Annotated in this window: 58 protein-coding genes and 1 pseudogene (1 of these 59 running past the window's edge); 10 read left to right on the forward strand and 49 right to left on the reverse strand. The window is 42.6% G+C overall.

The genetic code is table 11. The features are described 5' to 3' along the window. Nucleotides 1-182: 182 nt before the first annotated feature. The 3 genes from GDZ68_RS14210 to GDZ68_RS14220 are packed head-to-tail and all read right to left on the reverse strand — an operon-like array spanning nt 183 to nt 2,692. Nucleotides 183-647 (reverse strand): hypothetical protein, encoded by a 465-nt coding sequence (locus tag GDZ68_RS14210; RefSeq protein ID WP_153722973.1) that lies wholly within the window; start codon nt 645-647, stop codon nt 183-185. Next, a complete protein-coding gene (locus GDZ68_RS14215; protein WP_153722974.1) occupies nt 647-1,924 on the reverse strand; it encodes a replicative DNA helicase in 1,278 nt (425 codons plus the stop codon). Before GDZ68_RS14215 ends, GDZ68_RS14210 begins: the two co-directional genes overlap by 1 nt. Next, nucleotides 1,925-2,692 (reverse strand): conserved phage C-terminal domain-containing protein, encoded by a 768-nt coding sequence (locus tag GDZ68_RS14220; RefSeq protein WP_153722975.1) that lies wholly within the window; start codon nt 2,690-2,692, stop codon nt 1,925-1,927. A gap of 163 nt (nt 2,693-2,855) precedes the next feature. Here GDZ68_RS14220 and GDZ68_RS14225 point away from each other — a divergent pair, with 163 nt between their 5' ends. Beyond that, nucleotides 2,856-3,203, forward strand: coding sequence for a winged helix-turn-helix transcriptional regulator (locus tag GDZ68_RS14225; RefSeq protein WP_153722976.1), 348 nt, complete (start codon nt 2,856-2,858; stop codon nt 3,201-3,203). A gap of 877 nt (nt 3,204-4,080) precedes the next feature. Here the strand turns inward: GDZ68_RS14225 and pdxA are convergent. The 14 genes from pdxA to GDZ68_RS14300 form a co-directional block, all read right to left on the reverse strand. Beyond that, nucleotides 4,081-5,073, reverse strand: coding sequence for a 4-hydroxythreonine-4-phosphate dehydrogenase PdxA (pdxA, locus tag GDZ68_RS14230; RefSeq protein ID WP_153722977.1), 993 nt, complete (start codon nt 5,071-5,073; stop codon nt 4,081-4,083). 35 nt (nt 5,074-5,108) lie between these two features. After that, nucleotides 5,109-6,413 (reverse strand): TRAP transporter large permease, encoded by a 1,305-nt coding sequence (locus GDZ68_RS14235; RefSeq protein ID WP_153722978.1) that lies wholly within the window; start codon nt 6,411-6,413, stop codon nt 5,109-5,111. Continuing rightward, on the reverse strand, nt 6,410-6,916 hold the full coding sequence (locus GDZ68_RS14240) for a TRAP transporter small permease (protein WP_153722979.1): 507 nt from the start codon (nt 6,914-6,916) through the stop codon (nt 6,410-6,412). Before GDZ68_RS14240 ends, GDZ68_RS14235 begins: the two co-directional genes overlap by 4 nt. Nucleotides 6,917-7,029: 113 nt before the next feature. Continuing rightward, a complete protein-coding gene (locus tag GDZ68_RS14245) occupies nt 7,030-8,052 on the reverse strand; it encodes a TRAP transporter substrate-binding protein (protein WP_153722980.1) in 1,023 nt (340 codons plus the stop codon). A gap of 24 nt (nt 8,053-8,076) precedes the next feature. Continuing rightward, nucleotides 8,077-9,153 (reverse strand): sialidase family protein, encoded by a 1,077-nt coding sequence (locus GDZ68_RS14250; RefSeq protein WP_153722981.1) that lies wholly within the window; start codon nt 9,151-9,153, stop codon nt 8,077-8,079. Nucleotides 9,154-9,171: 18 nt separating this feature from the next. Next, the gene (locus tag GDZ68_RS14255; RefSeq protein ID WP_228551122.1) at nt 9,172-9,945 is read right to left on the reverse strand and encodes an SDR family NAD(P)-dependent oxidoreductase; all 774 of its coding nucleotides are present in this window, start codon (nt 9,943-9,945) and stop codon (nt 9,172-9,174) included. 14 nt (nt 9,946-9,959) lie between these two features. Further along, nucleotides 9,960-11,210: a four-carbon acid sugar kinase family protein gene (locus GDZ68_RS14260; RefSeq protein ID WP_153722982.1), complete on the reverse strand. Its 1,251-nt coding sequence runs from the start codon at nt 11,208-11,210 to the stop codon at nt 9,960-9,962. A 14-nt stretch (nt 11,211-11,224) separates the two neighbouring features. Then, the gene (locus GDZ68_RS14265) at nt 11,225-12,388 is read right to left on the reverse strand and encodes an iron-containing alcohol dehydrogenase (RefSeq protein WP_153722983.1); all 1,164 of its coding nucleotides are present in this window, start codon (nt 12,386-12,388) and stop codon (nt 11,225-11,227) included. Beyond that, the gene (dapA, locus tag GDZ68_RS14270) at nt 12,385-13,272 is read right to left on the reverse strand and encodes a 4-hydroxy-tetrahydrodipicolinate synthase (RefSeq protein WP_153722984.1); all 888 of its coding nucleotides are present in this window, start codon (nt 13,270-13,272) and stop codon (nt 12,385-12,387) included. The genes GDZ68_RS14265 and dapA overlap by 4 nt, the downstream gene beginning before the upstream one ends. Before the next feature lie 209 nt (nt 13,273-13,481). Next, on the reverse strand, nt 13,482-15,260 hold the full coding sequence (locus GDZ68_RS14275) for a sigma-54-dependent Fis family transcriptional regulator (RefSeq protein WP_153722985.1): 1,779 nt from the start codon (nt 15,258-15,260) through the stop codon (nt 13,482-13,484). A 26-nt stretch (nt 15,261-15,286) separates the two neighbouring features. Then, on the reverse strand, nt 15,287-16,213 hold the full coding sequence (locus GDZ68_RS14285) for an AEC family transporter (RefSeq protein ID WP_153722987.1): 927 nt from the start codon (nt 16,211-16,213) through the stop codon (nt 15,287-15,289). 398 nt (nt 16,214-16,611) lie between these two features. Then, on the reverse strand, nt 16,612-17,109 hold the full coding sequence (locus GDZ68_RS14290; protein ID WP_153722988.1) for a hypothetical protein: 498 nt from the start codon (nt 17,107-17,109) through the stop codon (nt 16,612-16,614). Next, nucleotides 17,096-17,791, reverse strand: a complete 696-nt coding sequence (locus tag GDZ68_RS14295) for a DnaB helicase C-terminal domain-containing protein (RefSeq protein WP_153722989.1) — start codon at nt 17,789-17,791, stop codon at nt 17,096-17,098. Before GDZ68_RS14295 ends, GDZ68_RS14290 begins: the two co-directional genes overlap by 14 nt. Continuing rightward, nucleotides 17,770-18,204, reverse strand: coding sequence for a hypothetical protein (locus GDZ68_RS14300; protein ID WP_153722990.1), 435 nt, complete (start codon nt 18,202-18,204; stop codon nt 17,770-17,772). Before GDZ68_RS14300 ends, GDZ68_RS14295 begins: the two co-directional genes overlap by 22 nt. 256 nt (nt 18,205-18,460) lie before the next feature. On the opposite strand from GDZ68_RS14300, the gene GDZ68_RS14305 reads away from it, so the two are divergent. Then, nucleotides 18,461-18,787 carry a YnfA family protein gene (locus GDZ68_RS14305; RefSeq protein WP_153723052.1) on the forward strand — a complete coding sequence of 109 codons (327 nt, stop codon included), beginning with the start codon at nt 18,461-18,463 and terminating at the stop codon, nt 18,785-18,787. A 110-nt stretch (nt 18,788-18,897) separates the two neighbouring features. After that, nucleotides 18,898-19,182, forward strand: a complete 285-nt coding sequence (locus GDZ68_RS14310; RefSeq protein WP_153722991.1) for a hypothetical protein — start codon at nt 18,898-18,900, stop codon at nt 19,180-19,182. 120 nt (nt 19,183-19,302) lie between these two features. On the opposite strand, the gene GDZ68_RS14315 is transcribed toward GDZ68_RS14310, so the two are convergent. Further along, nucleotides 19,303-20,052, reverse strand: coding sequence for a metal-dependent hydrolase (locus tag GDZ68_RS14315; RefSeq protein ID WP_153722992.1), 750 nt, complete (start codon nt 20,050-20,052; stop codon nt 19,303-19,305). Nucleotides 20,053-20,140: 88 nt separating this feature from the next. On the opposite strand from GDZ68_RS14315, the gene GDZ68_RS14320 reads away from it, so the two are divergent. Continuing rightward, nucleotides 20,141-20,467, forward strand: a complete 327-nt coding sequence (locus tag GDZ68_RS14320) for a helix-turn-helix transcriptional regulator (protein ID WP_194841179.1) — start codon at nt 20,141-20,143, stop codon at nt 20,465-20,467. A gap of 123 nt (nt 20,468-20,590) precedes the next feature. Here GDZ68_RS14320 and GDZ68_RS14325 read toward each other — a convergent pair whose 3' ends face one another. Beyond that, complete coding sequence (locus GDZ68_RS14325) at nt 20,591-21,730, reverse strand: zinc-dependent alcohol dehydrogenase (protein WP_153722994.1); 1,140 nt, start codon at nt 21,728-21,730, stop codon at nt 20,591-20,593. 209 nt (nt 21,731-21,939) lie between these two features. On the opposite strand from GDZ68_RS14325, the gene GDZ68_RS14330 reads away from it, so the two are divergent. Then, nucleotides 21,940-22,446: a DUF2243 domain-containing protein gene (locus GDZ68_RS14330; RefSeq protein WP_408020122.1), complete on the forward strand. Its 507-nt coding sequence runs from the start codon at nt 21,940-21,942 to the stop codon at nt 22,444-22,446. Continuing rightward, entirely contained in the window at nt 22,436-23,239 is an 804-nt protein-coding gene (locus GDZ68_RS14335; protein WP_153722996.1) for a cytochrome c oxidase assembly protein, read from the forward strand. Before GDZ68_RS14330 ends, GDZ68_RS14335 begins: the two co-directional genes overlap by 11 nt. A gap of 36 nt (nt 23,240-23,275) precedes the next feature. Here the strand turns inward: GDZ68_RS14335 and GDZ68_RS14340 are convergent, their stop codons facing one another. The 30 genes and pseudogenes from GDZ68_RS14340 to GDZ68_RS14485 form a co-directional block, all read right to left on the reverse strand. Beyond that, nucleotides 23,276-23,491, reverse strand: a complete 216-nt coding sequence (locus tag GDZ68_RS14340; RefSeq protein ID WP_153722997.1) for a helix-turn-helix domain-containing protein — start codon at nt 23,489-23,491, stop codon at nt 23,276-23,278. A 10-nt stretch (nt 23,492-23,501) separates the two neighbouring features. After that, on the reverse strand, nt 23,502-23,978 hold the full coding sequence (locus GDZ68_RS14345) for a DUF2975 domain-containing protein (RefSeq protein ID WP_153722998.1): 477 nt from the start codon (nt 23,976-23,978) through the stop codon (nt 23,502-23,504). Nucleotides 23,979-24,328: 350 nt separating this feature from the next. Continuing rightward, entirely contained in the window at nt 24,329-25,837 is a 1,509-nt protein-coding gene (locus GDZ68_RS14350; RefSeq protein ID WP_153722999.1) for a YcdB/YcdC domain-containing protein, read from the reverse strand. Nucleotides 25,838-25,949: 112 nt separating this feature from the next. After that, complete coding sequence (locus GDZ68_RS14355; RefSeq protein ID WP_153723000.1) at nt 25,950-27,284, reverse strand: MATE family efflux transporter; 1,335 nt, start codon at nt 27,282-27,284, stop codon at nt 25,950-25,952. Nucleotides 27,285-27,422: 138 nt separating this feature from the next. Beyond that, the gene (locus tag GDZ68_RS14360) at nt 27,423-27,821 is read right to left on the reverse strand and encodes a VOC family protein (protein ID WP_153723001.1); all 399 of its coding nucleotides are present in this window, start codon (nt 27,819-27,821) and stop codon (nt 27,423-27,425) included. Between the two features lie 94 nt (nt 27,822-27,915). After that, the gene (locus tag GDZ68_RS14365) at nt 27,916-28,920 is read right to left on the reverse strand and encodes a hypothetical protein (RefSeq protein ID WP_153723002.1); all 1,005 of its coding nucleotides are present in this window, start codon (nt 28,918-28,920) and stop codon (nt 27,916-27,918) included. A gap of 184 nt (nt 28,921-29,104) precedes the next feature. After that, complete coding sequence (locus GDZ68_RS14370) at nt 29,105-29,374, reverse strand: AMP-binding protein (protein ID WP_153723003.1); 270 nt, start codon at nt 29,372-29,374, stop codon at nt 29,105-29,107. A 68-nt stretch (nt 29,375-29,442) separates the two neighbouring features. Then, on the reverse strand, nt 29,443-30,198 hold the full coding sequence (gene kduD, locus GDZ68_RS14375) for a 2-dehydro-3-deoxy-D-gluconate 5-dehydrogenase KduD (protein WP_153723004.1): 756 nt from the start codon (nt 30,196-30,198) through the stop codon (nt 29,443-29,445). Nucleotides 30,199-31,062: 864 nt separating this feature from the next. After that, nucleotides 31,063-31,197: pseudogene (locus tag GDZ68_RS18250) on the reverse strand (2-keto-3-deoxygluconate permease); the annotation flags it as partial. Between the two features lie 55 nt (nt 31,198-31,252). Then, the gene (locus GDZ68_RS14385) at nt 31,253-32,410 is read right to left on the reverse strand and encodes a UxaA family hydrolase (RefSeq protein ID WP_153723006.1); all 1,158 of its coding nucleotides are present in this window, start codon (nt 32,408-32,410) and stop codon (nt 31,253-31,255) included. 33 nt (nt 32,411-32,443) lie between these two features. After that, nucleotides 32,444-32,758 (reverse strand): UxaA family hydrolase, encoded by a 315-nt coding sequence (locus tag GDZ68_RS14390; RefSeq protein WP_153723007.1) that lies wholly within the window; start codon nt 32,756-32,758, stop codon nt 32,444-32,446. Between the two features lie 16 nt (nt 32,759-32,774). Then, a complete protein-coding gene (locus GDZ68_RS14395; RefSeq protein ID WP_153723008.1) occupies nt 32,775-33,893 on the reverse strand; it encodes a UxaA family hydrolase in 1,119 nt (372 codons plus the stop codon). Between the two features lie 120 nt (nt 33,894-34,013). Beyond that, the gene (locus tag GDZ68_RS14400; protein WP_153723053.1) at nt 34,014-34,964 is read right to left on the reverse strand and encodes a U32 family peptidase; all 951 of its coding nucleotides are present in this window, start codon (nt 34,962-34,964) and stop codon (nt 34,014-34,016) included. A gap of 39 nt (nt 34,965-35,003) precedes the next feature. Continuing rightward, nucleotides 35,004-36,470: an alpha-ketoglutaric semialdehyde dehydrogenase GucD gene (gucD, locus tag GDZ68_RS14405; RefSeq protein WP_153723009.1), complete on the reverse strand. Its 1,467-nt coding sequence runs from the start codon at nt 36,468-36,470 to the stop codon at nt 35,004-35,006. A 26-nt stretch (nt 36,471-36,496) separates the two neighbouring features. Then, nucleotides 36,497-37,282 carry an IclR family transcriptional regulator gene (locus GDZ68_RS14410; protein WP_153723010.1) on the reverse strand — a complete coding sequence of 262 codons (786 nt, stop codon included), beginning with the start codon at nt 37,280-37,282 and terminating at the stop codon, nt 36,497-36,499. A gap of 255 nt (nt 37,283-37,537) precedes the next feature. Continuing rightward, nucleotides 37,538-38,548, reverse strand: a complete 1,011-nt coding sequence (gene allD / locus GDZ68_RS14415) for an ureidoglycolate dehydrogenase (protein WP_194841180.1) — start codon at nt 38,546-38,548, stop codon at nt 37,538-37,540. 160 nt (nt 38,549-38,708) lie between these two features. Next, nucleotides 38,709-39,668, reverse strand: a complete 960-nt coding sequence (locus GDZ68_RS14420; protein WP_194841181.1) for a C-terminal binding protein — start codon at nt 39,666-39,668, stop codon at nt 38,709-38,711. Between the two features lie 64 nt (nt 39,669-39,732). Beyond that, nucleotides 39,733-40,644: a dihydrodipicolinate synthase family protein gene (locus GDZ68_RS14425; RefSeq protein ID WP_153723012.1), complete on the reverse strand. Its 912-nt coding sequence runs from the start codon at nt 40,642-40,644 to the stop codon at nt 39,733-39,735. A gap of 48 nt (nt 40,645-40,692) precedes the next feature. Beyond that, on the reverse strand, nt 40,693-41,565 hold the full coding sequence (locus GDZ68_RS14430; RefSeq protein WP_153723013.1) for a fumarylacetoacetate hydrolase family protein: 873 nt from the start codon (nt 41,563-41,565) through the stop codon (nt 40,693-40,695). 14 nt (nt 41,566-41,579) lie between these two features. After that, nucleotides 41,580-42,341 (reverse strand): IclR family transcriptional regulator, encoded by a 762-nt coding sequence (locus GDZ68_RS14435; protein WP_153723014.1) that lies wholly within the window; start codon nt 42,339-42,341, stop codon nt 41,580-41,582. A gap of 33 nt (nt 42,342-42,374) precedes the next feature. Next, nucleotides 42,375-44,525: a dihydroxy-acid dehydratase domain-containing protein gene (locus tag GDZ68_RS14440; RefSeq protein ID WP_228551123.1), complete on the reverse strand. Its 2,151-nt coding sequence runs from the start codon at nt 44,523-44,525 to the stop codon at nt 42,375-42,377. Between the two features lie 21 nt (nt 44,526-44,546). Beyond that, the gene (locus GDZ68_RS14445) at nt 44,547-45,815 is read right to left on the reverse strand and encodes a TRAP transporter large permease (RefSeq protein ID WP_153723016.1); all 1,269 of its coding nucleotides are present in this window, start codon (nt 45,813-45,815) and stop codon (nt 44,547-44,549) included. Between the two features lie 13 nt (nt 45,816-45,828). Then, nucleotides 45,829-46,311 carry a TRAP transporter small permease gene (locus GDZ68_RS14450; protein ID WP_194841182.1) on the reverse strand — a complete coding sequence of 161 codons (483 nt, stop codon included), beginning with the start codon at nt 46,309-46,311 and terminating at the stop codon, nt 45,829-45,831. Between the two features lie 114 nt (nt 46,312-46,425). Beyond that, nucleotides 46,426-47,484 carry a TRAP transporter substrate-binding protein gene (locus GDZ68_RS14455; RefSeq protein WP_228551124.1) on the reverse strand — a complete coding sequence of 353 codons (1,059 nt, stop codon included), beginning with the start codon at nt 47,482-47,484 and terminating at the stop codon, nt 46,426-46,428. 133 nt (nt 47,485-47,617) lie between these two features. Next, entirely contained in the window at nt 47,618-48,295 is a 678-nt protein-coding gene (gene rpiA / locus GDZ68_RS14460; protein ID WP_153723018.1) for a ribose 5-phosphate isomerase A, read from the reverse strand. Further along, on the reverse strand, nt 48,289-49,437 hold the full coding sequence (gene dgoD, locus GDZ68_RS14465; RefSeq protein WP_153723019.1) for a galactonate dehydratase: 1,149 nt from the start codon (nt 49,435-49,437) through the stop codon (nt 48,289-48,291). Before dgoD ends, rpiA begins: the two co-directional genes overlap by 7 nt. After that, complete coding sequence (locus GDZ68_RS14470) at nt 49,428-50,078, reverse strand: bifunctional 4-hydroxy-2-oxoglutarate aldolase/2-dehydro-3-deoxy-phosphogluconate aldolase (RefSeq protein WP_153723020.1); 651 nt, start codon at nt 50,076-50,078, stop codon at nt 49,428-49,430. The genes dgoD and GDZ68_RS14470 overlap by 10 nt, the downstream gene beginning before the upstream one ends. A 9-nt stretch (nt 50,079-50,087) precedes the next feature. Continuing rightward, entirely contained in the window at nt 50,088-51,044 is a 957-nt protein-coding gene (locus GDZ68_RS14475) for a sugar kinase (protein WP_153723021.1), read from the reverse strand. A 6-nt stretch (nt 51,045-51,050) separates the two neighbouring features. After that, complete coding sequence (gene gnd, locus GDZ68_RS14480) at nt 51,051-51,965, reverse strand: phosphogluconate dehydrogenase (NAD(+)-dependent, decarboxylating) (protein WP_153723022.1); 915 nt, start codon at nt 51,963-51,965, stop codon at nt 51,051-51,053. 385 nt (nt 51,966-52,350) lie between these two features. Then, nucleotides 52,351-53,277, reverse strand: a complete 927-nt coding sequence (locus tag GDZ68_RS14485; protein ID WP_153723023.1) for a DMT family transporter — start codon at nt 53,275-53,277, stop codon at nt 52,351-52,353. Between the two features lie 819 nt (nt 53,278-54,096). Here GDZ68_RS14485 and GDZ68_RS14490 point away from each other — a divergent pair. The 4 genes in view from GDZ68_RS14490 to tatC are tightly spaced (at most 17 nt apart) and all read left to right on the forward strand, a layout consistent with a single transcriptional unit that may run on beyond the window. Further along, on the forward strand, nt 54,097-54,846 hold the full coding sequence (locus GDZ68_RS14490; RefSeq protein WP_153723024.1) for a gluconate 2-dehydrogenase subunit 3 family protein: 750 nt from the start codon (nt 54,097-54,099) through the stop codon (nt 54,844-54,846). A 16-nt stretch (nt 54,847-54,862) separates the two neighbouring features. Then, nucleotides 54,863-56,575 (forward strand): GMC family oxidoreductase, encoded by a 1,713-nt coding sequence (locus GDZ68_RS14495; RefSeq protein WP_153723025.1) that lies wholly within the window; start codon nt 54,863-54,865, stop codon nt 56,573-56,575. Nucleotides 56,576-56,592: 17 nt separating this feature from the next. Then, nucleotides 56,593-56,805 (forward strand): twin-arginine translocase TatA/TatE family subunit, encoded by a 213-nt coding sequence (tatA, locus tag GDZ68_RS14500; protein WP_153723026.1) that lies wholly within the window; start codon nt 56,593-56,595, stop codon nt 56,803-56,805. Between the two features lie 12 nt (nt 56,806-56,817). Beyond that, a protein-coding gene (gene tatC / locus GDZ68_RS14505; protein ID WP_153723027.1) for a twin-arginine translocase subunit TatC crosses the window boundary here: on the forward strand, nt 56,818-57,671 show its 5' portion. Its footprint extends 58 nt past the window's final position; the window shows 854 of its 912 coding nt (coding positions 1-854); it begins with the start codon at nt 56,818-56,820; the stop codon falls past the right edge of the window.

The raw sequence follows: 57,671 nt of genomic DNA on the forward strand, positions 1-57,671 counted from the left end.
TTTTTATTTAGTCACAAAAAGTTTAATGGGATAAATATACATCTATGTTTTTATGTGTATTTCATGCAACGCTAGTGAGTGGTTCCTGTGCGAGAAACATTCATGATTGTTTGAACTAACATGACTATTTGAACTTTCACGTTTGTTTCGCACACAGGAACCGATCACTATTCCCCGGCTACCTATATTTGATGCATCACCATCTCTCCCACCCATGCATGCCCGACGTATGCGGGATATTCCGCAATGCGTTTCTTGCGCTCAAATAGGAACTCTTCTGTCCCGTTCTCAGCCGAAGCCATCACTTTCGATAAGAGGCGACCGGCGTTTATGATGTTGACGTTGTTTTCGCCAAATTTCTCTCCATGCAGCCTGAATACGTCCAACGAATGTTCGGCGAAGTAGAAAGCGAACCAGTCTTTTGTCTGAGTCTTGATGGCATAAAGCTTAATTCTGCCGATGCCCAATAGATTGGTTTTGTGCAGGTGGAGAACCGCCGCGTCGTCAGATTTCACCTTCTTCAGTTTTTCCACACTGTCATTCACTCCAATGATCCCGTTTGTGAGTGCCCAGTAGATGTTGTGCGCTACAAGACTCATATCCATTTCTACCGCAAATTCAAAAAACTCTCCGACTGTGATTTCCATTACGCTCCACTCCCTTTACATTTTTTCTGTTCGATATCACACAGTTCGCCAGTTTCCTTGATGTAGGTCACAGTGACTCTGCCAGTCGGACCGTTCCGGTGCTTAGTGATTTCAATCTCCAGTTCATCTGTCGGTGTCGATCTTTTATGGTAATAATCGTCTCTGTAGAGGAACGCCGCAACGTCTGCGTCCTGTTCGATATTTCCCGAATCACGCAGATCACTCATAAGCGGACGCTTGTCCTGGCGCTGTTCGACTGCCCTCGATAATTGCGACAGTACGACGACTGGGCAATTGAATTCCTTGGCCATATTCTTTAGATCTGCACTGATTTGGCCGATACTCTGCATTTGGTTGCCTGGATTCCCGTCTGGCCGGATAATCTGCAAGTAGTCAATAAAGATGATGGGATGTTTATCCGAATTTTCTTTAATGATTTTTCTGGCTGTCGCTTTAATCTGGCTTACTTTCAAGGCGCTTCTGTCATCGATATGGATATTTGACTCATCCAGCCGGTGCATTGCGGTGCCCCAATCCTCTTTTTGCTTGTCAGTAAAATGCCGGTAGGGATTCCTCATACGCAACCGGCTGTATCCTGCCGTTGCGGCGATCAGCCTGTCTATCATCGACTTCCTGCTCATCTCAAGCGAGAAGATGATCGGCAGATGACCGGCCCAGCCTGCATTCAATGAGAAATGGTTCAGTGTGTCCGTCTTTCCCATCGATGGTCTGGCTGCTACGACGATGAATTCGCTGTCTTGAAATCCATTCAGTATCCCATCCAAGACAGCGAGCCCTGTCGTTGTACCGATATTTTCATCCAGCGGTTCGAATGGTCTTTCATATTGCTTGATCAATTCGTTCTTCAACGATGTTTCCATGCTTGCAGTGTTGTCATCCTGTAAGGAATCGAATGACTGCTGGATTTCGGGTATGGACCAGTTATCGTGCTGCGCCAATTGCAGCAGTCTGGCTTTCTCGATTTCCTGCCATTTATTGACGATGATTTCTTTATATTCATCAAAACGGGCAGGATGGGCAAAATTCTTGAGTTCCGCCAGATAATTCGCTCCTCCGAGTCTTGCGGGTTCCCGGATTGTCAGGAGGGTGATGTAGTCGGCCACTTTATTCATGCCGGCAAGTTCTCGCATCGCACTGAAAATTATTCGATGGATATGGGATTGGAAATACTCTGCCTGCATTCCGCTGTCCAATATGAAATGATTCTCCTTTAACATACTTCCGATTACACTTTTCTCAGCTAATTCACTGCTCATTCATCTCTCCCCTTTCATGAAATCCAGCACGAACGGCTGGATTTCCTCTTCCTCTTCTTGCAGAGGTTCCGTTTCATTCACATAATTCTCGAAGTTCTTTGCGTTGAATAAAGTGGAAGGACGCAAGTAGTTACGGAATTTCTCATCCTGCAGCCATTGGTCTGTCTTCAAATCGATGACTTGTTGGATGTCCTCGACTGAATAGCCTTCATTCAGCCGTGCATTGAGCAGTCTTACGGTCGCTGATGCATTTGCTTTGAATTGTTTGCCTGTTTTCTCGTTGAGGTGGCTGATAATTAAGGTGATCTCGTCGTGGTGCAACCCGACAAGTTCTTTTTTAATATTCTTACGTTTTTTAAGTAATGGTTTGTCCAGAATGGCCAACTCTGTCTGTACATTTTGGACAGATGCAACTGGTCGTTCCGGACACTGCCCCTGATTGCCAAAGGCAGTGCTGACGGTAGAATAGTCGATGCGGTACCATTTGGTGTTGTCAGCTTTCATCCGGTTGTGTTCGGAAGTCGAAATTAGATAGCCTTTCTCCTCAAGATTTCGTATTATGCGCCGTATTGTTCTGACGGACCAGAAAGGAAATTCTTCTGCCCATTCCTCATACGTTTTGGAAACCCATTTCTCTCCGTTTGAGCCTTTGCGGGAAATCAGTGAGCGGAAATGCAGTTGCTGCAGCAGCACTGCTTCGTTGAGCCCCGCCTGTTTCACGAGCGACGGCAGGATAATCATCGGTGATTCATTGATCAGTAAATTCATTGGGGTGGACCTCCCGATTCTTTTTGGTGTAAGGGGCTGTTTGTGCCTCTTGCACGCTATATAGAGGGATTTTGCGGAAAGGATACAGGAGGGGTCAAAAAAACTTTCGCGATTCTATCCGTGTATCCTTTTCCGGCCCACTGTCTATATAGGGGGAAAAGGAGTGGACGACAATATGCAAATGAAAAATTATTTAGAGGGCCATACGGAATTCAGGAACAGGGAAGAAATGGAGCTTGCAGCGAGAGAACATGTGAAGAGGAATTGGCAGAAATTGAACAGGACGGATCGGGAGGTGTTCGAATTGATTTGTTCGCATTCGGAGACGTATTTGGCGGTGCATTTGACGCAGCGGGAGATGGAAGAGGAGTTGGATGTATCGAATTCCACGGTCCGGCGAGTGATGAGGAAGTTGATAGAACTTGGGATGATCAAGCGGGTGCCGTTCACCCAGCCGGATACACAGGGGCCCGGGGCTAATATTTATGTGATTTTGCCTGTTGGGGAATGAAACTGACAGATAACATTGCAAAAAGCGTTGAGAGGAAGGTTTGATCCTCCAGCTTTTTCGATGTGCAAGCGTCTAACTCTCGGAAATGGACGTTAATCCCAATAATAGTTATTCCTGTTTTCTTCCCTGCTTCTTCATTATAGGTCTGTACATTTGGATAATTAAGAAGACGGGATAACCCGCTCAATACCTTCTTCTAATATTTTAAGTTGATATTGGAAATTTGCGACGCCGTCCGTGTGTTCAATATCATTTTCGGAAGAATCTACTCCTTCAAAAATTAAAAGCTGTGTCTGTTCAGGTCCTATTGTTCCTTCCTACGTATGGGATAAAAATAGGTATATCCGTTTCCTATTGAACTATTGCAGCTACTTACGGTGATCATGCGATCTGGTCAATTCACAGGCCGCTATGTATACCACTGCTATATCCTGAAACATGAAGATTATGATATATTGCAGCCCTTTAAAGTGGTGGAAGACTATCGTAAAAAAAATAGATTCCGCCCGCCTTGCGAGAAATGCAAAAGGGCGTGTACCTCCCCGAAGGAACAACATAAAGACGAAGCTTCTCATACTCTTTACTCGAGGAATCCACCCAATCAAAAAATGCCTGGAATATCTTCTCAGCGTTGAGATTATACGTTGTAAATGTGAATAGGACTATACGGTGGTTTGAATGGTTACATGACCTCGCTGTTGTCCGTGCTATTTTTCCAGCTGAATTGTCATTTGTCAGTAACGGTGATTGTTGATTTAGCAACGGTGATATGTGTTTGGGGTAATACGGGCAGCAGCGTTGTCCCTGCACTGCCCTCGAATTGTAAAATATACTTCAAAAACCCCCATGAAAAATTCATAGGGGTTTCTATCTTCTTTTAATTTGATGGCGCCAAGCCAATAGCCGCATTTAAAGCAGATTTCAAGGAATCCTCTTTTGCGATGTTTTTACCTGCGATGTCGAAGGCAGTTCCGTGGTCTACGCTGGTTCGAATAATTGGCAGGCCGACCGTAATATTGACGCCGTCCTCAATCCCCAGCACTTTAATCGGTCCATGGCCCTGATCATGGTATTGCGCTACGACAATATCAAAGTCGCCACGACGCGCTCGGAAGAATAGAGTGTCTGCAGGCAATGGTCCTTCCACATTGATACCCGCCTCTTTGGCTTTTTTAACTGCTGGTACAATCTTTTCTTCCTCTTCCCCGTAACCGAACAGCCCGTTTTCACCGGCATGCGGGTTAATGCCGCATACACCAATCCGAGGATTTTTAATGCCAGCCTTCTTCAATGTTTCGTCAGCCAGGCGAATTACCGCTTCCTGTCTTTCAGGATCAATTTTATTGATAGCATCGATAAGTCCCATATGTGTGGTCACATGAATGACCCGTAGTCCCGGTGCTGTCAGCATCATAGCGTAATCTGAGGTTCCGGTAAGTTCTGCAAGTATTTCGGTATGTCCGGGATAAATATGCCCTGCTTTATGAAGAGCTTCTTTGTTCAGCGGCGCTGTACAGATTCCCTGGATTTCATGATTGTTTGCCAGTTCGATGGCTGCCTTCAGATACTCAAAGGCGGCATCTCCAGCTTCCGCAGTAACTTTCCCCCATTCAATAGTTTCAGAGACCTTATTTAAATCAAGAAGATCAATGGACCCGAATTCAAACTTAGCATCTTTCACCGAGGCTACAGTATGGATCTCCAGCTTAGAATCTGTAACATGCTTCGCCTTTTCTAAAACTGTCCTGTCCCCTATTACTATAGGTCGACATTTAGTGTATATTTCAGGATCCATTAAACTTTTGACAATGATTTCTGGTCCTACTCCTGAAGGGTCTCCCATCGTAATCGCAATTACAGGTATTCCCATATTTTTCGACCTCCTCATTCCTCTCTCCAGATGATTTAATCATTCATTAGCAAGTTCGGTAAGAACGTTGCAAGCTGTGGAATAAAAATGATAAACAAAATGGAGATGAGATAGATGAATACAAAAATTAATATATGTTTCATCATTTTCAGCATATTAGTACCGGCAATTTTAGATGCCAACAGGCTTGATAAGCCATAAGGTGGTGTTACTGTACCTAAACGAATAGCCATAACAGTGACGATACCTGTGACAATCGGGTCTACTCCCAAACCATGCATGACTGGTAGTAATAGCGGTACAAAAATCAGCATAGCTGAGTTAGGTTCCATGAACGTCCCTAAGATGACATACAGCAATGTTAGCATCAGTAAAAAAGCAGTCGGTGAAAAGTTATTTTCCAATAGAATATTGACAATTGGATCCATTGCTTCATAGTATGCCAGAACCCAAGAAAGCAATGCTGCAGCTGCAATCAAAATATAAATGACTGCCGAATCCATTGTTGCCCGTTTGGAAACTTCATAATAGCTCTTCCAGTTGCGCTGCTTCTTAATAAAGAAAGCAACGAATAATACATACATAACGGCGATGGCTGCCGCTTCTGTAGCGGTGAATATTCCACCCATGATTCCACCGATGACGACCAGGAATAAGCTAATTGGGAAAATACTCTTTTTTAGAGCAGTAACCTTGGAGAGTTCTTCTCCTTCTTCCAGGCCTATTAATTCATTTTCAATATCTCCAACATTGTTCTTTACTGCATAGTAATAGGCGTATACCATCTGTGTTAGACCGATCAAAATGCCTGGTACGATTCCAGCAATAAATAAAGCTGCAACCGATGTTTGTGCCAATGCGCCATAAACAATAAGTAAAATACTTGGAGGTATAATGGAACCAATCGTAGAAGAAGCGGCAGTTACAGTCGCCGCAAATTCACGGCTGTACCCTGCCTTTATCATTGCCGGGATAAGAAGCCGACCCATTGAAGCCACGTCTGCTACGGAAGAACCTGAAATGGCACCGAAGAAAATACTTGTCACAATGTTCATATGTGCCAGGCTTCCTTTAAGTTTTCCTACCAATGCCTTCGAGATGTAAATTAAATCATCTGTGACGCCTGTCAAGTTCATCAGCGACCCACAAAGTATAAAAAGCGGAATCGCCAGTAATGTGAAACTAGAAAACGATTCAATCATCACCGAACTTGCCTGTGTTAAACTGACTAACGGTTCAAACAATAGAGGAATAGAGGATGATATGATGATACTGAAAACAACAGGCACACCAAGAAATAAACATATAACGAATACTGATACTATAAAGAGAAGGATCATTTATCATTCACCTCTTTTGTGCCTTTTCTAAAGAACTGTTTAAGATTAAGTACTTGAAAATAAACCATAAAGATTGTTCCTACCAAGAATGCCGAGTAGTAATAAGTCAACGATGGTCTTTCAGATAAGAAACGAATGGGCACTAATTCTTTTCTTGTTAATCCCGCTTTGAAGGCCGCAATTCCGATAAATAAAAGGATAATCACTGCTGCGAAAGTCAGGACGTAGACAATAATATCCCTTACTTTTGCGACACGATCGCTTAAGTATTCCGTAAAAATATCAATTTCCAAATGTTCTTTATCCTTTATCGCCAGTGCAGAACCCATAAAGACTAACCACATGATACAAAATTTCCTGATCGGTTCAATTTCAGGTATGGACACTAAGAAGACGTATCTGGCTAATACTCCAGTAAAAAGAGACAGAGCCAATAAAAATATTGCGATGATGCTAATGGTCTGGGCAATATTTACCATGATAGTATTAATTTTTTTCAGCATGTCATCCCTTCAATCATTTATAAATTTTTAATTATACCTTGTGCACCCAAAAAGATAACACTGTCAATCTGAACAACTGTTAGAAGTAATCCAGATTGACTGTGTAATAAAACTCATTCAAAAATATCGTTCACTACATCCTCTGCTCCAAGTTCTTTTGCTCTCTCCGTCATCTGGTCACGGGAAATTTTAATGAACTCTTCCTTGTCGGGCTCTGTGAATGTTAAGCCAAACTCAGTTTCCAATTTTTCCTTATACTCGTCTGCTTCATCAAATGCAATCTCTGTGTATTCAGACTGAACGCGGTCTGATGCTGCGGCAATCGCCTGTTTATGTTCATCAGACAGATTATTATACCGGTCACCATTCATCGCTACGAAACCTAATGTTAGAATATGCTGTGTACGTGCGACATATTTTCCAACCTCACCGAAACGATTCTCAATCATGGAATCTAGACTGTTCTGCGTACCTTCAACAACTCCGGTTTGAATTGCTGAATATACTTCACTCAAATCGATATTCTGTGGGCTGGCCCCGAGGCGCTGCCACCATTCCATCTCAGTTGCAGATCCGCCGCTCCGCATGCTTTTGCCCTTTAGATCACCGACAGACTCAACAGGGAATGTACTAAGAATATTTCTTTCAAGTCCTCCTGCATACATGACTGTTTCCAAGCCTGGATTTTCACGAAGTAAGTCCTCGAAATATGACAACCGGTCACTTTCATTTACAATCGAGTTAAAATGCTCCCGGTCTTTGAACAGATAGTTACTGGACAAAACATCAAATATAGGCTGATGTTCAGAAAACCATCCTGTATCTGTGTAAATCATATCGATATCACCGGAGATTACAGATTGATAAATACTGGAGGCATCTCCGACACGCCCGCCTGTATGGACAGTAACTTCAATTTCACCATTACTTTCTTCGTTTATTGCATCAGCGAAAGCAATTAATGCTTTACCCAGTAGAGATTCAGCCGGGTTGATTGTAGCAGCCACCAATTTGACTTTATCCCCACTAGCTCCAGAACTTGAATCTTTGCTACTGGCTTCTTTATCTCCGCCACAAGCAGCCAGTAGTCCAACAACTCCCAACATTAACATTAAAGTGTGTAACTTTTTTCGCATAAAAAACCCTCCCCATTCTATTTTTTATGTTATTTTCCAAACGCTGTGTTGAATATGATTTCTTAAAAAAGTAAAGCTCGTGTGTAACAGTCCATTTTCGTCAAGAAGGATGGATGGATAAGAAAACTCTGGATAATCAACTTCAGATGAAACGGAATCCTCATCAGCTACTGTCACTACTTCTCTCCAGGTTGCTCCTTCATCTGAAGACCGTGCTACTTTTAGCGGACTCCTGACGACACCCCAAGTTGCGCTTTTTAGTGTTTCCAGATTCAAACCATCCATGTCAGCTTTGTCAAACCAAGGCGGTCGGTTTTCTTTCGGCGGTGCCATTTCAGCATTAATGTGGTTATAGATAAGAAAGATATCGCCGTTTTTAGCAACAGTCGCCTGTACGGATGCATTATTATTCGGCAATTCTGTCTGCATTGGAGCAGTCCAGGTTTTACCTTCGTCAGCAGAAGTGGATATATAGACCGAATCAGCTCTCCTGCTTCTAAAGAAAGCAACCAAACGATTGTTAACGCTTACAATGGACATGTGTACCAATCCTTTACTTTGAAGCACTTCATATTCTTCCCACGTTTCACCATTATCTTTACTAACCTTTACAACACTGTAGTCGTCGCCTAGAAAACCGTTTGATGATTTCTTGCTGTAGTAAGCCGGCAGAATGATTGTTTGATCCTGCAGGATTACCGGAGGATTCCTCACAAACGACCCCGGTGTATCGAACAGGACAGAAGGGTCAGTCCACGTTTTACCGTTATCCTTTGACTTTCGGACATATACAATGGCCGAGTCTTGGTGAATATCAATCTGCGCTGTATAAATCAGCCATAACTCGTCGACAGGTGTGACAAACAGAATCGGATTCTGTTCTGATCTTTCCAAGTCACCTTTTAATACAACCGGCTCTTCCCATTCTTGTTTGCCCTTATATAATCTGGAACATAAAATGGAAACATCCGCTTTTCCTTCCCTGCTTCCGCCAAACCAGCAGCATAGTAGATCTCCGTTACTAAGCTGAAGCAAGTTAGATGCATGGTTATGAGAAAATGGCGTTGGAATTTTTGTTGTTGAAACCTGTACTGTATCCATCTTGAAACATCTCTCCTTTTAATTCATATAAGTACCGCCGTTTACATTCAGCGTCTCACCAGTTACATAGTCTGATAACGAGGAAGCAAAGAATAAAATAGTTCTCGCTACTTCTTGCGGTGTACCAAGTTTTTTAAAAGGCATCCCCTCCAAAACTTTCATTCTGTATTCTGGACTCCACTGCCTGGTCATATCTGTTTCCACCGGACCCGGGCAAATCGCGTTTACGTAGATATTATCCTTTGCATATTCAGATGCCAGATGCATTGTTAAATAATTAACGCCTGCTTTCGAAGCCCCATAAGAGGGAGCCGCATTTTGATGAGGTGTCTTGGATGCCTTCGAACTAACATTCACGATTTTCCCCCGCTTTTGTGTAACCATGAATGGGAGCACCTCCTTGCAAAAATAAAACACGCTGTTTAGATTAACGTCGATTACTTGCTGCCAGTCTTCAAGTGTCGTGTCAGCAGTTGAACTGCGACTGTTCATCCCTGCATTATTTACTAAAATGTCAATCCGGCCAAAAAAATCGATTGCTGTCTGTACTGCCCGCTTAGCCGTCTGCGGGTCTTTTGCATCCCCTACCACTACAACCGCCCGTCTCCCAAGTTCGTTGATTATTCTTTCCTTTACGGCATATAAACGCATTTCATCTCTGCCATTGAGCACCACATCCGCGCCGGCAGCTGCCAAAGTATAGGCTGTTTGTTCTCCAATTCCCCGTGAAGCTCCTGTGATAATTGCTGTCTGATTTTCTAAAAGCCGCTCTGTTATTTCCCCTGTCGTCAAGAAAATCCACCTGCCTATAATCTATTAAGAACTTTTATCATTACTTCTTCTGTCCCAAAATTCCCGGCTTTTGTGATGACTCTCATTTCTTCTTCCGAATCCACTTTACAAACAGGTACACCCGGTTCCAGTTCATCCAAAAGGGTTAAACAATTAATGTCCATGTATTTCATCACTTTCTGCGCTGTCTCTCCCCCTGTAAGGAACAGAGTGGAAATGGGAAAACGAGATAGAATACGTTGAGCCTGCATGCCTAGATTATCCGCGATAAGTTCTCCGACAGCAGACATACTTTTTCCATTTGTATCACAGAATGCCTGACTCTTCTCTCGGTCGGGCGATGAAAATAATACAATATGCCGTTCATTCGCAAGTTCATTAGTAACCTTTGTTAAAATCCACCCTTCTTCTGCCTGTTCATCTGAAAAATAATCAATCTCTATTGCAGATACTTCGTTTTGCTGAAGCAGTTTTTCAAGCTGCCTGCGACCCAGTGTGCTTACACTCCCTATAATAAACAGCTTGGATCCACTTCTCCTTTCAACTGGAGGAGAATGCGGTATTTTCTCGTATCCAAGCGCCTTAGGAAGATGGCTCAGTAACCCCGCAGATCCTACACAGAAATATGAATAAGGCTGATATTGGATTAAACTTGCAATCATCTCAAGATCCTGCTCGGAAACGCTGTCGAAGGTAATATAATTAATGCCTTTATTTTTCATTTGATCTAACATGGCCACAAATGCATCTTCACCATCCTGCAGACTATCTGCGTATATATGGTGGATCGGTTGTTGGGATTGCTTAGAAATCAACTCCGTAATATTAGAGCTGAGGATCGGATGTGTCGGATCTGCTGATACTTCTGTTTCCTGCAGGATTTTACGATTCAGCATATGATATCCGTTAATGATCTGCCGACCGTTTGCAGGATGCCCCGGAACAATGAATACAAAGTCAGGCCTAATATAGTCATAAATGGCATCTATTTCTGCGCCGATGTTGCCTCGCATGGTTGAATCAATTTTCTTGTAAAGGAGTGTCTCTCTTCCCTTCACCTTACTTCTTTCCAACAGTTCAGATACTGTCTGATAGGCCGCTTTCGGTTCCATCGGGCGTGTATCTGTGTTTATAACAATACTGTCCGACGTATCATCAGTTAAAAACGATTCCAACATAACAGATGGTTGAATCCCATAGGGGACCAGCTGTATTCCTGTATCACAGGCCCCTGTTAAATCGTCTGCTATGATTGTAAAATTCATGCTGTATACCTGCCTCAAAGTAATTTTTTATATAAATTTTCAATCTCCAGTACTGTCAGTGATTTCGGGTTGTTGTCCAACAGTCGTTTGATTTTTATTGCCGCTTCAGCCAGGTGGGTAATATCGCCATCTGTTACACCAAACTCTTTTAGATCCTGTGGAATATTCAATACACGGATCCATTCTTCGATTTGTGCGATTATTTTATCCGCAGTCTGTTCAAGCGTATCGCCTTCCTCATGGATGGACATGGCTTTTGCCACTGCAGGCAGACGCTCCATCATGGAATCCAGGTTAAAGGAAGTCACATGAGGCAGCAGCATAGAGTTGGCTACGCCATGCGGGATGTTGAATTTACCTCCAAGCGGATATGCTAATGCATGGACCGCTGCTGTTCCTGCACTGGTCAGGGCCATTCCGCCATACATGGATCCCATCAGCATTTTCTCTCTCGCTTCAATTGACGAGCCATTTTCATACGATTCTACGATGCTATCACTGATCAACCGGATTGATTCCAAAGCGAAGACATCGCTGAACATATTCGCTTTATTGGAAATATACGATTCAAATGCATGCGTGAAAGCATCCATCCCGGTCGCAGCTGTAAACGGTTTTGGTAATCCGGTAGTCAGAGATGGATCTAAAATAACCAGAGCGGGCAGGAAAAATCTGCTGACGATACCGACCTTCAGCTCTTGGTCAGGAATTGTCACTATTGCATTTGGGGTAACTTCCGACCCTGTTCCCGCTGTAGTCGGAACCATAGCAGTCGGTATACCCTCCACTGTTGCCTGCTGTCCATCCAGAAGCTGTTGAACTGTCACATTATTTGTGTGAAGCACTGATAACAGCTTCGCGGCATCTAGGACACTGCCCCCACCTACTGCAACAATATAATCAAAGGATTCCGATGCATATTCATCAGCTAAAGCTTGAATACTTTTCACAGTCGGTTCTGGGAGAATGGATGAAATAGTTATTGCCCGAATTCCTTCCTGTTCCAGTTGCTTATAGACTGAGTCCAGGAGACCCAGTTCGATTAGTCCTACCTGAGAAACCACAAGAACCGTGGATAAATCTGTTACACGTTCTTTCAATAATTCTGCCAGTTTTTCAATAGATTGATTGCCGCCAACTAAGTAGTCGGCTGTCTGAAATTGATACAATGATGTCATATGCCCCAACCTCTTTCCTTGTATTGATCTAAAGTGTTCTGGATTTCCTTAGTTAATGATAATTCCGCTTCCATGACAGGAGCTCTTGGTGGTCCGACCGGCACTCCCTGAAGCTCAAGCATTTTCTTATATACTGCCGGAACTGTGGCTTTTGTCGAGAGATTACGAATATCGCGCAGAGCTTCTTGCGCCTGCATCGCCTTTATATGGTCATCCTTTTTCCAGTTATCATAGATAGATAGCGCTATATCCGGGAAAACATTTGCAGTAGCGGCAACTGCGCCGCTTCCGCCGGCAAGCAATGTCCAATAAATCAATGAATCTGTTCCTGACATTACAGTGAAGTCATCGTCGGTCAGGTTAATATATTGAAGGATGTTATCAAAGTTACCGCTGCTGTCTTTGACTCCTTTGATGGAAGGAACTTTTGATAAATGCTTTACTGTATCCGGTGAAAGCGATACACCTGTACGTGAAGGTATGTTGTATAAGATAATCGGCAGATTCGTTCCTTCAGCAATTTTTTCATAATGCGCTATAAGTTCCTGCTGGGAAGGTGGATCGAAGTATGGAGTAATGATAGACAGTACATCTGCTCCAACGTCTTCCATCCGTTTTGAAAGCTCGATTACCTCTCTTGTGCTGTTTCCCCCGGTTCCGACAGCTACCGGCACCTGACCATTCACTTCATCTACGATAATTGAAGCAAGCTTCACCTTTTCGTCCTGGCTGAGTGTAAAGAATTCTCCGTTCGTTCCTAATGTAAATAAACCGTGGACGCCTTTGTCTACAAGTCTTCTAACTAGCTGCCTTGTGACATTTTCATTAATTTCATGAGTTTCCGTTAAAGGCGTTAATAGTGCTGGTACAATACCACTTAGCATTCCGTCACTCCTTATACGTTTTCATTTTTCTTATTATTGTAATTATAAGTACAATAGTTTTAATTTACAACTAGTTATTAGAAAATATAATTTATTTTTATTTTATTGTTTCATTTTGAAGCACTTCGTATATTTTTTTCTCTTATAAAAAGGAAAAACCGCCAAAATGACGTTTATTCCAAAGGAATATTGTCATTTAGACGGTTAGCTTATTGATTCAATTTACGCCATAAAGTAGACCTGGTGATACCTAACCTGCTTGCAGTTCGAGTCTGATTACCATTCTCCTGTTCCAGCACAATCTTGATGATGTCGTTTTCCATCTGGGCCAACGGCTGGTCCAGGGAAATAGTTTTATTTCCTGCTGTTCTGGCTTGCAGACAATGCTCCACCTCTTCTATAAATTGCCCTTCTGTTTGGTGAACCAGCTCTTTAATTATTTCTCTAAGTTCGATAAAGTTACGCTCCCACGCATGTTCTTTCAACTTTTCCAATGCCTGTGCCTGCATGCCAACTATTTGCTTTCCGCTTTTTTCGTTGTAGTACAAAATAAATGTATTAATTGCCTGCTCCAGTGATTCACTCTGGTCGCGTAATGGCGGGAAAAAGATAGTCAATCCGGTTAATTCATCTGCTAGATACCGGTCAATGAGTGGATCCTTCTGTAATTCATATTCCGGGCCGCCTGAAAAAGACAGAAAAAGCTGAGATTCGATTTGTTGAATTATCTCGCTCAGCTTCCTCTGCTGACTGGGCGTAGTCATCTGTAATCCTTTAATATGAACGAATGTATGGACAGGAATTTTTTTCAAAAGCTCTAGCAACCGATTAAAAGAAGCAATTTCAGGACGGGAAAGAGCAATTTCCATAATACCACCTGCCCGGATTGCCGCTTCATTTCTCTCATACAGGGAATGAACAAACATTCTTTTGCCTGTCCCTAATTCACCGATTAATACAACTGGCTTTTTATCCTTGAGTTGTGGCTCCACAACCTGGTATCCATTTTGAAATGCTGTATTCTCCAGCAAATAATAAGGAACGGTATCCATGAAATCACTGGAATACGTACATGTGATCCCCCTTTCCTCAGTGTTCTTCTCATTACTCACCTCAATATAGATAAGCGGTTCACCATCATATGAACGAATTCTCCCCGTATTAAATGACAAAACATCATCAAATTGAGTTATGGCCAACTGAAACTTCAACGGACTGTTTGCATCTAACTCTTCCACAATCGTGTGAAGGAACGGCAAGTGCTTAAATAAATCGTCTCCCGTTTTTACGGAGAGCTCGATTACTTTCGTGAAAGCAGTATTTTTATAGACGAGTGTTCCGTCTTCTTCCATAAGACAGATTCCCTTGTGCATACGGTTCAACAGCTGCTCATATAGTGTGTTTTTCGATCGAAACATGTTGATCTCATTATTCATCATCTTAATTTTTTCAAAGGTTTCCAGAACAGACTCTCTTCCCGATGTAATCAATACGCCTTGCATACCTATACCGACAGCCAGCCGAACCGTTATCGCATCGCCTACGACAATTCGTATTCCTTCTTTGGCAAGTTCTTTCAGGGTACCTTCAACATCTTCTTCTTTCTCGATTATATGATAGCGCATGTCCAATTGAATAACGGATGCGACAGTTTCAAAGCTGTTAATAATATTTTTAAAACCAACCATCCCTATTTTTGTATTATAATTTTTCAGTAAGGTTAAAATCCTTAAAATGTCATAACCTGAAATATCGATATTGATAACAGGTGTATCTACATGTTTGCGCAGCAGATTCGCCGTCCCGCCTCTGCTTACAATATAATCAAACTGAACACCATCCCGATCATATTCTTCTATTATGCTTAAACTTTCCTTTAGATCCGCCTGATGCAGCGTAATCTTAAAAGGAGTCAGCTCCCGTTCCATCTCTCTAACAAGGTTTGCTAACCCAGGATACGGTGCAACTACTAATACATTGATCGGCATACAGTTTGCCAACCTCCTCTCGGTTGTTAAGAAAACAGGTAGTCTGCAAGGTAAATAGTTCCTGTTACAGTAAGTGCGCTAAATATAGTGGAGTACAGGACTGTCTCTGCTGCAAAAGCAGGCTCACGGTCGTATTCCTGGGCTAGGACTGCGCTGTTCACGGATGTCGGCATGGCAGATGCAATCAGCATGACCTTCGCCAGCATGCCGTTGAATCCGAATACATAAATAATCAGCAACGCAAGCAGCGGGCCGATCAGCAGCCGGGTGCCTACACTGTAGAATAGCGGAAGGCTCCATTTAGTACGCTTCAGCACCGCTACCTGTGCCCCGAGTGTCAAAAGAGCAATGGTGACCATCCCGTTTGATATATAATTTGCCGGCACCATCAGGGCATCCGGCAATGGAACGGAAAATGTGTTGAATAATACCCCAAGCACGAGGGCGTACAAAACAGGTATTTTTAAATAGCCCAGAATGGAATCACGAAAATTTCTCTTTTCAAAATTCAACGTAAATATTCCGTAAGTAAATATGAGAACATTCTGCAGCGCGACGATTACTATGTGAATTGACATTGCTGTTCCGTCGCCGCGAAATACAAGGTCATTGACCGGAATTCCATAGTTGCCGGCATTGTAATACAGGGCACCATTTGTAATGACCATTCCTTTCTCCGAGGAAACGGGAAAGGTTTTCAATAGAATTTTCACCACGATTAACAGCATGATCGCATATATAATAAAAAATATACTAATCGACATCACAATGTGCGCAGAAAACTCTGCGGTATACATTGTTTTAAAAATGAACGCTGGTACAAATACATAGACGTTCAGCTTAGTAAGTACTTTTACGTCCGCATAAATCATTTTCTGAAATATAAAGCCGACCGCAATCAAGACAAAGATCGGTAGAATAACCTTACTGATGATGAAAAGTAAATATTCCAATAGACACCTCCGATTGCCGGAAATAATGCTTTCTCAGTTTAGTATAGCAACAATCGATTTATTATGTAACACTTATTTATTATTTATAATACATTTGCATGTTCGATTAATTTTGAATCATTTTATTTACTTTTAAATTGCATACCAACATACTTTTATCATCGATATATTCATTAAATTATCTTTAGCATAATAATTAGGTATTAGAGAATCAGGTACCAGGTTACCACACAATTCAAAATTAGGAATCCAAAAGAGCATCGTAAGCAAACAGTTGCCTACTTGCGTTGCTCTTTTGAGTAATTCTCTTTTGTATACTTATACACGAAAGATATTCAGAGTAGTTTCTAAGTTGCGTGGCGCACCGTGCAAAAATTAAACCCTTACCTCCACACTCCCTAAATCTGATGTATCACCATCTCCCCCGCCCATGCATGCCCGACATACGCAGGGTATTCCGCAATGCGTCTCCTGCGTTCGAACAGGAACTCTTCCTCGCCGGTTACTGCGCAGGCAATTACTTTGATCATCAGGCGGTCGACGTTTTGGATGGTTACGTCATATTCGCGAAATTTCTTTTCGTGGAGCCGGAATACGTTTAGGGAATGTTCTGCGAAATAGAAGGCAAATACATCTTTCGTTTTTGTTTTGATGACATAGAGCTTTATGCTGCCGAGGCCCAATACATTCTCTTTTTCGAGCCGGCTGACTTCCTCATTGTCATATGGGATGCTGCATATGGCATTTGCTGGATCGATCAGGTCGCGTGTCATGGCCCAATAGATGTCGTGTGCTACCAGAGGCTTAGATTCGTCTCGATTGCGAATTCGAAAACTTCTGCTACTGTTGATTTCATTATTATCCGCTCCTTTAATGGGTTGTTTATTCGATTTCACTCAGCGTGCCGCTTTCCTTGAAATACGATATTTTAACTCTGCCGGTCGGGCCGTTACGTTTTTTTGCGATGACGATTTCGAGTTCATTGGTCGGGACGGCTTTCGCTTTGTAATAGTCTTCCCTGTAGAGGAATGCGACTACGTCGGCGTCCTGCTCGATATTTCCGGAATCCCGCAAGTCGCTCATGAGCGGGCGTTTGTCCTGACGCTGCTCGACTGCCCGTGACAGCTGCGACAGCACGACGACGGGGCAATTGAATTCCTTGGCCATGTTCTTCAGATCTGCACTGATCTGGCCGATCATCTGGGTTTGGTTGCCCGGATTTCCGTCGGGCCGGATAATCTGCAGATAATCAATGAAGATAACCGGATGTCTGCCGGGATTCTCTTTGATGATCTTTCTGGCCGTTTCTTTGATCTGGCTGACTTTCAACGCACTTCTGTCATCGATATGGATGCTCGACTCGTCCAATTTCATCATCGCTTCAGTCCATTGCTCATTCTGTGTATCAGTGAAATAGAGGTATGGATTGCGCATGCGCAGCCGGCTGTAGCCCCCCGTTGCCGCAATCAGACGGTCGATCATCGATTTCCTGCTCATCTCAAGCGAGAAGATAATCGGCAGATGGCCTGACCAGCCGGCATGCAGGGCGAAATGATTCAGTGTGTCGGTCTTCCCCATCGAGGGTCTTTACTATTCTTAAGTTCTGTAAGTAATGGTTTGTCCAGAATGGCCAACTCTGTCTGTTCATTTTGGACAGCTGCAGCTGGGTGTTCCGGACACTGCCCCTGATTGCCAAAGACCTTACTGATGGCAGAATAATCGATGCGGTACCACTTGGTGTTGTCAGCTTTCATCCGGTTGTATTCGGAAGTCGAAATTAGATAGCCTTTCTCCTCAAGGTTTCGTATTATGCGTCGGCTTGTTCTGACGATCCAGAAAGGAAACTCTTCTGCCCATTCCTCATACGTTTTGGACACCCATTTCTCTCCATTTGAGCCTTTACGGGAAATCAGTGAGCGGAAATGAAGTTGCTGCAGCAGAATTGCTTCATTCAGCCCCACTTGCTGTGCAAGCGACGGCAGGATAATCATCGGTGGATTCTTTGATCAGTAAATTCATTGGATTGTACCTCTCTGTTCTGTTTGATGTAAGGGGCTGTTTATGCCTCTTGCACGCTAATATAGAGGAGTTTTTCCAAAAGGATACAGGAGGGTCAAAAAGCATTTGAAGTAAATGAATACTTTGAAAAGAAGCAGAGGTCTTGTGTTAAAATTGGAAATCAGTAGATGGTTGATCGAACAAGCCAGGCCGGTTGTTTGGAGCCATCACGAAATGAGGTTTTCAAAAATGTTTTATGCTATTATTATTTTTCTTTTAGCCGGTTTAGCTGAAATTGGCGGAGGCTATCTGATCTGGCAGTGGCTGCGGGAGGGTAAATCTGTTGTTTGGGGACTCTTCGGCGGAATCGCTTTAGTTTTATATGGCGTGGTCATTACATTCCAGACATTCCCCTCTTTTGGCAGGGTTTACGCGGCCTACGGAGGAGTTTTTATCTTTCTGTCTGTGCTGTGGGGATGGGGAATTGATAAAAAGACACCTGATTTATATGACTTGATAGGGGCAGGAATCTGCTTGCTTGGTGTTTCCGTGATATTGTTTGCACCGCGTTACTGACAGTGGGAGTTCTTTTTCAATTACGGCCACTTGGTTAAAATTATGAATCTATTTACTAGCCCTTACCGTCTTAATTGCTAAGAACTTTTATTGTAAATGGAGGAATAATTATGTGGTTACTATTAGGACTTATCGCCATAACGGCAACTTGTATAAATCTTTATATGTATGGTTCAGGCAAAGATTATAAATTGGCGATGGCGATGGGATTATCATTTACTGCACTAACAGTCGTTGCAGATTACCGTATGGTGTCAGATTGGGTGAAGGCGGAAGATTGGGCTGCGCTATTAGATGTGGTGCCTACGATGGAAGCAGCGTTATGGATATTGACGATTCTATCGATTTTGTTAAATGTAACTCCTATCCTTTTAGAGTTGAAAAATAAAAAATAAATATTTAATTAATAAGTTCAGAAAGAATATAGCCAATAGGAAACGCTCGTCTAAGCGTTTCTTATTGGCTATTTCTATTATTCACCTTGGATCGGAACATGCACATAATCAAATTGTTAATTAAAATTCATGCTTCCACAGCGGCAAAAACCATTTAACGCCCCGCCGGTTGACAGGAAGTATCTTCATGTCAGCGATCAGATGGCTGATGTAGCCGGCAAGCCCCGCGGCGACCAGGCCGTCGATAGGCCATTGCGTGTACAGCTGCTTCAGGATGAATGCATAGAAAACGACGCCGATAATAGAGTGCGTGTACGACCGGTGCGGCAGGAATGATGCGAATATGATATAGCTGCCGGCAAGCAGGATGCCGGTGGACTGGCCGAGGACGAAGCCCAGCAGCATGACGAGTATACCGGTAATCGTGAGCATCCGTCGCTGTGTGATGAGACGCGAAACGATGAGTAGCAGGAGTCCGATACTGCCGTACAGATAAATGTCGCGGTCGAGCCCCTCTGTCACCGCCCGATAGCCGAGTGTCGCGAGGATGACGATACCCGCGGACTCCATGAGCCATTTGCTCACTTTTTTGCTGAGTGTAATCCGGTTGCTTGCCAGCCCGTTCGTGTCGAGATCGGGAACAACACCCGAGATCCCGCCTACTGCTGCGCCAATCAATGCAGTGCTGATGTCAGACTGTGCGGCGTAACCCGCGACAGCGCCGGCGGCCGTGCCGATAAGTAGATGTGAAGTGCCTTTCATATGTAAACCTCTCTGGCTGTATAGTGTACGGCCGAATAAAGAACGTATATTCGTCCCGCCTGTTCCAGTATAAACGATTGTCGTATGGAATGGGAAATATGAATTCATCGTGCCTATGTGTGACGCACAGGCACAGTTTCAATCAGAGTATCCTTTTCCGGCCCACTGTCTATATAGAGGGAAAAGGAGTGACGATATGCTACATTATTTGGAAGGCCATACCGAATTCAACAACAGGGAAGACATGGAGTTTGCAGTCAGGGAACACGTCAGAAGAAACTGGCAGAGGCTGAACAGGATGGACCGGGAAGTTTTCGAATTAATCCGGTCGAACTCAGGGTCGTATATGGCGGCACATTTGACGCAGAGGGAAATGGAGGAGGAACTCGGCGTATCGAATTCCACGGTCCGGCGGGTGATGCGGAAGCTGATCGAACTCGGAATGATTCGGCGGATTCCTTTCACTGAACCCGAGACGCAGGGGCCGGGCGCGAATATTTATGTGATTTTGCCGGTTGAATGAAATCTAGGATAAGACAAAAAACGAGCTAAAAGGACAGTCTCCTGCCGGCTCGTTTTTTTACCTTACCATTCAAACCCTTCAAACAATTCACCCATAAGCCTGCCGGCGAAAGGATTTTTGACTTCAAGGTTTTAGAATCACTTTGATGCATTCGTCCTCATGCTCATAGAAAGTATCATAGGCTTTTGAAGCTTCTTCAAGCGGCAGGACGTGGGTAATGATGTCGGTCGGGTCGATTTCACCGTTCGTGATTTTGTCGAACAGCATCGGCATATAGTGTACGACCGGCGCCTGCCCCATCCGCAGATTGATGTTGCGCTCAAACAGGAAACCGAGCGGGAACATATTGTAAAGCGATCCATATACGCCCGTCAGCTGAATCGTGCCGAATTTCCGGACGGAGTGGTAGGCGATGTCGATGGCACTCAGTGTTCCGCCCTGCACTTTCAATTTCTGGCCGACTTTTTCGAGAACATTCTTTTTCCCGTCCATACCGACACAGTCAATGACAACATCCGCACCGCCGCTTGTCAGTTCTTTCATTTGCTGTCCAATTTCATCTACTTCGTCGAAATTAAATATTTCTACATTATTCGTCTTCTTCGCATGCTGCAGCCGGTACGGCACATGATCGATTGCGATGACCCGTTCCGCGCCTTTCATCCAGGCAAATTTTTGCGTCAATAATCCGACAGGTCCCGAGCCGAGGACGATAACTGTGTCTCCTTTTTTCACGCCGGCATGCTCGACACTCCAGTAAGCTGTCGGAAGAATATCAGAGAGAAACAGCAAAGATTCATCCGGCAGTTCACAGCTTTCCGGAATGACGAACGGAATGAAATTTCCATACGGCACACGCAGATACTCAGCCTGGCCGCCCGGATAATTACCGTAGCGCTCCGTGAAACCGAAGTAGCCGCCCGTGTCCACTTCAGGATTCGGATTCGAGTTGTCGCACTGACTTTCCAGTTCATGCTGACAGAAGAAACATTCGCCGCAGGAAATATTGAAAGGGATAATGACGCGGTCACCCTTCTTCACTTTCGTCACTTCGGGACCGATTTCTATGACAATACCCATCGGTTCATGCCCGATCACATAGTCTTTATGCGCCGGCAAAGCCCCCGTGTAAATATGCAAATCCGATCCGCAAATGGCTGTAGAAGTAATTTTGACAACAATATCATCTGGCTTTTCGATATGCGGCGCATCCACCTTTTTCACTTGGATGTCCTTGGCGCCCTGAAAAGTAACTGCCTTCATCTATGCATTCCTCCTTTTCCCTAATCTACCCGATATTTTAATGTTTATTCTCTAGAAAACTAGTTATTTTGCTAATAAATTGCAATTCAGCACGAGCAGTAATTCACTGAAATCGAGATGCGCCAGGTAAAATAATTCCTTTCGCTTTCTGTTTAACCTCTTCCCCTTTCGGAAATAATAAGTCTGTAAATCTAGAAGGCGGTGACTGGCTGATGCCAAAAAAGCATGGAGTAAATTGGGCGAATCGCAGGAAATTTCAAACAAAAAACTTATGGGCGGGAATTTTATTCGGCCTGGGGTTTGTGGCGTTCATGGATGAGACAGTGTTTCATCAGCTGCTGCATTGGCATAAGTTCTATGATAAGTCGACGGTGGCGATGGGGCTGGTGTCGGACGGGCTGTTTCATGCGTTCAGCTGGTTTGCGACGGTGGGCGGGCTCTATCTGGTGGCGGATCTGCGCCGGCAGGATGCGCTTTGGCATAAGATGTTCTGGGGCGGCAAGCTGGTCGGAGGCGGGGCGTTCCAATTGTATGACGGGACGATACAGCATAAGGTGCTGCGTATCCATCAAATCCGCTATGATGTGGATATTGTTCCGTACGATGTCGTATGGAATGGATCGGCGATTATTATGATTGCGGCTGGTTTTCTGCTGATACGTTCGGCGAAACAAGATTCGCGGGGTGCAGGGCAGGTGAAACCTCATGCTGTATGATTCCTTTTTTGCTGTGACAGACTGGCTGTTCGGGGTTTCTGCACTGCTGGCGATTGGGCTGTATCTGGTAGGCGTCTATCTTTCCGATCGCCAGGAACGCCTGCGCAAATGGCCGCGGCTGCGTATCGTTTCCTGGGTATCCGGCGCGGTTCTTTCAGCGAGTGCACTGGTCGGTCCGCTTGCTGTGCTGTCGCATGGGAATTTCATTTGGCATATGGCAGGGCATCTGCTCGTCGGAATGCTAGGCCCGCTTTTATTGGCTCTCGGGGCACCGATGACGCTTTTGCTTCGGACGCTTCCTGTTCGGCAGGCACGGCGCGTAAGCCGTTTGCTGAGAAGCAGGCTTGCAGGTTTCTATATTCATCCGGTCACCGCTGCTGTGCTGAATATCGGCGGACTCTGGCTGCTGTATACGACAGGATTATTTGCGGCGATGCACCATCATTTATGGCTGCATATACTCGTGCATGTCCATGTATTCGCGGCAGGCTATTTGTTTACGGTGTCCATGCTGTATATTGATCCGGTATCGCGACGATTCAGCTATGGCTATCGCACGGTCGTTTTCATCTTGGCGCTTGCGGGGCATGGAATTCTTTCGAAATTTCTCTATGCCTATTCGCCTCATGGGGTCCCTGTTGAGGAAGCCCGTGCAGGAGCGATGTTGATGTATTATGGCGGAGATGCGGTGGATCTGGTGATTATCGTATTGTTGTTCAGGAGTTGGTATCTGTCCTCCGGTTCGCGCCGGTCAGCAATTTCGCCCGGCGTTCCTGTGCGTGAAATGACTTAGAGGCAACTTGATTGTCTCTGGGTCTGGTCACACACCTCATTTCTCTTCGTCACTTTGATATTCCAGAATATCTCCGGGTTGGCATTCCAATACCTTACAAATCGCCTCTAATGTTGATAATCGAATTGCTTTCGCCTTCCCATTTTTCAATATAGAGATGTTGGCCATCGTAATTCCAACCCTCTCCGAAAGTTCCGTAACACTCATTTTCCGTTTCGCCAGCATCACGTCAATATTGATTATAATTGCCATCTAAATCACCTCAGACTGTTAAATCATTTTCAGATTTTATATCTATTGCCTCTTTTAATAGCTTTTGAAGAACTGCAGCAAAAACGGAAACTACCATTGAAGCAAAAATAATGATTAATCCGATCAGGACGACACCCGGCGCGTCATCTTTATCCCCCAAGAGAAAAAAGAACGGCATGCCGATTACATACAAGATACTGATGGAGACCGCATAGTACTTTATATTCTTTAAAGCTCTTACAGAAATACTTGAAAACGCTTCGTTTCTATCAATATAACGTAAGAGCCGAAATGCCTGATACAATGCAGCAACGTATGGTATCGCTGATATATACATTATAATTACAATAGGATATAGCATATTGGCATACTCCGGATTTGCGGGATTTTTAATTAACCAAGGTAAACCCATTAGGCAAAAAGTTAGAACTGGAATTCCAATTAGAAAAACAGCAATTTTTAAAATCAGTGTGGTTCCACGTTTCATAAAAGCACCTCTTTCATTTATTACTGATTTTATTGTAGCAACATATTTATCGAATATCAATAAATAATTATTGATTTATAATCCCTTATTATCGTTATTTATTCAATTGTCCAGAAGCCATTCCTACTAGCATTGTGTTAAAAACGTGTAAGAATAAGTATATATTTTTGTTACAATGTCTATTTGAATGTAAATTAAAAAGGGAACAGGTTGATAAAGACTAACCCGTTCCCTTTTTTTATTATCTATTTATTGACTAATTTTTAATGCCTTTTCGTTCGATAAAATGCTGACGCTAAAACCCGGGATGCAATGGATAGTGTGCACCACGCAACACGTGAAGTGGTCTCTCAATAAAATACCGAACCGCCGGCATCCATATAATATGCGGTGCCATTCTCTGCATCAATCATACGCACATGGCCGTTCGTCTTGGGGAACGATGGGTAATATGTCAGACGGTAGAACACCTGCCCGTCTTCATCGAACTCCATCGACATCGACAGTTCCATCTTCAACTGCTGCATCAGCTGCCCTGCCGCTTCCTGCTTCGTCAGCACGGGAACCGTCAGCGTGTCTGCCGGAGGGATTTCTAACGCAGATTCCATGGATGCGGAGACAATTCGACCGGAGTACAAGCCGACTGAGACGTGCATCATCAGGCCTTCGACCGGCACGCCGTTCACATGATACTGGAAATAAAATCCCTTCGACTCCTCTTCTTCCGCTTCATCCGGTCCGTCGACCCATTCGTCATCTTCAGCCATACATTCTTCCCCGTCTTCCAAATCATCAAGTTCATCCGTCAGTTCCTCGACAAAATCTACCAGCTCATCCCACTCTTCATCCTCTTCCAGCTTCTCCATCAGGAAATGCTTCTGCGCTTCAGGAAACAGCTCAAATAAATAATCGAATGCACGCAGCATAAGTGTTTCCTCACCGAGCGCGTCATTATCTTCTGTCCACTCTTCTCCGTTATAGACGAATACTGGACGGTCCCCGCTGTCGTAATGAATCGTGATCATAGATGATGTGTATGCTTCACTGAAGTCAATTTCATCCGGTTTCTCCAATGAAAGATGCTGCCACTTTTCAATTCGGAGACCGTCGTCCGACTGTTCGCCAAGCTTTACATGCTCATCCGTAATCCCGATCATCCCGTGAAGCGGAGTATTCACCGGCGCAATGTGTGCGGGAAGCGTCTCATATTCCCTGCCTTCCGCCACACTATCAGGTTCACTGCCGTCAGCCGGAATATCGACCGCCGCCTCTTTCAGCGACCAGACGAGACGGTACGTATTATCCCCATTGTGGAATATTTCCGTGTCAGTTTTGCGAATCTCGAGCTCAAAATCAGTACGTACGGCATAGGTTTCTTTCGCCTCTTCCTCCGGTATGATGTGTTCCGGGTAACGGATATCGGCGGGCCCTTCACTGAAACTAAACTGCACGACCTTGCCGTCAGAGGTAATCGTCAGGGAAAATCCAATGCCCGGCAGAACGAGTCCGTACCGCTCATCCCGGATGCCATACTCCACCAGATAGAGCTTATCCAGATCGATCACCGACTGCAGCCGGTACGTCTTCAGCCCGTCCGGATGAAATTCGCGTATAAACGCCTCCGCAACGGACGGCATATCCTCCACTTTCAATTTATCCGCGTCGAAATCGTCTGGATCGATATATTCGAAGCCCATCAGGCGGTCCTGCGAATCGACCGTGCAGACTGCGAACGGTTCATCCGCCCCTTTTTCTGTTATGTAGAACGATTTCCCGTTCATAAAGAAATCAAATTCAGACGAAGTGAACCCCACTTTCATCTGCAGCCAATCCGCCACTTGGTTTAAAGTCTGTTGCATTTGCTTACCCCTCTCTATTAGATGGTGCCTGTGCGCGAAACAATTTGGACACGATTCTGAATTGTTTTCAAATTGCGTCGCACACGGCACCGAATCAAAAATACGGAATCGATTACACAAGCAATTCCTTCTCGCGCCACTTCCCGAAGCGGAAATACAGAAATGCGATAAAACTGCTGACTAGGAAACTTATGCCTACACCGATTCCGATGCCCATATCTCCAAAGACCTTGGAGAACAAGGCGGCCAGCGGATAGCGAAGCACCCAGAAGGAAATGATATTCAGAGCCAGCACCTGATACATCGCGCCGGAAGCTCTGACAATTCCATTCAGAACAAAGTTAATTCCGAGGAATGGATAGCATAAAGCGACAATTTGCAGGTATCTGGTCCCAAATGCTACCGATGCTTCCTCCCGAATGAACAGCCGCACTCCGTATTGCGCGAAGACAACGACAATGATTCCGATCAGGAATGTGACAGCGAAACTATACAGAACCCCGTATTTGGCAAGCTGCTTGACGCGGGACCAATTCTTCACGCCGATATTCTGTCCCGCCATGCTGCTGATCGCTGTGCCGAGTGCTTGTGCAGGCAGTAACACCAGACTGTCGAGACGTTGGGCCGCACCGTATCCGCCGACGACATCTTCTCCGAAAACCGTGACTACGCTCATGATAGCAGCGGCACCGGCGGAAATGACGGCCATCTGCAGGCCGGACGGGATTCCAATGTTCAAAATCAGTCCAATTTCCTTTTTTTTCGGCCATGCCGGGATGCTGAATGGCGCAAGTTTCCGGTATAGTACATGAAGAAGCCCATAAACAAATGCAGATCCCTGTGCTAGAATTGTTGCATAGGCAGCTCCTTCGATCCCAAAACCGAATCCTGCGATGAACAACGGATCCAACACAATATTCAGCGCAACGGCAATCATCACAAAACGAAGCGGTGTTTTACTGTCCCCGAGCGAACGCAGAACGGTGCTAATAAAGTTATAGCCAAATAGAAATAGCATTCCTATAAAGTTGATTTGCAAATAGGAAGTTGCTGCAGCCATCATGCTTTCGGGTGTCCCTAATATGCGAAGTAAATGCTCTGCAGAGAGATAGCCTATGGTTCCTAGCACGAATGACATGATAGTCAACATCACGACATACGCATTCAAATATCGTTTCAGTCCCTGCTCATCCCCTCTGCCTTTTTGCTGGGACAGAATCGTCAGAGCTGAATTATTCAGTCCGATTACGAAGGATAGAACTGTAAATATAATAGTACTTGAAACAGCAACGGATCCAAGTGCACTTGCACCAAGTAAATTACCGACCCACAAACTGTCTGCGAATTGATAAGATGTCTGCAGCAAGTTGGTCAGCATAATCGGGCCCGAAAAGACAATCAGTTGTTTCCAAAGGTTCCCCTGCGTGAAATCATGCTGCTTCTGCATGTTTATTCACCCTTTCATGATGATGTGCCCATCTTATCACAGCCAGTAACCTGAAAACGCAAAACAGATCACTTTTTGGCAATGAAAGCCTTTTGTGATCTGCTTCGTAACGTTTATATACCAATCATTGCAGCCGATTTAATCGGGTAAGTTCACTTGCCAGGATAGGCCGAACCGGTCATTCACCCATCCAAACTTTTTGCTGAATCCATAATTATTTATAGGCATAAGCGCTGTGCCGTTTTGCATTAATTCAGCATAAAGGTCGTCGATTTCCTCTTCAGTATCACATGTGAGGTAGATAGAAAAAGACGGGGTAAACGTAAATTCATGGTCAATATGGCTGTCGATGCACATGAACTCCTGCCCCTTTAACGAGAAAACCGCTTGTATTACGGTACCTTCTTTTCCCGGACCTTCAGCTCCGTATCGGGCAATACTTTTAATTTCTGAATCCTCGATGAGTGATGTATAGTAATTCATCGCTTCCTCTGCTGTGCCGCCTTGAAACATTAAAAATGGTGTGACATTTCTCATGTAATCCATCCTCTCTTTACAAACAAATTATATTGTTCCTGTGTGCCACACAACTCGTAAGGTATTCTGAATAGTTCACGAGTTGTGTGGCACCCTATTTTCCCTTGCCTTTCCGCTTATCTTGCTCATTCCGTACCTTTTTCCTCTTCTTAAGTTCCTGAATATACGCCCAGCCGACAAAAGCAGAAACTGCGAGCAGGGCAACATACATGTACAACTCATAAAACATAAACGTTTGTTGAAAGACATCTACAAAGGAAGTGCCCCGCACGAATAGATCATAGGGATCTGTGCTGCGATATGCAATCGGCAGCATGTCCCCGATGTCGTATTGATTATAGGTACTCCTTGTTACATCCCGCACAACTTCGATGTTTTGTCCTGCCTGGTCTCTGAAGGACACAATCAACTCATAGACCGAATCTTCGTGTCTGCGATAGGAGATATCGGCTGACTTGTCTAAAATCAGCGCTTCCGCCTCAGTTTTACCGAACGGCAGCACTTTCCGTATCAAGTTCAAGACAAAGCGCCCCGAGATCAGCAGAAAGACCAGTACGGCAGCACCGGCAATCCCCCAGCCTGTCCTTTTTCCAGTCCTTTTTCTACTGCCATTTTTTCTGCGCTTGCGGTTCTGTTTCTGTTGCACCTGCCGTTTGGGAGATTTCTTTTTTACCGGACGCCCCATTTCAAGTACAGGAAAAATCAGTGCAACAAAGCAACACAATGTCAGAAATCCAAGTAAGAAGATAGCGGTCAGATAAAAAAAGCTGTCTGCCAAGATATCTCGCAAGGAGGAAAAACCGGACGAGCCTATGGAATAGCCATTGAACATCTCACCAATTTCAATATTCTTCATCTGACTTTTCGAAACACGGTTGAGGCTGCGCGTCCCCTCGCCGTCCTGTATTTCCGTCCAAACATAATAAGCGGGAGACGTAAATAGGCCCTTTTCCGCAGTCTTTTCAACGACAAATGCATTCGATCGCTCCGCTGCAAACAGATCGTATTCTTCCATATAGGAGTCTGCCAGCACCCATGTCAGCAGACCGAGAAACAATGTAATAGCCGCCATCCCCGCAATTTCTTTTACAGTTTCCATTTCCCACACTCTCCAAACCATGCTTGACAACACCCTATCGGAAACAGCAGCTGATTAACAGGTACCTAGATAGCCAGATTTGAGAATTTGTATTTACGACACGTAAGGCAAATACACACCAAAAAGGACCTCCTAGGTAGACTCCTTTTTTCAATTGTTCAAAGATTATTCTTTAGTTTGTGTTTCAAGATATTCTTGACTGCATAAAGCTGTGTTCATTCACTACATCGATAACTTTGACAACGACTGGATGGTTGGCAATTGGCTGCTGCAATTCAGCGAAATAACCATTCCCACTACCACTGATGACCATATCTTTAAGACAGTCCATTACATAGAAAAAGCAATTCTTATTGATGTAACCAATGTCTCCGGTATAGAATTCGCCATCAATCACTGTACTCATATAAGTTTCTTCATTCTTATAGTACTTGACGAAAGCCGAAGGTTCCACTGATAATTATCCCTCCGATTCTGCCATACCGAAATACTGCCCATTACTCCACCAGTATTATCATTTGTTTATCTACCCATCCATCCTCCATCTACAGTTATAATTTCTCCGTTTATATAGTCTGATGCGTTTGAAGACAGGAAAACTGCAACTCCAACCAAATCCTCGGGCTGTCCCCAACGGCCCGCAGGAATTCGTTTTAAAATTTCTCTATTTCGTGTTTCATCTGTAATTAATGCTGTGTTCATCTCTGTTTCCATATAACCAGGCGCGACCCCATTAACGTTTACTCCTTTACTTGCCCATTCATTAGACAAAGACTTGGTGAATTGAGCAACTGCCCCTTTACTTGCAGCATAGGCAGGAACCGTAAAACCACCTTGGAATGAAAGTAATGAAGCAATATTAATGATTTTTCCTTTACCATTACTAAGCATTTCCTTTCCAACTGCCTGACAAAGAAAGAAGACCGACTTAGTATTCACTTGCATGACAATATCCCAATCTTCTTCTGTGAAATCAATAGATGGAGACCTGCGTTGCACACCAGCATTATTTATTAAAATATCAATTCCACCAAACTCCTTCTTGATCTCTTGTAATAGCTGGGGGATTTTTGATGTATTAGTTAAATCAAAGGAATAACTTTCACATTTTCTTCCTAATTTCCGAATACGGGAAACGGTCTCTGGTTCTCCAGACGAGCGCTGTATTATTGCTATATCTGCTCCTGCCTGTGCTAAACCGTATGCCATTGCTCCCCCTAATCCTCTGTTGCCCCCAGTTACAATTGCCACTTTTCCTTCTAAGCTAAATAAGTTCATAATTTGTTCTCCTCCAAGTGAATTAACCTTTAGTATTTTAGCTTTTCAAACCCTAAACTATTTGATATTTCGGGCAACTCTTTGATGTAACTTGTTATCTTTTAAGAATCTCCCGTTTTTCATTAATTTCAGCACGAATTAAAAGAGACTAACCTTTCATGCAAATAAGCATTAAAAAGTTAGCCTTCCTTCTACAAATTATCGTAAGAATTACAAGTTAATCAGAACGATGACTACGTGCTACACAAATTGAAAGCACTAGCGAATTGTTCTCAATTTGTATCGCACACCTTCTCCATTTTATTTGCCTGCGTTTGTTTACATTATTAGGCATGTTAGTATCCATAGATAAAAGAGCAAGCGGTAACTTAGTTATTGTACCGACAATCTACGGAAGTGAAATGTTTTAAGCTGAAGGACGCACTACCTTCCCAGGGTATGGCCTTGCGCTATTCTGTTCTTTTGCCAGGAGATGACTCTAGTAATTCCACGAGATCTTCTAATACAAGGTTTTATGGGATGTTCATTTTAACAGGACCATAGACTTCTAAAATAATTGTCAATATCAGCCTGCATTTGGGAGATGGACAAGCGGCAGTAATGTTTGACGTTAAATTTTTTCAGCGGGTAGAGAGACTGTTTCTCTCCACTCAGTGGATATTTTGTTCACTTGTCGCCGGCTCCTTCACCTGCCGTTCTAAGTTGTTTAGCGGCGCTGGGGATCTAGTCGTTTTCACTCATCGATTCCTCCTTCTCCAAAGTCCTGGATTTATCTTCGATCTTATTGACTTTCACTAGTATCGCTAATACGATAGGAATAAGAATTGCTGTTGTCACAGCTGAAGCCGCCGACTGAACAGGGACAGAATCTACAAAAAGCGCTTGCGTAAATCCTTCGTTTCTTAAAAGATTAGGAGAAAATGTATTAATGATAGCTGCAAGAAGAAGAGGTACGACCATCATACCTCCAGGAATTTTTTCTGAATTCTTTTTCCTCATATGTCCTGTCTGCTCTTTGATGTACAATTTCAAATGGACTCATATGCTGAGGAGATTATATGCTTTCTGCAAGTCTCCAAATGGCGAACTCCTGATTCAGCTGATTCTCCGCTGCAGTCTGTTCACCATTCGATACATCAATGACCTTATCAAAGATTTCCGTTCCGATATCGGTGATGTTCTTGTTCTGGTCTATGATTTTACCGGCATTGATGTCAATATGTTCCGACATGATTTCATAAACTTTTGGATTCGTTCCAATTTTAATTACTGGGACGATCGGTGAACCTGTCGGCGAGCCCTTACCTGTAGAAAAAAGTACTACCTGAGCACCTCCTGCTGCCAGACCGCATACCGATTCGACATCATAACCAGGTGTATCCATAAACACGAAACCTTTTTCTGAAGGTCTATCTGCATAAGAAATAACTTCTTTTAACGGCGTGCTGCCACCCTTTTTGATGCAGCCAAGCGACTTTTCTTCAAGAGTAGTCAGACCCCCCGCCATATTTCCGGGTGTAGGGTTTGCAGAGCGGATATCTTCTCCTGTTTGCTTTATGCGATAGTCGTAGTTTCGTACAATATCAAGGAATTCTCTTCCCACTTCGCGATTGATTGCATTGCTAGCCAAAATATGCTCTGCTCCGATTGCTTCTGTAGTCTCAGCCAATACACTTGTTCCGCCTTCTTTAACAATCATGTCTGAGAACGTTCCTATAGAAGGATTGGCTGTAATACCTGACCAAGCATCAGATCCACCGCATTCCAAGCCGACAATCAGCTCTGTAATATCGCATTCCTGCCGGATTTCTCTTTTGCTTTTTACCAAAGCATTCTCCAGCCATTCCTTCCCTTCTTTAAGAAGACCGGGGATCGTCTGATTATTATTCAAGCAGATTGTCCGGACAGGCTTATTCTTTTCCTTCAATTTCACTGCAATTGCTTTTGCTATCTCATCATCCTCTTCACCCAATACCAGTGCAGCGCTTACGTTGGGATGACCGGCAGTTCCTATTAATGTCCGGAGCGTCTGTACATAATCTTCAGGAAATTGAGCCACTCCTCCGTGATGGATAACCGGGATCACTCCGGGTACCAGGCTGGCGATTTTTCTGGCAAGCGCGCTTAGTTCTCCAACTGTATTAATTACTATTACATGGTTTCTAACACCGACACTTCCGTCAGATCTGCGATACCCGTTAAATTTCGTCATATTTAAGTCCTCCTCTTGCAGCAAGATACACTCCTAAGGCTCCATCACGTGATTGATGACGACTGCCCTCTCCATTTCATTAAGACCGCGAACGTTATGTACATGGACATGCGAACCCGCTGGAATCTCTTTCGTCGCTTTGCCCATACACTCTCCATATTTTGTTATGTCGTCATTTTCAATTATAGTGCGAAGTGCTATTTTATGACCGTATGGTATTTCTTCAAGAGCGACCAGTTCTATTTCGGAATTATTGATCAAAACTGCTTCACTTTTGCCGATACGCTGTAAAGCAACAGCAACATTATCGTCAGGATTTAATTTCAGGGCATTGTAACTGATTTCCACGCTAATCTCTCCTTCATTAGAACGTAGTACCGATATGCGGGATCGCAAATTCTCCAAGTTCGTATTCTTCCAATGCAGTAAGTTCTCCAGAGCTTACTTGGATCAATTTCTCCAGCAGGACTTTTGTTTGCGTCATAGCATCCTGATGGTCGATGTAGAAATCCACATAATCCCGTGTTGTCTGACCATCATTCTGAGGTGCCAGGCTTATACAAGGTATGACATTAGATGTTGCCAGGACTCCCTCTTTAGACAGAATCAGAGCAACATTGCATCCCGCCGAGACGAAGTTAGAAAGAGTTTCCACAAGATTACCGGATGATTTCAGAAGGTATAATCCTTTATCTAACGGCTTTTCATTAATATCTAAAAGGGTTTGAAGTTGATTTGAACCTAATAAATTAGATTCCTCTAAAGCGATTTTCTTTTCTCTTTCGGAATAAGCAGAAAACCCGTAGGCTTCATTGCTTTCCCATCGACGCCGATTCAGTCCGTAGCTTAACTCCCACAATTCTTCCCTTGCATTCATATTCTCGGTTTTTTCTGCCAATAAATCACCACAAGGCTCCAAACTTTTGGTCAAACTACAAACAACCGTGGAATCTTCTTTCAGCAGCACACTTATTAAAGCGCTTACAACTGGTGCCGCAGCCTTTAAAGTCCGTTCGTCTACATCCACGGTGATGACTCCCACCTTCAGTTTAGATAGAGGAAGTTCTTCCCTTTTCTCTTGGGCAATTTTTTCTGACCATTCAGCAGCTATCGTGACACCTTTGGCAACAGTGTTAGCTCCGCCTGCCATCTGTTGTATACTGAATCCTTCAATCGGTTTCGTTTGAGGTATAGCATCCAATAAGCCGGACACTTGATTGGTCTCACAGCCTAGGCCTATCAGCAGATTGCTATGAAAATTAGGATTTTCAGCTACTCCCGATAACATGCTTTTAGTAACCTTGAAATCATCACCCAATTGCGCACAACCATTTGAGTGAATGATCGGTACAGCGTCATCGACTCTGTTTGCGATTTCGTTCGTAACAGTACTTGAGCAAATAACTGAACTGATAATACCTATATTATTTCTGGTTCCCGCCGATCCGTCGCTTCTCAGATAACCTTTAAAAGTATATGCCATAGCTGTTTCACCTTTCTTCCTCTAATCAAGGGAACAGGGCAGACGATCCCTCTGAAATACTGCCAGAATCACCCGCCCTGCTAGTTATTAATCAATCATCCGTTTAGACAATATTACTCTTTAATTTGATACGCTCTTCTTATTTACCTGTGCTATACCAAGTCCTGCAGCCCCGAGTTCCGAGGTTTTTGCGTCTGGATAATAGCGTTCGATCATCTGAATTCCTAAGGAAGCTCTTCGTACACGTTCTTTGACCAAAGAATTATTCAAATCTTCAAATTGTTGGCCAGATGGATACACATCCGGATGGTTGCTAAGCCCGAATTTTATGTATACGGGTGCAAGAACACGGATAATTTCCGGTATTTCGTAATACCGAAGAAAACCACCCATATTATCCGGCGCTTCAATATAAAGATCTATCGGCATATCAATCGCTTGGCGTATGGACGCCAGTTTAGACAGGGTCAATGCAGTTGGGACATTGTACGTATCTGCTCCAATATCTTGCATCAATTTTACAGAGACAGGGTTTGCAGAACCAATCTGAACTGAAGCCTTGACAATAAAATCTTCCGGCAGCTGGCCCGCTTTCTTCATTTCCTTTGTTAACAACAATAGACCCTCATCGGCCACTAGGGCACCGCGAAGTCCGAGATCAGCCCCACGCTTCAAGTCTTCCATAGCATAAACGAGCTGATCTGCACCTTCATGACGGTTGCCGATTGACTGGCCGCCCGGAGTAAAAGGCTGCGCACTAATATCCCAAGTACCACGCGGGCCTACAAATAAGCTCAACTCGATGCCTCTTTCGGCAGTAAGTTCACACATTTCCCGTATTTCTTCATCTGTTTGCAGCATAATACCGCTTCCCTGGGAAATTCTATGGACTGTGATTCCAAGTCGATCTAGTTCCTTAAGAGTTTCTTTAAGAGCAGTCGGCCCTTCAGTACTTGGAAGCTCAATTCTGTACTGCGCACCATCTGGGAACCTCTTTGTAGAGGTCGGTAATTCTCCAGAGTCGGAGGAGGGATATCCGAGGCCCTCCAAAAATTTCCGCGATTCATTCATCATAGTAAGTTCCCGCTTTCATATATAGAGTAAGGCCTTTCAGCCTTTAATAAATACTGTTTTAATTTCTGTGTAAAATTCCTGAGCTGCTTCTCCTTGTTCACGTGACCCGTAACCTGAGCTTTTCATTCCCCCAAACGGAGCCTGCAGTTCTACGCCCGCACTTTCAGCATTGATTCGTACCAACCCGGCTTCAATTTCATCAATGAACTCCATTAGTGAGCTGATATTAGATGTAAAAATCGAAGCACTTAGTCCGAATTTCGTATCGTTAGCGATTTTGATTGCTTCTTCGAGGCTGCCCGCTTCAATAAGCGCGATAACAGGGCCGAAAATTTCCTCCTGTGCGATTCTCATATCCGCTGTGACTTCATCAAAAATTGCAGGTGTCAGATAAAAACCGTCATCGAATCCTTCTCCTTCAAGAACTTTGCCGCCAGCGATTAATTTCGCGCCTTCTGATTTACCGATTTCGATGTAATCCTTCACAGTATTAAATTGACTTTGACTCGCGCATGGACCCATCCAGATTCCTTCATTCAGGCCATTACCTACTGTGATTTTTTCCGTTTCCATTAACAATTTCTGTTTGAACTCTTCGTAAACAGCGCTTTCCACGACAACCTTGCTAGTAGCGGTACACTTTTGTCCAGTTGAACGGAATGCTCCGCTAATCACCGCTTCCACTGCACTGTCTAGATCTGCGTCTTTCATTACGATAACTGGGTTCTTCCCACCCATTTCGACCTGATACTTTACGCCGCTTAGCGCAGCACCTTTAGCCACTGATTTCCCTACACCTTCAGAACCTGTGAACGATATCGCATTCAATGACTCATGATCGATAATGCCTTGTCCAATCACTGAACCAGAACCTACTATGAAGTTTAAAACACCCTCTGGCAAACCTGCTTTTGCAAAACATTCGACTATCTTTGCAGCAGTAACCGAAGCTTCTGTAGCCGGTTTAAACACAACAGTGTTTCCATAAACAAGAGCAGGTGCCAACTTCCAAATCGGAATAGCAATCGGGAAGTTCCATGGTGTGATGATCCCCACTACGCCTACAGGTACACGCTTCGTGAACATCAATGCGTCTTTATCAGAAGCTGGAATAACATCTCCATTCTTTCTCATGCCCTCTCCCGCGTAGTACCTAAGGATTGCCACGCCACGTGCTGTTTCACCTTTCGCTTCTGGAAGTGTTTTCCCCATTTCGCGTGTAGCAGTTTCTGCAATCTCATCGATATTTTCCTCAATAACATCCGCCACTTTAAAAAGTAACTGACCTCTAGCGTGCTGACCAATTTTCCTCCAGGCACTTTTGGCGTTTTCTGCTGCTTTAAACGCTTTGTCCAAATCTTCCTGTATCGATTTTTGTACGTACCCTACTACCTCATTTTTATTCATTGGGCTAACGCTCTCCAACAGCTCGTTGGACTGTGATGAAACCCACTCATTGTTAATGAAGTTCTTAAATGTTGCACTATTGTTTTTTGTAACCATTATAATTTCCTCCTCGTGATTTTAAATTATAGTACCTCTGTACCTTCAGCAACCTCTTGGTAACCTGCCAATCTTGATAACTTTGATGCAAGTATAATGATTTCATCTTTTGCATCTTCAAATTTTTCTTCCCAACTATTCGTGGGCATCGTAAAACTGATACCTGCTATTATATGCTTCTCAAAGTTATAGATGGGCGCAGCCACACAATGAAATCCAAGAGCCGACTCCTGATTTTCAACAGCATAGCCCTTAGCTCTTGCTTCTTTTACTTTGCAGTAAAGCTCTTCTATGCTAGAGGTCGTGTATTCCGTCTTTTTTTCCCACTTCTTAACGGGGAAAAGACACTCTATCTCTTCTGCTGTGTGATCAATTAATTGGATCTTACCGAGAGCAGAAGCGTAAGCCGGGAAACGCATTCCTGGTTCTGTAACTAGTTGGACTCTCGTCTCTGCTTCCACTTTGCCTAAGTACACTACGTTATTTCCTTCAAGCATGCCTAGTTGAATATGTTCCCGTATCCTCGTAACAGCACTTTCAGCCTCCCTGTAAAAGCTCTGAATTAAATTAAACTGGCTCAAGTATGCCGAATTGAACATTCCGACGGTTGGGCCAAGGTTGTAGCAGCCTTTAGAAGATTTGATAATCCAACCTAATGTCTCCAGCGTGTTCAATAATGAAAAGAGGGAACTTTTATTGATATCCAATTTTTTCGATAAGTCGATTAAACGCAATTCGTTTGGATGCTGACTGATTTCCTTCAAAATCCGATCTGTTCTTTCAATAGCAGGCACCCAATATTTCAAACTCAACCTACTAACCTCCTCGCCTATCGGTTCTCTATAGTAAACCTAGTTTACTTTATAAAACCTTAAAACAACCTTATCACAAGCAAACTGCAGTTACAATTACTTCAACGTTTTTATATTCTAAATACTCAATTTCCTACTATTTATTTTAATTTAGGCTGCTCAATAAAATAGAAGAACTATTTACTAACCAGGATTTAGAAATGAAAAGATTATTATTGTAACTACATAATTCAATTCTAGAATTGAACATTTTTCTTAAGTTCTTATCAAAAAATCATAAAGTTTTTTATCTACCTCAATACCTTCTTGAGCAGACCTTTTTTCATGTTCAAGTGATCTTTCTCCAGGGATGTATACTTTAGAATGACCCGGTGCTGGTTCTAACGCATGCAGTTCATCGACGAATTGCTTCATCATACCGAGGAAGTACTCCTTTCCAACAAAGAATTCAGGATTGATGGCAAGAAAGAACTGACCGAGTCCTCTATATTCTTTTAAATCACCGTACATTGGCGTTATATGCTTGCCAAATTCAGCACCTGCTAAGATTCCTGAGAGTACATCTACGACGATAGCCAATCCATAACCTTTTGCTCCACCCATTGGCTGTAAAGCTTTTACCTCTGCCGGATCTTCTGTTGGCACACCGTTTTCATCAAGACCCCAGTCTAATGGGATTTTGTTACCCTTCTCTTTTTCAATCATAACCTTACCGAATGCCACTTGACTCGTTGACATATCCAGTACGATTGGCGAGTTTTCATGCGGGATACCTACAGCTAGAGGATTGGCTCCAAGAAACGCTTTTTTAGCTCCATAAGGCGCAACGAGAGCATCTGCCTGTGCAAGTATGATTCCAATCACACCTTCCTCGGCTGCTTGATTTGCATAGAAGCCCAATGCGCCTGAGTGGCTGGAATTCGAAGCGATGGCGACACCGATGCCATTTTTCTTGGATGTGGAAATCGCTTCCTGCATGGCAGTTTTTGCAATCACATGGCCGAGTCCATTGTCGCCGTCTACTTTTGTAATGACGTCATTAACAGCTTCAATAGATATATTTGCAAACCTATTAATACCTCCATTTTGTATTCTCTCGATATAATGCTGCAATCGCATGATGCCATGCGATTTAACGCCGCGTTTGTCTGCAAATGCCAACACCTCGGCCACTATTTCCGCATGAGATTGCGAGACACCATTTTCCAGCAGGCGTTTTGCGATAAGCTGTTCAAATTGTTTTGCCACGATGTTTACTGTTTCCACATATAACCCTCTTTTCATAAGCAAAAGAGATATCTATAATTAAATAAATATCTCCTCTTATAAGTGAATTCCAGATAAGTATAAGCAATTATTAACAAGGTAAAGATGTATATCTTAAATCAAAGTTTCACAGATAATAACCCTATCAACAGTTTTATCTTTATACAACCTGGTAAGTCGGTGCCAGTCCAAGTAATACCTCCACCACATTTCTCGCTGCCTTAGTTCGTAGCTCTTCTACCGCTTCAACTGAATAGAAAGCGCTGTGAGGAGTAATGTAGACATTAGAAAAATCCAACAGCTCATGATCTTTTGGAATAGGTTCGAATTCGACAACATCAAGTGCAGCTCCCGCGATCTTACCAGTGCGCAAACCTTCAATCAGCGCCTCCGTCTCAATAATTGGACCTCTTGCTGTATTCAGAATAAAGACACCATCTTTTAACTCATTGACGTTTCCGCGGTTGATTAAATGGTATGTATCCTTAATGAGTGGAACATGAAGTGAAATCACATCAGACTTTGTTATCGCTTCCTTTAGATCGACTTTTTTCACCCCGTACTTTTTCATTTCCTCAGCCGATACGAAAGGATCATATCCTACTAAAGAAAAGCCAAGCGGCTGAACTTTTTCAACCACCCGTCTCGGAATTTTTCCGAACCCAATCACCGCAAATACACGATCTGTGAAACGATAGACAGGCGGGCTTATACTAAAATCCCAAATACCATTTTTCACGGAGTTATTCAGTTCTACAATCTTTCTGGACCAGGCCATCAAGAGTGCTACTGCATGATTGGAAACTTCTTCAATTCCGTAATCAGGCACATTACATACGGTAATGCCCTTTTGCTTCGCTACGTCGAGGTCTATTGTGTCCACACCTACTCCGTACCTTGATATGACCTTACAATTTCCCAGCTCATTCAGGACAACAGCATTTAATGGTGCGTATTGATTAATGACCGCGTCTGCATCTTTCGCAACGTCAATCACCTCTTGCTCTGTGCGGCATTGAGCTTTCACAAAGTTGATGTCGAGACCACTTTCTGCAAAAACCTTTTCTTCGTAATCCAATTCATCAAACTCATAGTCAGTTATAACAACTTTAAAAGTCATGATCGCTCCACTCTCCCTATTCAAAAATTTAGTATATATAGAACATTGGGAAATTCCACACTAATCAGTATAAACTTCCGGCTTCCCGGTTGTTGTACTCCGTAATAATCGCTTTCACTTTGTCAGATAAGTAAGGTTCACTGTTTATGAATGGCTTTCGGTAACCAACCGGATTATCTCTGAACCAACGTTCATGAACAGCCAATTTCATCGTAAGAAAAAATGAAGGATGTAAACTGTAAATATTCATTAATTCACAGAGTATAAGATGGTTGCTCTTAATTTCAGTAAAATCTTCTTTTTGTACAGCATTATAAAGATCTACAGAGACCTCTGGCAGAAATACTGACGATCCATTAATACTCCCTGAAGCGCCAGAAAGCTGGGCATCCAGCAAATGTTCATCAAAAGCACTATATACATGAAAATTATCTGTCATTCTTGCCACTTCATCAATTACCAACCGGATGCGTGCCATACTACTTACCGTTTCTTTAATTCCACGAATATTCTTTAGTTCTCTTGAAAGCCTTTTCACTACGTTTATAGGAATTTCCTGGCCAGTTAGCTGCGGAATATTATATAGATATAAATCGATAGACAACGATTCAGCAACGTCACGAAAGTAGGTATACATCTGTTCATCAGACGTTTCCCAGTAAAACGGGTTTACGACTAATACCCCTTCTGCACCTAGTTCCTCGGCAAACTTTGATAAGTTTATTGTCTCTTCAATAACTGTTCCGCCTGTTCCAACTAAAACAGGGATACGACGACCTATATAAGGAAGGATTTCTTTTAAGTAATCTTTTTTCTCTTCCATTGAAAAGTGGGGGAATTCCCCTGAACTTCCTAATAGAACAATGCCGTGTACACCGCGCTCGATAAGTTTATCTATCATCTTCTTGTTTTTACATATATCAATTTGGCCGTCTTCTTTTAATAATGTCACTACTGGAGAAATAATACCCTTCATTGACTTTGCCACCTTCTATGCTCTTATGCGTTTGTTAAACTAGACTTCTCATCTAACTGCACTGACACCATTTCTTAATACACCTATTTTGCTACTGGAAATTTCGATTGTATCGCCTTCTTGCAAAGTGAACTCATTCGGCGGCACGATACATGTTCCTGTCATTAGTGCAGTGCCTGGTAAAATATCATTCTCAAAAACAAGATAATGAACGAGTTCCTCCAATTTACGTTTCAATTGATTGACATAGGCCGTGCCTTCGAACTTCTGCTCTCCTCCTCGTAAGATTTTGCAAGTAATATCGATTGAATAAGGATCTTCGATTGCTTCAGGCATTAAAATCGCCGGACCAATTGAGCCGGAGTTTTTCCACATCTTGGCTTGCGGTAAGTATAATGGATTTTCACCTTCAATATCACGACTACTCATATCATTTCCGAGTGTATATCCAATGATCTCCTCTTTCTCCCCTATGATCAATGTCAGTTCAGGTTCAGGTATCTGCCAATTTGAATCACTTCGAATATAGACATCTTCATTTGGTCCAATGATTCTGCGTGCTGTAGACTTGAAGAAGATTTCCGGTCGCTCTGCATCATAAACTAAATCATAAAATGTCTGTTTCTGCTCTGCCTCTTTCTTCGTTTCGAAATTTCTTGCTTCTCTGCTTTTTTGGTATGTAACTCCTGCAGCCCAAATTTCTTCAGGCAAAATAGGAATGCTAAGATCGAGACTTTCTAAGCTCAATTCACTTTTATTTAAACCTTCTCTCTTAATATATTGGTCTGCTGTAAGATTGGAATCTTTTAGTTTATAGTAAAAGTCCGTATAGTTATCTTCCTTGATTACATATACATCCTGCTGTGACGTAACTAATGCTGACTTGATACTACCTTTTTCATGAAACTTTATATATCTCATTTTTAGTTCTCCTTTTAGTTTAGATTAGCCCCTAATTCTTGGGATATACTGTCTACACATATTTTCAGCAACTCTAAGTGCTTCAACTCTATTTCTTTAGTGAAGGTACTTTTCGGTGTCGATACACTGACTGCAGCGACCACACTGTTTGTATGATCATATATCGGCATGGCAAAACAGATTATTCCATACTCATTTTCTTCATCATCAACTGCATAGCCGTTCTCCTTAACATGTACGAGTTCTTCTAGATAATCAGCCCGATTTAAGATTGAATTATCTGTTGCTTGAATGAACTCGTAGCCATCCAATAATTGATTTAAACTACTGTCAGGTAAGTAGGCTGCCAGTACTTTTCCAACCGCACTACAATGCAGAGGGACTTTTCTGCCAATCCTAGAATAAATCACAAGTGTATTATGTCCGTTAATTTTATCTATATAGATTGCTTCTTTGTCCAATAACTTCACTAAATGAACTGTTTCATTTGTCGCTTTATTCAATATTTGTAAATGTCTTGATGCCGCTGTTTTTATGTCCAACTGGCTGAGCAACAGATTTCCCCGTTCATATAGTTTCCAACCCAATGAATAATCTGCAGTTTCTTCATCTTGGGCAATATATCCGTATTCTTTCAATGTTTTCAATAGCGCATGAACGGTACTCTTATTAAGCTCTACCTTTGCACTTATTTCCTTTATGCTAAGCTCTTTATTTATTTCATCGAAAACTTCCAAGATCTTAATTGCTCTCACTACTGACTGAACAAGCCCCATCTCTATCACCTTTTCATAGCTAGTTAGCAATTATTACAAGTAAGCTTCATCTGCTTCTTCATAAACCTGAATCGGAACAACTCCTTTAGAGGCATCCGTATGTCCTACCATACGATTGACTGCTGCCACTAATTTCTGACGTTGTTTCATATTCGTTATCCGTTTTTCGAATAATTGCTTTCGATTTTCATTATCTTTGATATTCTCCTCATATACAACTTGGTCGTTCAGTTCCTTCACTAAGTCAATAAAGTGATTGCGCAATTGAAGATGCAGTATATCACCGGTTTGTAGATAACCGATACCTCCTCCGTCCATTGCTTCAGGCGTCATATGTCCGATTGCTGCACCGTATGTAACCCCCGAGTAACGGCCATCACTGATGATAGTACAAATTCTTTTCAAAGTACGGTTAGCATTAATATGCTGCATCGGTGTAAACATTTCAGGCATCCCGAAAGCGAGCGGCCCCTGTCCTGCAATAATAAGCGCTATCTTCAAAATACCCTGTTTTGTCATCTCATCGAACAGTGTATTATAGTCAAGTTCTTTCAGTTCTTCATATTGATCAGGTGCATTAAATTTAGCGACAGCTATTAAGTCCTCAGAACTGAATAATTTGTTGGACTTCATATTTTCAATTAATTTAGAGTCCAGAAGACTTTGGTTCGCCTGGTCTTCATTATCAAAAAACAGAACAAAAGCCATCTTATTATCAAATTGATCTAGTTGCGGTGTAGGCATACCACTAATCTTTACGACCGCACTTTCAAAGAAGTTGCCTCGCAAGACATCTACACCACTAAATGGTCTTTTAGGATTGCTCATAATAACGGCATTTTCTTCAACATTATCTGCTGGAAGACTCTCGCTGTACACCAGCCTTTCTCTCCACGTCGTACCCGTTATGGTTAAGGAATCCTGATTCATATTCACTCCATTATTGAGTAACTCATAGAATAGTGTTTCCATCCCGCGGCTAGTGTCATCACAGCATTGCATCGCCAATGAAAAGATATCGCGTCCTTCTGTTAAGGAATAATTAAAGAGATCGGGTATTGGTTGTTCTTTTAAAATCTTTTCGACATCAAAGAGTGTAAACTCATATCCTGCATAGATCATCGCTGCTACCATATGCATCATTAGATTCGTCGAGCCGCCAGACGCGCTATGAATACGTACTGCATTTTCAATATTGGACCTCACTAGTCTTGATACACCAAATTCCGGTTTATTAATCATGACAGCCATCGCATCTATTGCTGCATTGACCTGTTGCTGATTTGGCGGTTGTGTCAATAGTTCTAATGCTGGATGCACTAATCCCATACCTGCGACTAGATGCCTTGAACTGTTTCCTGTTCCGTTAAACGCACAGACACCGCCTTTTGTATCGCAAGTAGCTGCGGCCAAACGGATTTCCAAATATTTATGTTCTTCTTGGGTAATAATACCTCTCTCAACAGCTCTCTCAAACACACCTTGGAAGGAAGTATTTGATGAGCATTGGAGAATATAATCCATTGTATCCTTCAAGTCTTCCGCAATCTCTTGATGGTTCATTTCAATCGCTTTGTCATATACTGCGTTCAGCTTCTTGACAACATCTTCTGGGATTGTCCCCCCTTGGAGAACGTGTGCAGGCGCAAACGTGGCGAAGAATGGAGCATCCCCCCTAAATTGTCTTAGTCTATCTAGATGAGCAAGGCCGCTAACCACACCGAGCGGCTGCTTGTCACATCCTTGGATAACGAACGCTCCGTGATAACTATGCGCTTCCAATTGATTTACAATCATCTGGGCCACTGCGTTTCTGCTTTGCAAAGAATAGCTCATCCCTTGATTAGACTGGGCAGTGCCGTCACACATGACGGGAGTTGAAAAGTAGAATGGAACACCACCATTTTGCCAGATACGAACAGCGGCTCGTGAAGAGGTCATATAATCCATTATATGAGCCGGGTGATCTGCAGAACCGCCAATTATTGCAATTCTTGGAGCATCTTGTTCCAGCCTCAACACGATATTCTCCAATGTCCAATCGGGTGTACCGCCTTCGTAAAGCGGGCCAAGTATTTTTTTAGCATTGTCCAAAAGGCCTGCCACAGTAATAGGTTCATTAGCTTTTCCTTGCACATTTTCTTTATAAGGGTTTATTCTACTGTGCATATGAGGAAACAACATTTTTATCACTCCAATTAAAGATTAATCCAAAAACACCAACGAGAAGCCAGGGATAAATGATACTATTAACAAAATAACGATCATTGAGATGATAAACGGAAAAATAGCTTTGGAAAGTGATTCCATACTTACCCCTGAAATACTGGAACCGACAAACAGGTTGACCCCAACAGGAGGGGTAATAAATCCGATTGCTAAAGAGATGATCATAATAATACCAAAGTGAACTGGATCAAACCCAACTGCAGTGGCGATCGGCAGTAAGATGGGTGTTAAAATAATAATTGCCGCAATCGTATCCATAAAACATCCTACTATCAGTAACAGTGCGATAATTAATAGAATAATAATAAATGGCTCGGTAGATAACGAAAGGAGATAGTTTGCTATTTTAATTGGCATTTGTTCCATCGCCAATAGCTTTCCAAATCCCGTTGCGCTGCCCACAATAATTAAAATGGTTGCCGTCATTAGAGCAGAGTCGACAAACGTCGCATAAATATCTTTCATTTTTAGTTCTCGATAAACGAATGCTCCGATGATAAATCCAACAAATACCGCAATTGCTGCCGCCTCTGTCGGAGTGAATATTCCACCGTAAATACCGCCAAGTATGATGACAGGGATAAGCAGCGACCATTTCGCCAACCAGACTTTCTTTACAATATTATTGAAAGAGATCTTTTCTGTGCTGCCTTTGTAACCAGCCTTTTTTGAATAATAGTAGGCATAAATCATTAATCCTAAACCTACCATGATTCCTGGAATAATTCCTGCCATGAACATGTCACCTATCGAAACGCTTCCCGAGACTCCATACATAACCATTGGAATCGAAGGTGGTATTATGACACCGATCGAACCAGCCGACGCAACAACAGCTGTTGAAAATCTAATATCATATCCTTTTCTTACCATGGCCGGTATCATGAGTCCCCCAACTGCTGCCACTGTAGCGGGCCCTGATCCCGAAATCGCCGCAAAGAACATGGATGTGACAATTGCTGTCATTGCCAGGCCTCCTGTTACAGATCCTACTAATGATTCTGCAACGGCGATCAGTCGTATAGATATACCTCCCCTTCCCATAATTTCACCAGCTAAAATGAAAAATGGTATGGCCAACAGAGGAAAAGAGTTTGTAGATGTAGTCAACTCTTTAATGATGAACTCTACTGGGATAGATCCGTCAATAAGAAGGGCTATTATTGCTGATAGACCTAGCGCAATTCCAATGGGGACAGTTAGTATCAATAGAACTGCAAATGATACAAAAATTAATAATCCCATTCTATCTCCCTCCTTATAATCTTGGTATATCGTTATCAATTATTTCTTCACTGGCTCGGTACATCTGAGTTTCAATATACATTCTTTGTATCAAGCGGATAGAAGTTAGAAGCATTCCGATAGGCATTCCCAAATACATGATTGACATGGAAATCCCAATGGAAGGTGCTACTTGCCCTGTACCTTTTATAGCCTGGTAAATAGAAAATCCGTAGTAAACAGCAAACAGTGCAAAAAATAAAAACAGTATATTTGCTATCATATTAACTATATATTTTCCGCGTCGTTTGAATACCGTAAGTAGCGCTTCCACTCGAATATGTTTTGCCCGTTTCACTCCATAACTAATTCCTATGTAAATAAGCCAAACGAAGCAGAAACGTGCTAATTCCTCAGACCAGGTTAATGAACTTTCTACCACATATCTCATAAAAACCTGCAAAACTATTACCACTGTCATAATCATCAGCAATATGAATAAAATCACACGTTCCACATTATGATCTACCCACCTTAAGACTGGCATTTAATCGCCCCTCTCACCTACTTTTTATTGAAAAAGCAAGTTAATCTTAATTAACCTGCTTTTCATTTTTGCTAACATTTACTTTTATTCTGCATTCTTAATTTCATTTAAGTATTTCTCAACGAACTCTTCCCCAATGCTTGACTTGTGCTTTTCGATAACTGGCTGTACAGCTTCTCTGAACGCTTCCAATTCTTCATCGCTGACTTTGTTGTATTCCATTTGTCCCTTCAATTCCTCTAGCGCAGATTTTGCAGTTTCACGAGAAAGTTGACGGTTGTGCTCCCCTGCTTCAATCGCCGCACTCTCCACAATTTCTTGCTCTTCCGGTGTTAAGCCATCCCATGTTTTCTGGCTGATTAAGAAAATGAACGGAGAATAGATATGATTTGTTTCGGTTAGATACTTTTGAACTTCTGGATACTTTTCTAATAAGATTGTAGGATAAGGATTTTCCTGTCCATCAACCGTTTTCTGCTGCATTGCTGTGAACAATTCCGTGAATGCCATTGGTGTAGGATTTGCACCCATAGCTTTCCAGGCGCCTAAATGAATATCGTTCTCCATTGTACGAATCTTCAAGCCCTTCAAATCTTCGATTGTCTTAACAGGACGTTTACTATCTGTGAGCTGACGGAATCCATTTTCCCACCAAGCTAGCTGTTTTACACCTTGTTCACTCGCCTTTTCCGCCAGTTCATCTCCAATTTCACCTTGCAACACTTTGTCAACAACATCTGTGTTTTTTAATGTGAACGGAAGATCGAACACTCCATATTCAGGAACAAAAGAAGTAAATGGCGCTGTAGAAGGGATTGTGATTTCCAAAGTACCAAATTGAAGCATTTCAATTGCTGAACGATCATCTGCAATTTGTCCTGAATGGTAAATCTCAACATTTAATGAATCAGTTTTTTCTTCAACTAACTCTTTAAATTTTTCCGAACTCTTATACAGTGGTGTCTTGTCGTTTAACCCAAGACTAATTCTTAACTTTTTCGTTTCACCATTACTTGCTGCTTTGTCATCTCCTGTCGCTGCATCTGCACTGCCTTCAGTGTTATCACTCTTATCATTCCCGCATGCTGCCACAAATACAGTCAAAAGCAATAAAGAAAATATTAGCATTAGATTCTTTTTCAATATAAACTCCCCCTCATTTTGTAATAATGAACGCTATTTTGGTATTACGACGATAGGTAACCGCTTTCATTACATATTTACTTTCTTTATAAACTTTTCATTACATTAATACTGCTGAAAATTGTTCAGAGTACTATGACTGCTCTAACTGCAAGAGTTGATAATCATCATTCAGAAATAATCCCGCATCCACAACCCCTGGAATCATCTTTAATTGCTCATAGATACGTACTGGTGGTTCACTGAATTCTTTTGATACGTCTGCAATATAGTTTCCGTTGTCGGTAACAAAATTGCATTTTCCGTCTTTCCTTAAGTCCGCACCGTACCCCATATTTCTAATTAATTTAATTGTATGGGACGCATTAAAAGGGACAATTTCCAAAGGAATAATCTGACCCGAAAGACATTTGGCTAATTTAGAGGAGTCAGCTAGAATAAAACGCTCTTCAGCCTTTATTAATACTTGCCTTTCACGAAAAAGCGACCCACCACCTCCTTTAATTAAATTGTAGTTTTCATCTACTCTATCTGCGCCATCGAATGCCTGATTAATAACAAGTATTTCATCAATATCAATCAGGTGGAGTCCAAGTAAGCCAGCCTGTTTTTCAATTTTTTTCGAAGACGCGATGAATTTCAGATCGAGCTTCTCTTCATTTACACGCTTTACTAATTGGTCAAGAAAAAATCCAATAGTTGAACCTGAACCAAGGCCGATAATAGAATGATTCTTTACTAAAGTGCAGGCAATACTAGCCAGTTTTCTTTTTTCTTCGATATTCACATTCTTATTATATGGATTTACCATTCAGCAACCGTCCCATCTGCATGACGCCACACAGGATTCTTCCAATTATGACCTTCCTTTTGCTTTACTCTTACAAATTCTTCGTTAATATCAATACCTAAGCCTGGCTTTGTCAGATTCCGTGCATAACCATTTTCGAAATGAAAAACGGATGGGTCCTTCAGATAATCCAGTACGTCATTTCCTTGATTGTAGTGAATACCTAAACTCTGTTCTTGTATAAATACGTTGTGGCATGTCGCATCTACTTGCATGCAGGCTGCCAAAGCTATCGGTCCTAAAGGACAGTGCGGAGCGACTGCTACGTCATATGCTTCAGCCATTGAAATGATTTTCTTACATTCAGTTATGCCGCCTGCATGAGATAAGTCTGGCTGAATAATATCGACATATCCTTCTTGTAGAATCTTTTTAAATTCCCATCTGGTGTACATTCTTTCCCCCGTTGCAATTGGAATATTGCTGTGTCTTGCAATTTCCTTTAATGCTTCATTATTTTCAGCTAAGACCGGCTCTTCTATAAACATTGGGCGAAATTGCTCCAACTCCTTAGCCAATATTTTTGCCATAGGTTTATGTACGCGCCCATGAAAATCAATTCCTATACCAAAGTCAGTACCCAACTCTGCTCTAATCAGTGCGACTCTCTCCAGCACATTGTCGATTTTCGAGTAATTGTCTATAATTTGAAGTTCTTCGGTTGCATTCATTTTAATTGCCTGAAACCCATTCTCCTTAGCTTTCTTTGCCTGATCGAGGATATCTTTAGGCCTGTCTCCACCTATCCATGAATAAACCTTAACTTTGTCTCTGCAAGCACCACCCATTAGATCGGATATCGGTGCATTATAGTATTTCCCTTTTATGTCCCATAGCGCCTGATCAATTCCCGCTATAGCACTCATGAGAACAGGACCACCCCTATAAAACCCTGACCTATACAATAAGTTCCAAATATCTTCAATTCGCATAGGATCTTTTCCAATCAAGTATTCACTGAGTTCATGAACGCATGCTTCTACAGTTGAAGCACGCCCTTCCACAATTGGTTCTCCCCAGCCTTCCAGCCCATCGTCTGTGGTAATTTTTAAAAATAGCCACCTGGGTGGGACCTTAAAAGTTTCTATTTTAATTATTTGCATGCTTTTACCTCACTGAATCGATCAACGAAGCTTTTAGCTTTCTCACCAAGTGCCTCAAAGTTTCCTGAGTTTATTAGTTGTTGATCCAATAGTGAGCCTCCTACCCCGACCGCTATCGCACCATTCATTAAGAAGTCGCCCATATTATTAGCATCAATTCCACCTGTCGGCATCATGGGGATGTGGCCAAGCGGACCTTGTAAATCTTTGAAATAGCCTGGTCCTAACGTTGTTGCCGGAAAAATCTTTACTAAATCTGCCCCTGCAGTATAAGCTGTAATAATTTCGGTTGGCGTGTATACACCCGGTATCGAAATACATCCATATCGGTTAGCCGTCTGAATTACCTCTACATCTAAACTTGGCGAGAAAATAAAATCAGCTTGTGCATCTACAGCCATTTTCGCTGTTTCTTTGTCAAGTACTGTACCGGCACCAATTAATATTTGTTCGCCATAAAGCTTCTTAGCCGTTTTAATAATGTCGTAGCTATTTTCGCTGTCGGCAGTGACCTCCAGTACCCTAATTCCATTCTCTACCAAAGTTTTGATCACATCATTAACTTTGTCTGGGTTAACTTTCCTCAATACTGCTACTACACCGTTTTCCTCAATGAATTTCAGTTTATCCCACTTCTTCAATGTAATGGATTACCTCCTGACATCTGAAATAAATTTGTTATCTAATTCTTCGTTGAGTTCCTCCAGCGAAGGAAGGCCTTCTACATCCCCATGTTGTTGGATGACTCTTGAACCCAGCACATTTCCGTATCGTACGCACTGATCCAGTCGATTATTGAGCAAGAGGCCATGAACAAAACCTGCTGCAAATGCGTCGCCTGCACCAACCGGGTCAACTATCTTATCTACATGCACGACCGGAATTTCCATATTATTACCATTTTCATAAACTAAAGTGCTGTCACTACCGCGTTTAATAACAATAATTTGATTAGCGTTTGTCTGCAGTGTACGAAAGATATCTTGGATTTCCGTTTGATTTGTTAAGAAAGAAGCCTCTTCTATACCTGCTAAAATATAATCAGATCTTTTTGCTATATCATTTAATACAGTAAATGCTTCTTCTTTGTCCCAAAGTTTAAAACGAAGATTGGGATCAAAAATGACTTTGACATCATTTTGCCGGGCAAATTCTATTGCCTCAAACACAAGTTCCCGGCACGTGTCACTTAAGGCGGGAGTAACACCTGTAATATGAAGATACTTTAAATCTTTAAAAATACTTTTTGGCAGATCTTCTTTAGTCATACGACTTGCTGCGGAATTCTTTCGATAATAATATACATTCATAGCATTGCTGAACTTTTGCTCCTTGAATAGCAAACCAGTCGGCGCGTCTTTCGTAACTTTTATATGAGAAGCATCGATACCTTCAGCTCTAATACTTTTAAGAATACGACGCCCGAATGGATCATTGCCAATTTTGCTCATATAGGAAACTTGGTGTCCAAGTCGTGAGAGACCCGTCGCAAAGTTGGATTCCGCACCACCTACCTTCTGAAATATCTGAGGCAAATCTTCCAGATTTCCAATGTCGTGGGTTTGAAATATTACCATTGATTCACCAAACGTAAAAACGTCGGTCATTTGGTTTCACTTCCTTTCTGCTCTGTGGCCTCCAAATTCGCTTCGTAATGCTGCCACTACCTTTCCGCTAAAAGTGTTTTCCTGTAACGAACGGTTGCGCATCATTAATGACAAAGCTGTTACCGGGACCGGAACTTTGAGGTCCATTGCTTCTTCAACAAACCATTGCGCTTCTCCAGATGCATTCATTTTTCCTATTATGGATGTTAGCTCGGGATCCTTCCTAAATGACTCTTCAACAAGCTCCATAAGCCAACTTCTAATTACTGACCCATTATTCCAAAGTCTAGCTACCTCTTTGTAGTCAAATTGATAGGAACTTTCATTTAATACTTCAAATCCTTCAGCAATAGCTTGCATCATTCCGTACTCAATCCCGTTATGAACCATCTTCAAGTAATGACCACTGCCAATCTCGCCAGTATACAGGAGTCCATCCTGGCAACATAACTTTGCCAAGAATGGTTCAATGCGCTGAAATGCGTCCAAGTCTCCACCAACCATAGCGCACAGACCATCTCTTGCTCCTGACACGCCACCACTGGTTCCGACGTCGAACAAATTAATACCCGCTTTTTTAAATTTTTTATCCCACTCTTTAATATCTTTGTAATATGAGTTGCCACATTCAAGTACTGTCGCCCCTTTTGGAAGGGCTTTCAAAAGTATATGCAGCATCTTTTCAGTTTCATGACCATGAGGAATTAAAATAAAAACTATATCTTCGGGCTTTATTCGTTGTATAAATGGCTTCCACTCAGTGAAAAGCTCAAAGTTCTTGGTTTGGAATTCTTTTTCGTTAAGCAATTGTCTTTTAACTTGCGGAAGGATATCATAACCAATTACTTGATATTCATTATCTAAAATATTACCTGCTAACTTGCTACCCATTTTCCCTAAACCGATCAAAGCTATTTTCAATATAATTCTCCTCTCATTCATTATTAACAAACTACGTTTTGAAGAAACTTCGTCGTTCATTAATACTGAACGGCGTTTTGGTTTTTAGATAGAAGATGATATCGATTTTAATCTAGTTACTATCTCTTTGATTTAACCAACTTGTCAGTAGACTTTATGTTTAATATGATTATTTTATGTCTATATTGTGAAGTTGATTTTAAGTATATTCAATCTTGTCAGATAAATCAATAACTTTTTTCTATTTGTTCGTAATTAAACAAAACTATTGAAATTATTGTTTATCTTATTTTACGAATCAACAAAGATGTAAATTTTCGGATAAAGTAGAAAGACCTTGTTAATTCAACATTGGAAGTAGGTATCTTTGTACTAACCTTACAATCTAACTATAAGTCTTTTTTGACTTATTTTTTATAATTATTTGCAGTAATATTTCTAAAGAACCAGAACCCAGAACTACTCCTGCAATAATAAATATTAAACCAATAAAGTGGGCAGCCAAAATAGGTTCTCCCAGAAATATACCTGCCCCCATTAAAGAAAAAAAAGTATTTAAATTTAAAAAAATTGAAGATTGAGCTGCACCTATTTTTTTTATAGCAGAATTATATACCATATGGCCAATTGCAGTGGCCAATAGGGCAGAAAAGAAGAAGATTGCCCATACAGATGGAGTGCTTTTAAATAAACCATTGAGACCATTTGGTTCTTTAATAAGCGCAATTAGAAATAAAATTAGCGCGCCTATAAAGAACATGTAGCCCGTCAACAATCTGGGGTCCATTGTATTAGAAGCTTTTTTTATGAGTATGAAGCTAAATGCTTGCGAAAAGATAGCAATAAATATCTCTATGTCACCAAACGATACCTCCCCCAGTGTTCCGCTTCCCGCCAATATGATTACGCCCACTCCGATAGACCCCAATAGAAATCCACCAAATCTTGCCACTGTCATATTCTCTTTCAAAATTAAAATTGATAAAATAGCTGTAAGCAGCGGTCCTAGCCCTAGGATTAGCCCTCCATTTGCTGCTGTTGTTCTTGTCAACCCTTCTGATAGAAAGTAGTGATGGACAACAACATTTGTTAACGCACCTATCATAATATATAGCCATTCTTTTCTTAACGGCAAACGAACTTTTCCGACAAGAAATAATATGAGAAATACTAAAGATGAAGCTGTAAGTATTCGTATAGACGTAATTGTAATGGGATCAAAGTAATTAACTAGATATTTAACAGCTGAGACGTTAATACCCCAGATGAGCATAACAATGACAAGAGTCATTAATACTTTTATATTCTTCATAACAGTAGCCTTTCTTCTGCATATTTAAAACTCTTGATTACTATTTGTAGAGTGCTAGGCCTCCTCCTTCCATTTAATTAATATAATTTTTCACTTTCGATGCTCCCTTCCAAATAACAAAAAAAGTTTAGCGGCAAAAAAACTGATAATTCAAAACCGTATTTATGGGCTAATTATAGAAGTTAAAAAGATAATGTCAATACCATAACAAGGAAATCATCTTCTTAAATGGGAAATACACCAGAAATAGAAAACGGATCTAGAAAGTAATCTTATATATATTCAAAACAATAGACATCCTCAAATTGCACAAATTGTATAGTAATTTTTGTGATCATATTCTATGAAAAAAACTCGAAATTAACCATAATCGAAATGACTAACTTTATTTTTCTAGATGTGTTTATATTATAAGGCATGTTGGTATCTATAGATAAAGAAGCAAGCATTAATTTGGTTATGATTCTTCCAATCTACAGAAGCCAAAAATATTTGAGCTGAAAGGCACACTAGTTTCATAGGGTATGCCTGGCACTATCCTGTTCTTCTGCTGTGTGATGACTTTAGTATAAATGAATCACCTCATTCCTGTTTAATAATCTACATATTTTTACGAGAACTTCTGGCAGCAAGGTTTTATAAGACATTCATTTTAACAGGACTATAGACTTCTCAAATAATTATCAATACTACCCTAGTATAAATGGTTCATTTAATACAATCTTGATGTTTGACCATGCAAAATCACTTTGTTACCATGAAATAATTCTTTTATTTACCAGGCATTTACTAATGACCTGACTATGAGGAGGAGAAAAATTGGCAGATACTAAAAAAGGGCTTTCCCGGCGTGATTTCCTGAAAACAAGCGGAATTGCGGCCGGTACACTGGTCGGCGGCGGGCTGATCGGCGGCTTGGTAGGCTACAATGTCAAGAAGAGCGATTCCGGTACGGCTGTTGCACCTGAACCCGGCCATTCAGATGCCGACATCAATCGTGGGCTGATGTTTTTTCAGAAACGACATGATTTCGATGTATTGTCCCAGGCCGTTGAACGCATTTTCCCGGAAGATGAACTGGGACCAGGCGCGATTGGGTTAGGCGTGCCTTATTTTATTGATAACCAGCTGGCAGGCAATTATGGCAGCAACGCAAAAGAGTATATGCAGGAGCCTTTTTTCGAAGGCGGTCCGACGCAGGGCTACCAGACGCGCCTGCCGAGATCCGAGGTCTTCCTTGCGGGGATAGCTGCCATGGATCAGGAAGCGAATAAACGCTTTGAAAAAAGTTTTATTGATATCGAAGGACAGCAGATGGATGAAATATTGACCGATTTGCAGAAAGACAAAATTGAGATGCAAGGTGTATCTTCTTCGTTTTTCTTCAAATTGCTGCGCGGCGCAACGCTTGAAGGCGCCTATTCCGATCCTCTCTACAACGGGAACGTGAATATGGAAGGTTGGAGGATGAAAGGATTTCCCGGCCATCAAATGTCTTATATCAATGTGATTGAAGAGGAGAAATTCCAGAAAATCGAACCGAAATCTCTAAGTAGCATGCAGCATTAATAAAGGGGGAAGAACATTGGCAAAAACTTTAGATAAAGTAGACGTAGTAACAGTCGGCGTCGGCTGGACAGGCGGCATCATCGCGGCCGAATGTGCCAAAGCCGGTTTGAAAGTCCGCGGGCTGGAGCGCGGAAAAAACCGCGGAACGGAAGACTTTTCGATGGTTCATGACGAATATCGTTATGCATTCCGCTATGAGCTGATGCAGGACCTCTCGAAAGAAACCATCACGTTCCGCAACAATGCGAAGCAGCGGGCATTGCCAATGCGGCAGCTGGGTTCCTTTTTACTCGGCGAAGGTTTGGGCGGAGCAGGCACTCACTGGAACGGGATGACCTATCGTTTCCTGCCCTACGATTTCCAGATCCGTTCAGAAACTGAAAAGAAATATGGCAAGAGCAAAATCGGTTCTGATTATTTACTTCAGGACTGGGGTATTACATATGACGAGCTGGAACCTTATTATGATAAATTCGAAAAGACAATAGGGCTCTCCGGAGAAGATACGAATCCTTTCTGGGGAAAGAGATCTTCAGATTTCCCGACACCTGCCATGAAAAGAACACCTTTGCTCAAAAAGTTCGAAAAGGCAACGACCGATCTTGGATATCATCCATATATGGTCCCTTCGGCCAACCTTTCAGAACCGTATCAAAATCCGGATGGCGCAAGCATCAACGGCTGCCAATACTGTGGATTTTGTGAACGGTTCGGCTGTGAATATGGAGCAAAATCATCACCTGAAGTAACAGTTGTCCCGACAGCCAAGAAGACCGGTAATTACGACATCACCTTCCATGCAAATGTTGTGGAAGTCTTGAAACAGGGTGACAAGACGACAGGTGTGCGCTATGTCGATACATTGACAGGCGCTGAATACATCCAGCCGGCAGATGTGGTCGTGCTGACAAGCTATATGATGAACAATGCGAAATTGCTGATGGTCTCCGATATTGGAGAACAGTACAACCCGGAAACCGGCAAAGGAACACTCGGCAAGAACTATTGCTATCAGATCGAGCCGGGGGCTACAGGCTTTTTCGATGAACAAATGAACACATTCATGGGTGCAGGAGCTCTTGGAATGACGATTGATGATTTCAATGGCGACAACTTCGATCACAGCAATCTCGATTTCCTTCACGGCGCGAGCATTTCCTTCGTACAATCCGGAAGCCGGCCGATCGGAACGAATCCGATCCCATCCGACGTTCCGCTCTGGGGAGCCGAGTTCAAGAAAGCATCGGTCCATAACTTCACACGCGCACTGGATGTGTTCGGACAAGGCGCTTCCCTGCCGCATAAAAACAATTATCTGTCACTTGATCCGACGTATAAAGATAAGTATGGTGTCCCTCTCCTGCAAATGACGTATAACTTTACGGAACAGGACCGCAATTTGCATAAATTCATTACCCAGAAGACTGTGGACGTAATGGAGGCAATGGGCGCGAAGAAGACAGAGGGCGGCGGCATGCTGGAAGACTATGATATCGCTCCTTACCAATCGACACATAACACCGGCGGCACAACGATAGGGGATGATCCCAATACGAGTGTCGTGAATAATTACTTGCAGCACTGGGATATGGAAAATTTATTCGTCGTCGGCGCCGGAAACTTCAATCATAACAGTGGATATAACCCGACAGCGACGGTCGGGGCACTTGCTTACCGCGCAGCGGAAGGCATACAGAAATACCGTCAAAAAGGCGGATCACTCGTTTAAGAGAGGATGAATTTGGTATGAATCTAGCAGCTATTGGAGTACCGGGGCTAATTATAATTCTCGTCATTATCTTGATACTGTTCGGTCCGAGGAAATTACCCGAGGTCGGTTCTGCGGTCGGCAAAACGCTTGCGGAATTCAAAAAGTCAGCAAAAGATATCATGGATGATGATGATACTCAACCGCCTGCCAAGAAACTTTCGGATACCGAAAAAACGGATAGTAAATAAGTAGGTGACAAGATGGATCCGTACAATGATCATAACCGTAAGATTCTCAGTCCGCTGGATAAAATAGCCGAGGAAGAGGCTGTACCTTCCGATCATCCTGCGGAGACCCCTTCCTCTGTATCCGATGAAAGCCGTGACATACCGCCGATACAGGAGCCGAATCAAGACAACTGCGGTTCTCCGGCAAACGGACAGGCGCCTGAAGAACCGCCGTCCAATACCGATCCGGCCATTATCGAACATTTGAATGATCTTCGGAAGCAGATCATCAAGAGCATTGCTGTTTTCCTGTTTTTCTTCATTTCTGCGTTCAGCACGATCAATTTATGGTTCCCTTATATTACACGCGGACATACACTGACCGTGCTCAGTCCGCTGGAAGTCGTTTCATTCTATACGACGATTTCCGCGGCACTCGCTTTCGGGCTGTCCGTCCCTTTTCTCTGTCACTTCCTGTGGCAATTCGTCAAACCGGGACTGACGGAGAAAGAAGGACGTTTCCTCAGCCTGTATTCACCGGCCATTTTGATACTATTCATTGGCGGACTGGCTTTCGGCTATTACGTTGTCAATCCGCTGAGCTATAATTTCCTGATCAAGCTCGGGAAAATGAATTTTGAAATCATGATCACTGCGAAGGAGTATGCGCGTTTCCTGCTGCTGACCACGATGCCGATCGGTCTGCTGTTTGAACTCCCGATTGTCGCCCTGTTCCTTTCCGCTATCGGTATCCTGACCTCCGATACGATGAAGAAGGTCAGGAAATGGTCTTATGTAGTACTGGCAGTCGTCTCAGCGCTCATCACCCCGCCCGACTTCATCAGTCAGCTGATCATCTTAATCCCGATGCTCGCTCTGTATGAAGC

This window comes from Sporosarcina cascadiensis, assembly GCF_009650995.1.
GTDB lineage: Bacteria > Bacillota > Bacilli > Bacillales_A > Planococcaceae > Sporosarcina > Sporosarcina cascadiensis.

Excerpts from the sequence above, each read along its gene's own strand:
- gucD (WP_153723009.1), bottom strand. The coding sequence starts at position 36,470 with ATGGTTACAAAAAACAATAGTGCAACATTTAAGAACTTCATTAACAAT.
- kduD (WP_153723004.1), bottom strand. The coding sequence starts at position 30,198 with ATGAACTTATTTAGCTTAGAAGGAAAAGTGGCAATTGTAACTGGGGGC.
- GDZ68_RS14385 (WP_153723006.1), bottom strand. The coding sequence starts at position 32,410 with ATGACGAAATTTAACGGGTATCGCAGATCTGACGGAAGTGTCGGTGTT.
- GDZ68_RS14260 (WP_153722982.1), bottom strand. The coding sequence starts at position 11,210 with ATGAATTTTACAATCATAGCAGACGATTTAACAGGGGCCTGTGATACA.
- GDZ68_RS14235 (WP_153722978.1), bottom strand. The coding sequence starts at position 6,413 with ATGATCCTTCTCTTTATAGTATCAGTATTCGTTATATGTTTATTTCTT.
- GDZ68_RS14300 (WP_153722990.1), bottom strand. The coding sequence starts at position 18,204 with ATGATTATCCTGCCGTCGCTTGCACAGCAAGTGGGGCTGAATGAAGCA.
- GDZ68_RS14250 (WP_153722981.1), bottom strand. The coding sequence starts at position 9,153 with ATGGATACAGTACAGGTTTCAACAACAAAAATTCCAACGCCATTTTCT.
- GDZ68_RS14485 (WP_153723023.1), bottom strand. The coding sequence starts at position 53,277 with ATGAAGAATATAAAAGTATTAATGACTCTTGTCATTGTTATGCTCATC.
- GDZ68_RS14430 (WP_153723013.1), bottom strand. The coding sequence starts at position 41,565 with ATGAGATATATAAAGTTTCATGAAAAAGGTAGTATCAAGTCAGCATTA.
- GDZ68_RS14320 (WP_194841179.1), top strand. The coding sequence starts at position 20,141 with ATGCTACATTATTTGGAAGGCCATACCGAATTCAACAACAGGGAAGAC.
- GDZ68_RS14350 (WP_153722999.1), bottom strand. The coding sequence starts at position 25,837 with ATGCAACAGACTTTAAACCAAGTGGCGGATTGGCTGCAGATGAAAGTG.
- GDZ68_RS14340 (WP_153722997.1), bottom strand. The coding sequence starts at position 23,491 with ATGGCAATTATAATCAATATTGACGTGATGCTGGCGAAACGGAAAATG.
- GDZ68_RS14245 (WP_153722980.1), bottom strand. The coding sequence starts at position 8,052 with ATGCGAAAAAAGTTACACACTTTAATGTTAATGTTGGGAGTTGTTGGA.
- GDZ68_RS14440 (WP_228551123.1), bottom strand. The coding sequence starts at position 44,525 with ATGTTGTTTCCTCATATGCACAGTAGAATAAACCCTTATAAAGAAAAT.
- GDZ68_RS14310 (WP_153722991.1), top strand. The coding sequence starts at position 18,898 with ATGTGGTTACTATTAGGACTTATCGCCATAACGGCAACTTGTATAAAT.
- GDZ68_RS14215 (WP_153722974.1), bottom strand. The coding sequence starts at position 1,924 with ATGAGCAGTGAATTAGCTGAGAAAAGTGTAATCGGAAGTATGTTAAAG.
- dapA (WP_153722984.1), bottom strand. The coding sequence starts at position 13,272 with ATGCTAAGTGGTATTGTACCAGCACTATTAACGCCTTTAACGGAAACT.
- GDZ68_RS14210 (WP_153722973.1), bottom strand. The coding sequence starts at position 647 with ATGGAAATCACAGTCGGAGAGTTTTTTGAATTTGCGGTAGAAATGGAT.
- GDZ68_RS14400 (WP_153723053.1), bottom strand. The coding sequence starts at position 34,964 with ATGAATGAATCGCGGAAATTTTTGGAGGGCCTCGGATATCCCTCCTCC.
- GDZ68_RS14445 (WP_153723016.1), bottom strand. The coding sequence starts at position 45,815 with ATGGGATTATTAATTTTTGTATCATTTGCAGTTCTATTGATACTAACT.
- GDZ68_RS14315 (WP_153722992.1), bottom strand. The coding sequence starts at position 20,052 with ATGAATTCATATTTCCCATTCCATACGACAATCGTTTATACTGGAACA.
- GDZ68_RS14335 (WP_153722996.1), top strand. The coding sequence starts at position 22,436 with ATGCTGTATGATTCCTTTTTTGCTGTGACAGACTGGCTGTTCGGGGTT.
- GDZ68_RS14325 (WP_153722994.1), bottom strand. The coding sequence starts at position 21,730 with ATGAAGGCAGTTACTTTTCAGGGCGCCAAGGACATCCAAGTGAAAAAG.
- GDZ68_RS14420 (WP_194841181.1), bottom strand. The coding sequence starts at position 39,668 with ATGACTTTTAAAGTTGTTATAACTGACTATGAGTTTGATGAATTGGAT.
- GDZ68_RS14435 (WP_153723014.1), bottom strand. The coding sequence starts at position 42,341 with ATGGGGCTTGTTCAGTCAGTAGTGAGAGCAATTAAGATCTTGGAAGTT.
- GDZ68_RS14275 (WP_153722985.1), bottom strand. The coding sequence starts at position 15,260 with ATGCCGATCAATGTATTAGTAGTTGCACCGTATCCTGGGTTAGCAAAC.
- GDZ68_RS14360 (WP_153723001.1), bottom strand. The coding sequence starts at position 27,821 with ATGAGAAATGTCACACCATTTTTAATGTTTCAAGGCGGCACAGCAGAG.
- tatA (WP_153723026.1), top strand. The coding sequence starts at position 56,593 with ATGAATCTAGCAGCTATTGGAGTACCGGGGCTAATTATAATTCTCGTC.
- GDZ68_RS14295 (WP_153722989.1), bottom strand. The coding sequence starts at position 17,791 with ATGGGGAAGACCGACACACTGAATCATTTCGCCCTGCATGCCGGCTGG.
- GDZ68_RS14395 (WP_153723008.1), bottom strand. The coding sequence starts at position 33,893 with ATGGCATATACTTTTAAAGGTTATCTGAGAAGCGACGGATCGGCGGGA.
- pdxA (WP_153722977.1), bottom strand. The coding sequence starts at position 5,073 with ATGGGAATACCTGTAATTGCGATTACGATGGGAGACCCTTCAGGAGTA.
- GDZ68_RS14365 (WP_153723002.1), bottom strand. The coding sequence starts at position 28,920 with ATGGAAACTGTAAAAGAAATTGCGGGGATGGCGGCTATTACATTGTTT.
- rpiA (WP_153723018.1), bottom strand. The coding sequence starts at position 48,295 with ATGGTAAATCCATATAATAAGAATGTGAATATCGAAGAAAAAAGAAAA.
- GDZ68_RS14355 (WP_153723000.1), bottom strand. The coding sequence starts at position 27,284 with ATGCAGAAGCAGCATGATTTCACGCAGGGGAACCTTTGGAAACAACTG.
- GDZ68_RS14240 (WP_153722979.1), bottom strand. The coding sequence starts at position 6,916 with ATGCTGAAAAAAATTAATACTATCATGGTAAATATTGCCCAGACCATT.
- GDZ68_RS14475 (WP_153723021.1), bottom strand. The coding sequence starts at position 51,044 with ATGACCGACGTTTTTACGTTTGGTGAATCAATGGTAATATTTCAAACC.
- dgoD (WP_153723019.1), bottom strand. The coding sequence starts at position 49,437 with ATGCAAATAATTAAAATAGAAACTTTTAAGGTCCCACCCAGGTGGCTA.
- GDZ68_RS14265 (WP_153722983.1), bottom strand. The coding sequence starts at position 12,388 with ATGACATCATTGTATCAATTTCAGACAGCCGACTACTTAGTTGGCGGC.
- GDZ68_RS14425 (WP_153723012.1), bottom strand. The coding sequence starts at position 40,644 with ATGAAGGGTATTATTTCTCCAGTAGTGACATTATTAAAAGAAGACGGC.
- GDZ68_RS14220 (WP_153722975.1), bottom strand. The coding sequence starts at position 2,692 with ATGAATTTACTGATCAATGAATCACCGATGATTATCCTGCCGTCGCTC.
- GDZ68_RS14305 (WP_153723052.1), top strand. The coding sequence starts at position 18,461 with ATGTTTTATGCTATTATTATTTTTCTTTTAGCCGGTTTAGCTGAAATT.
- GDZ68_RS14345 (WP_153722998.1), bottom strand. The coding sequence starts at position 23,978 with ATGAAACGTGGAACCACACTGATTTTAAAAATTGCTGTTTTTCTAATT.